Origin of the sequence: Clostridium sp. CAG:221 (assembly GCA_000435835.1) — a bacterium.
Taxonomy (GTDB): domain Bacteria; phylum Bacillota; class Clostridia; order Clostridiales; family Clostridiaceae; genus Clostridium.
Window position 1 is genome coordinate 23,585 of sequence record FR883381.1, and the last position, 43,671, is coordinate 67,255.

A 43,671-nucleotide genomic window follows, 5' to 3' on the forward strand; every position below is an offset into this window, starting at 1 on the left:
AAGGATGTTTTATTTTATATTATTTGGAAAATTTTAATATACAAAAAGCAAACTTTAATGTATAATAACTTTAATAAAAAGTTTAATTATTTTATAATTAATATAATAAATTTTAAAAATATTAATTAAGAAAATTTAGTTTTAAATTTGTTTAGTAACAAATGTAGAGGTTATTGTAATGGTAAAAAAAATTAGATTAGAATTGATAAATTCAATGACTCCTTTAATCACAAAGAACATTAAATTTAAAAAAATGATATTATTTTTGAACAAAATTCTCCAAGAAGTAGTACATATATATTATTAAAAGGAAAGATTAAACTTTCATTTTTATTACCAGATGGTGACCAAATTAATTTAGGGTTTTATTCTGCTAAAAATGTAATTTTAACATCAACTGATAATAGACATCCATTTATGTCATTATTTAAAGTTGAGGCTGTGGAAGATTGTTTAATAGGAGTTGTTCCAGCTTCAAGCATTGAAAATAATGAATATCTTTATAAAATAATAACTAGATATTATGATATAATTTTTAAAAAAGTTTATTTACAGATGGTTGAGTTAATGTCAAGAAATAAATTAGATAGTTTATACTGTATATTAATACGTCTTGCAAATACTTATGGAATAGAATTTTCTAATGGAATAAAAATTAATATTAAATTAAGTAATATTGATTTAGCTGGATATATAGGAACATCTAAAGAAACAATAAGTAGATTAATGAGAAAAATGAAAGATTTAGATTTAATAACTACTGAAGATAAATATATTATATTAAAAGATATTGATTATATGAAAAGAAAAATTGAGTACACTGATGATTTAGAAGAATTATACATAATTTAAATTACATATTAAACATTTTAAAAGATAGTATTATATTTCCATAGCATTTAATTAGCTAAGGATATAATACTATTTATTTTTTATAAATATCAATTAAAATTGACAAAAATCATGTGTATTTTTTTTGAGGTATTTTATTATTTATATAAATGGGAGGTTTCAAAATGAAAGAACTTAAACTTGAAGATGAAAAAGAATTAAGCTTTAGTGCTAATAATTTAGAAATATTAAAGTATTCTTTACTAACTATAAATAATAAATTTACTGAACCTATAAATAATATTAATAGTTTATTACAATTACTAAAAAGCAAAAATTCCATTAATGAAAATATCATGACAATGCTATTTAATAATGTATACGATCTTTTGATTAGTAAAAATAATCTTATATACTTTTTAGAAGTTTATTTTAATTGCTTAGAAATTAATCCTAAAAGTTATGATATAATAAGTACCATTGAAAATTTATGTGATGCTATAAATAATTCACAATATTTTCATAATATTAATGTAAAGTTTAGTAGCAATTTATCAAAAAAAATTATTTCTTTTGATGAAAAATTAATAGTAACAGCTATAAAAAATTTAATATATTTAATAGGTGATGATATATCATTAAAAATAATTTGTAAAAAAAAAATATATACATATATGCTTAACTACTCCAAAGGAATATGAGCCAACTAATAATTATTTCTATGATAATTCTAATAATAAATTTATAAATATACCAGAACATTTAACAATGGAGTTTAAATTAATTAAGGATTTATTACAACTTCATAATGGTAACATTATAACTGAAAATAATAATTACATTATAGTTCTACCTAACATAAAAAATTACTAAATTTTATATGAAATTAGGAGTGATGTATGTTTAAGAAAAAAATATTTATCATAATTGCAATGGTGATTTTATTAATTCCTATTGTATTTATAGTAAAAAATAAAATTAATGTAAATTTTGAAAATTTATCTATAATTGATCAAAAAATGTTGGCAGAGTATGATAAATTTTATAAAGAAACGCAAGAAAAAGAGATTTGGAGGGACTTTAATTTAAAGGATAAGACTATTTTAGCCATTAATGGTAAATTTGGAGAAGCGTATTTAATTAATCCTAAAGAAAAAGTAAATAATATTTTTACAAAAGAAATAAAACTACCTACAAATTTTTCAATAACAGTGTATAGAGTTTCTAATATAGCACCAGAAGTTTTAAAACTTATTTTTGACGGTAATTTTAATAGTATAGACAAGAAATATAATGTATATGGACAAGATGTATATTATGTTAGATATAATAAAACATCAATAGAGCAACAGTTTACTTCACAACATTTTATTACATTCCTTAGCCATGAGGCTTTTCACTATTATATGCAAAAAAAATGGGCAAATGGTACAACTTATGATATATCAAATTTATCTGAAATTGGAAAAAGCTTATTGTTTGATGAGTATGAAGTGCTTGGTAAAATCCAAGAAGAGCTTTTAACTGATAAAGATAAAACACGATTATTAGAATATGCTAAGGAATATATAGAGATAGTAGAAAAAAGAATTAGAGATAACCAAGCTTTTATGAAAGATGAGTTATATAAAGAGCTAATTGAGGGAACAGCAACATATGTAGGTATAAAAGCTTCTGAACTTGTAGGATATGATTTTGGAGTTATGTATTTTGATAACATAAAAAATGTTCCATTTTCTGATATAAAAAAACAAGTTCAGTTAGGAACTGTTAATGAAAGTATAATTACAACTAAAATACCATATTATACAGGGGCTTTGTTATGTGAACTTATGGATGCAATAGATATTCCAAATTGGCAAGAAGCACTAAATAATCAAACTGAAAGTACACAAACAAATCTTTTTGAAATTATACAGCAATATTTAAATTATCAGTAACAAAATTAAAATCTGCTTCAGAAGAGAACGCAAATGAAAAATTAAGCCCATTAAATGCAATTGGGTATTGCTTATTTTACAAAGTTTAGTAAGAGGTGGGAATTACTATATATAATAGAATCAAATTTTAGTATATAATATTATAAAATGATATTCTTAGGATGTGATTAAATCATGTTTGATAGCTGTAATATAAAAAATGATGTTGAATATAGTCTTGACAAGCAAATAAGAAATGAAATTGTTAAGGTTAGAGATACATGTATTTATAGATTAAAAAATGCAGATATATTATTATTTGGTTCTATAGCAAAGGGCAAATATAGGAATAGTAGTGATATTGATATATTAATATTAATTGATGATAATAAAAGTATTAGTGAATTAAGAAAACTAAGACATGAACTAGAAGATGATATAGATTCTCTAAATTTAAGTAGAAGTGTAGATATTAAATTATATAATAAAAATAGATATATTGAACTAAGTAAGGAAATAAGCTTTGAGGGAGATATAGTAAAAGATTTAATAGATATAAGGTGGTGGAATTATGGTTAAGAGAGATATGTTTTATTTTGCAGATATTGATGAAAAATTTATAGATTCAACAAAAGATAATGAAGGGTTAGAAGATGGGGTATTAGTTCATTGTCAGCAATGTATTGAAAAAAATTTAAAAGCTATTATTCAAAAAAAATATGGAGTAATATCAAAAGAACATAATCTTGTTAAACTGTTAGAAGTATTATATTTACAAGGTTATCCAGAATTAAAAAAGTATAAAAGTTTGTGTAGAGACTTAAAAGACTTTTATTTTAGTAGAAGATATGCTAGTGATGATTATGAAATTTTAACCCATGAAGAATATATTGATTATATTAATAATTTTTATGAGTTACTAAATAAACTTAAGAGAATCAGAAGTGAATTTGAATAAATTATACTATGAAATAAAACTGGATCTATTAGATCCAGTTTTATTTCATTTTTTTACAATAATTCAGTGGCAACTTCTAAAATACTATCCTTACTTACTTCTTTTAAATGGCCCTTTTCTAATCTTATTATTCTATGACAAATATTAAGAGCTGAAGGTCTATGAGTTATGATGATACAAGTTGGTTTATGAGACAATGCTTTAACTGCTTTTAATACCTTTACTTCTGTTTCAGGATCAAGGGCAGAAGTTGCTTCATCTAAGATTAATATTGGTTTCTTTCTTAAGAAAGAACGGGCTATGGCAATTCTCTGAGCTTGTCCTTCAGAAATACCAGTAGCTTTTTCACCAATTACTGTTTTAATACCATCTTCCAGCTCGTTAACGAAATCTAAAGCACAAGCATTTTTCAAAGCTTCATATATTTCCTCTTCTGTAGCTTCAAAGTTACCATATCTTAAATTATCTTCAATGGTACCTGAAAATAAAGTATTTCCTTGAGGAACATAAGAAATTAAATTTCGATAATCTCTATTAAAGGTATCTTCTTTATTATTTTCTTTTAAATAAACTTTACCATTACTTGGATTTATAAGAGAAAGTATCAGTCTAATTAAAGTAGTTTTTCCTTCACCAGATGGACCTACAAAAGCAATGGTTTCACTATAAGGAATAGTTAAATTAACATCATTAATTATTTTATTGCCTTTTTTGTATTCAAAAGATACATTTTCAAATGCTATTTCTGGATTAGTAAAATCAATAATTTCTGTTTCAGATGATTTTTCCAGTGGTATAGCTTCTAATTCCATTAATCTTTCTGCAGCTGCAATAGTTGATATTAAACCAGGAAACATAGCTGCCAATGAAGAAAAAGGATATTGTACTTTACTATATAGTTGTAACATTGCTGTAAAGGTACCATAAGTAGTTACCCCTGTAGAAATATTTAAAGCACCCCAGCAAAAAATAGTAAAGTATGCTAAATTTGAACATAATGACATAGCTAGTCCAGTCATAGATGAAAGTTTAGTATTTTTCATGGCTATTTTATATTTATTGTCTTGAATTTGAACTAATCTATTCATATTTATTTTTTCCATGCAAAAAGCCTTTACAATCATTATGTTTTGCACAGATTCTTGAATGAAAGCTCTATATTTAACATCCTCTTCTTGAGCTTTTTTATAAAGATCTTTTAGTTTTTTACTAAAATATCTACTTACTAGCACAAGAAATGGGCCAATAAACACTGCAATTATAGCAATAGATGGAGCTAAATAAATAAGTGTAGAAAAAGAAGCAAATAATGTTACTAAAATTGAAATAATATTAGGAATGGTACTAAGCAAAGTAGAACTTATAGTTGCTACATCGGAAGTTATCCTAGTTAATAGACTTACACTATGAAACTTACTTTGCTCTAACCAATTACTATATTCAATATGTTCAAATAACTTTTTTTGAATGCTTTGATTAAGCTTTGTAGATGCATGGGTGCTTAATAATGAAGTAATGGGACTTAATAACATCATACCTAAAGTAATACTAATCATAATAATAAGATACTTTATTACTTCAGAAGTATTACCACCTATAGCACTATCAATTAATGATTTTGAAACCAGCGTGTTATAAACACTAATTAAAGATGAAGCAGAACTTATTACAGTGGTAAAGATTAAAAACGGTATTACAGGTTTAGCATGGGATAAAATCCATTTTATCTTTATAAATAATTCTTTTAAATTATTAATATTCATTAGTTTTTTCCAGTTCATGTATTAATCTCCTTTTTTAGAATGCTAAGAATATATTAACATAAAAAGAAACTAAAACCAATTAAATACATGAATAATAAACTGTAAGTGAATGTTGAAAATTGACGTATGAAACTTCAAGTATTTATTTCCAAATATAGTAAAATAAATATATGAAAAATATTGATTATACTTAGAGGTGAATTATGGGTAAAGTATGGAGCATAAATAATAATTTTGGTGAAAATAAGAAAATTAAAGAAAATTACATTTTTATTTTATCCTTTATACTTCCTATGGTTATAATGTTTGTAGTATTTACATCATTAGGAGTAGGCTTTATAGGTGATAAGACCATAGTATCCAGTGATATGTATACTCAATATGTCGCTTACTTTGGTAAGTTTAAAGATATTTTAAGTGGAGATGGCAGTATTTTTTATTCCTTTAATAAGTCCATTGGTGGTAATAATATAGGATTATTTGCTTACTATTTAGCAAGTCCTTTAAATTTACTTTTAATATTATTTCCTAAGTCAGCCATAGGTGAGTTTATTTTTATTATATATCTAATAAAGATAGGTTTAGCTTCATTATGTTTTTCTCTATATATAAGTAAGGTTTATAAAAAGAAAGACTTATTTGTAGTGATTTTTTCTTTATGTTATGCTCTTATGTCTTATAACATATGTTTTCAAATGAATATAATGTGGATGGATGGTATGATGCTGTTACCATTGGTGGCCTTAGGTATTGAAGAAATAATACTTAAAGGAAAATATAAATTATATATGATAGTTTTATTTATGGTTGTGGTAAGTAATTATTATATAGGTTATATGATATGTATTTTTTCAGTGGTATATTTCTTTTATAAATCTATTATTTATAAAAAAATTAGTTTGCCAAGGACATTTAAGTTTTTTGGTGCATCCTTTATTACAGGAGGATTGGCATCTTTTTTACTTATTCCAGTATTAATATCCTTAAGTAATGGTAAGGCTGATTTTAATTTATTTAGTGAAGCCATAACCATTAAACAGAATTTAAGTAGCATCTTAAGTAAATTGTTTATTGGTAGCTATAATATGGGACAAGTAATGAAATCACCTACCAATATTTATTGTTCAGTTATGGTGGCAGAATTATTGATCCTATATTTTTTTAATAAGGAAATTAATATAAGAAATAAGATTGCCTCTTTAATAGTTATTGTGTTTATTGCTTTAAGCTTTTTTATAAGCACTTTCATATTATTATGGCATGGCTTTGATTATCCCATAGGATTTCAATATAGAAATTCATTTATATTTTGCTTTTTTGTAATTATTTTGGCCTATGAATGTTGGCTAAAAATTAAAGGAAGTAATTATAAAGGTTTAATTATAGCAGTTCTTTTTTTTGTAGCCACAAGTATCTATGTAAGTTATGGAGATTATGATTATTTAGATAGCAATAAGATAATAGCTACATTTATAATTAGCCTTTGTTATATTATTGTATTTATGATTTGTATTAAATTTAATACAATCAGCAAGATTATATTACCCTTAATAAGCTTACTAGTTATGACAGAGCTTTCTTTAAATGCTTATCTTTCCATGAAAAATATTAAGTATATTGATAAAGGTCATATTGGTGAATATATTGAAACTGTATCGCCATTAATTGAAGAAGTAAAATCACTAAATGATAATTTTTATAGAATTGAACAAGTTTATAGAAATACTTTAAATGATTCTATGCTTTTAAATTATAATGGTCTTGGTCATTCCAGTTCAGCCAATGAAGAAAGTACTGGTAGATTAATTAAAAATTTCGGGTTTAAAACAAGTACCATTAATGAAATTTATAATATGGGGACAACCATACCTATAGATTCAATATTAGGTATTAAATATTTAATTTCCATGGAAGAGCCAGAGTTTTTTAAGTGCTATAAGTATAAGCAAAATATGTTTTACAATAAGATTAAAACAGAAGGAAGTTATGCTGTTTACCAAAATCCTTATGCACTACCTATAGCATTTATGGTTAATGAAGCATTAGAGTCTACTAAGAGCAATGAAGCTAAAAATAAATTTGTTTATAATAATGATATATTAAAATCAATGGTTAACGAAAGTTATGATATATATAAAGAATTGAATGTCACTGATATTAAATTAAATAATTTATCAGAAGTGAAATATGATGATGAAACAGTATACCAAAAGGAAATTAAGGGTGTAAAAGCTACTATAGAGCTTACATTAAAGGCTCAGGAGTATGGGCCAGTATATATGTTTTTAAAGTCCAGTGAATATGAAAATGGATTTAGCAGTAAGAAAAGCAATATTAGCTCACAAAATGGAGTTTCCATAACAGTGAACAGTAATGTTAAATATGATCAGTTTACAGGTCATGGCTATAATATTCAATTTATTGGTACCTATCATAAGGATGAAGAAATAACCATTGAAATTTCTGTATTAAATGATAGCTTTAGCATAGATGAAGTGCAGTTATATTATTGCCATATGGATAAGTTTCAAGAAGTATATAAAAATTTATCTTCTAATATAATAGAAAATACAGTATATGAAGATGGATATGTTAAAGGAAATATAGAAGTAACAGCAGATAAGACATTAATGTATACATCAATTCCTTATGATGAAGGTTGGAGCTTAAAGGTTGATGGTGAGGAGTATGATTATTTTAAAATACTAGATGGATTAATTGGTGTAAAGCTTCAGCCAGGAGAGCATAAAATTGAATTTAAGTATAAGTTACCAGGTTTAGAACTGGGCATAGGAATTTCTATATTTTCATTGGGAATATTAATTTTAGCATTTAAAAATAAAAAAAGAGTCTTTTCTAAGTTAAAGAGTTAGAAAAGACTCTTTGTTATTATAAATGAATATATTATAGTCACTATAATATATTAAGGTTATATTAAGGTTATATTATGTATAAAATTAATATCTAATATTTAAAATAAATTTATATAATAGTGAAAGGATGAACTGCTTTATGAAGAGAAAAGAGATTAAGGATGTTATTAAAAAATTTACATATAAAAATAAAAAGAGTTTATGTATATTTATGGTTTTAGCTGTTTTGGCTGGGGGAATTGTTATTGTTAAAATTAATTCTTATAAATCACAACAAACAATAGATTCTGAAAATTATGCTAGAACTGTTTTTGTTGAAAAGGGAGAAATAAATAGGTCAATAAATGTAAATGGTAAAATTGAAAGTGCAGAAGTATCAATGGTTTCAACATCATTAACGGAAAAAGTTAAGTCTGTTAATGTAAAAGTTGGAGACTATGTTAAAGCTGGAGATGTTATTTGCACTTTAGATGATGGTGATATAACAAAAGAAATTGAAAAGAAAAAAGCTGAAATAGCTGAAAATAAAAAAGAATTAGAAGCTAATTATAATAAGTTATCTAATCAGTTAACAGAAGCAAGAAATGTTAAAGTATCTTCAGTATCAGCACAAGATAATGTAGTATCAAATTTAAAAAGTAACTATGAAAACACAGAAAATGATTTAAATAATTATGATGGAACTTATAAAAAGATCCAAAATACATATAACACAATGTTAAGTGCCATAGAAAGTAAGGTAAATAATTATAATGAAGCTGAGAATATTAAAAATTCTGCTTATAATGCTTGGATAGCTAGTGGAGGAAATACTTCTTCTAATGAATATTCAATTTACAAAGAGGCAGAAGAAAATTTAAATAATAAGAAAGCTGAATTAGAGCAAGCAAAGGAACTTTATAGTTATCAAGAAATACAGGAAAGCTATAATGAAGCACTTACAACATTAAATGAAAAAATAAGCAATAAAAATTCAGCTAAGGAGCAATATGAAGCAGCAGTAGCAAATCGTTTAAGTGTGATTAATAGTGCTGATGGAGAAATATCTAATCTTGAATCATCAGTTAATGATGCATATAAACAACTACAAAAAGCTGATGATAATGAAGAATTAAAAAATTTAGAAGAAAGATTATCAAAAACTGTATTAAAGGCTGAAACAGATGGGAAGGTAACTGAACTAAAAGTAAAGGTAGGGGCAGTACCAGAGGGACAAGTTGCTACAATTCAATCTGATAATAAGCTTATTATAAGTGTTATTATTCCAGAGTATGAAATTAAAAATGCAAAAGTAGGTATGAATGCATTGATTACTACTAATTCTAGTGATAAAAAGATTTCAGGAAAGCTTACAAGAATATCTCCTACAGCTAATGCTGGAGAAACAAGTGGTTTTTCAGCAGATATATCTATAGATGATGCTAAAGATTTATATATTGGAACAAATGCTAAAGCAGAGATAATAGTTTCAGAAAAGAAAAATGTTCTTATGGTTCCTAAAGATGCAGTTAAAGAGGTAGGGGGAAAATATTTCTTAATGGTAAAAGGAAAAGATAATCAATTTATTGAAACAGAAGTAACTCTTGGAGAAGAAAATGATTATTATGTTGAAGTAAGTGGAAGTGGCATAAAAGAAGGTAGTGAAATACTTGCTGATCTTACAAATTATAATGAAACAACAGAAGGTGTTGAGAATGAAAGTAAAGGTGAAGCATAATGATAGATAAAGTCAAACCACTAATAGAAATGAAAGAAATAATTAAGGCATATAATATTGGATTAGAAAGTGAAATAGAAATACTACATGGTATAGATTTGAAAATTTATGAAGGAGAATTTGTGGCCATTGTAGGTGAATCAGGTTCAGGTAAATCTACATTAATGAATATTATAGGGGTTTTAGATAAACAAACTAAAGGTGAATATTATTTAGATGGTATAGATATAAAAAATGCCAATGAAGCAGAAATGAATGTTATTAGAAATAAAAAAATTGGTTTTGTTTTTCAAAATTTTAATTTGATAGGAAGAACATCTGCTCTTAAAAATGTGGAATTACCTATGCTTTATGCAGGTGTACCCGCAGAACAGCGTACAAAAAGAGCTAAGGAGCTTTTAAGTAAAGTTGGAATGGAATCTAGAATGAATCATATGCCTAATGAGCTTTCAGGAGGACAAAAGCAAAGAGTTGCCATTGCTAGAAGTTTAGTTAATAATCCTTCAATAATCCTTGCTGATGAACCAACAGGAGCACTTGATAGTGAAACTAGTGCTATGGTAATGGATATATTTAATGATTTAAATAAAAATCAAGGAAAAACAATTATTCTTATAACTCACAGTAAAGAAATAGCAGAGCAATGTCCTAGAATTGTAACCATAAAAGATGGAAAAATTATAAATGATAGCAAAGAGGTGGTGAGTTAATGGGATTAATGGAAAATGTAAGGCTAGCTATCAGCAGTTTAAAAGCAAATAAGCTTAGAGCGTTACTTACAATGTTAGGTATTATAATAGGTATTGCCTCTGTAATTACCATTGTTACCATAGGAGATTCACTGGCTGCATCAATAAATAGTGAAATGTCAGGTTTTGGTGCTAGAAATATTAATATGTACTTAGAACAAAAAAATTTAATTACATATAATGAAAATGGAGAAGAAATTTATTCTGAATATGAAGCGCCTACAGAAAAGGATTTTGTTACAGATGAAATAATAAGTGATTATAAAAAAACTTTTGCTGATGATTTATTAGCAGTATCTATTTCAGAAAATGCTGGTAGTAGTACCCTTTTAAAGGGAAGAATTAAAGTTGATATAGATATAGAGGCTGTAAATTCAGATTATTTTAAAGGAGAAAATATTGAAATAATCACTGGAAGAGCATTAACAGAAAAGGATAATGATGAATTAAGAGCTGTTACTGTAGTAAGTGATAATTTTGTTGATAAATATTTTAAAGGACAATATACATATGATGAAGTTTTAGGTAAATCTTTTGAAACAGTTATAGGAAATAATACAGTAAAACTATATATATGTGGTGTATATAAATATAACAAAAATGATGGAGAAAGTATGTATTCATCAGATGGAAAAGTAAGTACAAAAATATTTATACCTATGTCTATTTATAAAAAAATTAATAATAAAAGTAATGGGTATGAATATTTTACTATCATACCTAAAGAAAATGTAGATTTAAATGAGTTTTTAAATAATACAAACAGTTATTTTTCTGAAGCTTATAAATCAAATGAAAAGTTTGAACCAGCTGGCTATAGTATGGAGTCAATGATGGAATCTACAAATAAGATGATTAATAGTATTAAACTAGCAATAAGTGCTGTAGCAGCAATATCACTTTTAGTAGGTGGTATTGGTGTAATGAATATAATGATGGTTTCAATTACAGAAAGAACAAAAGAAATAGGTATTCGTAAAGCATTAGGAGCAGGAAAAAGAGTTATACTTATACAATTTATTGTGGAAGCAGTAATTATATGTATAATAGGAGGTATAATAGGTGTTATCATAGGAAATGGTCTTGGAGCAATAGGTGCAAAAATAATGGGATACAGTGTTAAAGTTAATATTTATGCAATTCTATATTCAGTTGCTTTCTGTATGGCCATAGGGATATTCTTTGGATATTATCCAGCTAGTAAAGCAGCAAAGATGAATCCTATTGATGCATTAAGATACGAGTAAAGAGGAGTAAATTAATTATATGACAAAAAATATATTAATTGCAGAAGATGATGAAGATATAGTTGGTTTATTAAGATTATATTTAGAAAAGGATGGATATAAAGTTATATCTGTAGATAATGGAGAAGATGCTTTTAAAATAGTAAAAAATAGTCAAATATCTTTAGCATTATTAGATATTATGATGCCTAAGATGAATGGTTATGAACTTACTAAAAAAATTAGAGAGATAACAAATATCCCCATTATAATTTTATCAGCTAAAACTCTTGATAGTGAAAAGATACTAGGTCTTGACTTAGGTGCTGATGATTATCTTACAAAGCCTTTTAATCCATTGGAAGTAGTAGCTAGAGTAAAGTCACTTTTAAGAAGGTGTTATGAATTTAAGTTAGATAATGTAGAAGAATCTAAGAAAATATTAAAAGTTGGTGAATTAGTATTAAATGAAGAAACAGTATCTTTAACTAAGAATGGGGAAGAAATTCAACTAACTCCAACTGAATTTAAGATATTAGCTCTTTTAATGAGTAATCCAGGAAGAGTATATACAAAGGTGCAAATTTATGAAAATATTAATGGAGAATATTTCAAAAATGATGATGGTGCATTAATGGTGCATATTTATAGAATTAGAGAAAAAATAGAAGATGATTCAAAGAACCCAATGTATTTAAAAACAGTAAGGGGGCTTGGTTATAAAATTGAAAAAATCTAAAAAGGCAAATAGAAGGGGAAGTATATTTTCCCTTCTAATTAATAATTACATATTATTCACAGTAATTATTATAATTTCAGCTATATTAATAAACAATGTTAGCAATTATTTAATATTTGGTGATTATGATGCTATTTTAGGATTAACTAAGAAATATCAAAATTACTTGAAGGAAGAAAAATTTAATAAATTAAATCTAAAAGAGATAACAGGTGAAGATGGTACTATAGAAATATTAGATGAAAATTATAATTTAATTTATTCTTTAGGAAAGGATATTAATAAGGAAAAATATAATGAAGATGAGATAAATGCTATACCAAACTATAGAAAGGATGATACATATTTAAATATATATGATTATTATAGTGAAAATGGGGAAAGTTATAAGCTAATTATTGCTGAATCATATTATTCAGAAGGTGTTATAAGCAATTCATTAAAATCTACTAGTAAATGGTTTAAAGTATTAGATAAAAATTTGAATGTTATATTAGAAAGTGATAATGCGCCAGCAAAAAAAAATTATACTAAAAAAGAAATTATTTATATGAGAGGTTATTATAATAATGGACTATTTATTGAAAAGTATCAATATATTAATAATGACGGCATAAAAAGAACAGCTATTATTAAATCAAGAGAGTTGTACACAAATAGTTTCTTTAAAAAAATGAATATATTAACTAAGATAGATTTTGTTGTGTTTGGAATAGCTTATATAATTTTAGTGGTGATATTTGTATTTGTTCTTAGAAGTAAGTTTTATGAGCCATTAGAAAAGCTTAATAAAGCAATGGAACTTTTAACAGAAGGAAAAAGAAAAAAACCTGTAGATTATAGTGGACCTCGTGAATTTGTAGATATATGTGATAGATTTAATATTATGGTAAGTAAGCTTGAAGATAGTGAAAATCAACGTAAGAAGTTGATGAATGATAAAGAACGTATGATGGCAGATATATCACATGATTTAAAGACACCTATAACAAGTATTCAAGGATACGCTAAAGCTCTTTCAGATGGAATAATTGTTGATGAAGATAAGGATAAGTATATAAAGATTATTTATGAAAAATCAAAGAAGCTTACAGAGCTTATTAATATTTTTCATGAATACAGTAAACTAGAGCATCCAGACTTTAATCTTATTTTTGAAAAAGTTGATTTAAGTGAATATTTAAGAGCATATATTGCTTTAAAATATGAAGATATAGTTGAAAGTGGCTTTAATATAGAAGTGGATATTCCAGAAGAGGAAATGGAAATAAAAATTGATAAGGTTCAGTTACAAAGGGTATTTGATAATATCTTAGGCAATAGCATTAAACATAATGAAAAAGGTACTAATATATATGTATCATTGAAAGAAAAAAATGATATTTATGAAATAATAATTGCTGATGATGGAAAGGGAATTTCAAAAGATATAGCAAATAATATATTTGAAGCATTTACAGTAGGTGATGAATCAAGAAATAGCAAACAGGGATCAGGTCTTGGTCTTGCTATAGCTAAAACAATAGTTGATCTTCATGGAGGAACCATAGAGCTTGAACCAGAATCTCTTAAGAAATTTAGTACACAATTTAAAATAATTTTAAAGAAAAATCCTAAACTATAGATTTCGTTTATATTCTTTACAGTATACTTTTTTAAACAATTAAGTTGAAAATATGAATTAAGAGAATAAAAATATATCCATACATTTTAACAAAAAAAACAACAATATTACAAAAAGAGGAGCTTAAATAAATTTATGTTGTAATCTTAAGTAATAATGGAAGGAGGATTGTATGAGAATATGTTTAAGATTTCTATAGTATTAATGGATGTATTTTAAGTTGAAACTGTTTTTAGATAATAAAAAATAATTAACTTTGCTTAAAAAATGCAAAAAAGTATTTATTTAGTATATAATTAAAATATAAGTATGAAGATACTTATAAATATATCAACAAAAAGGGTGAATATATGAAAGGGGTAAAGAGAAGATTCGCAAATGTTAGAAACATAGCATTATTTATAAGCATCTTTATGTTTATAAGCTTATTTTCTAATATTACAGTAAAAGCAGATGAGCTAGAAAATGGAGAAGTGAATCCAGTAGTTTCAGAGCAAGCAGAACTTCAAAGTAATGAAGAATTTGATACTGAAAATGAACTTCTTATTCCAGAAGAAACAACAGATTATGATGATGCCCAAAATGATGAAGTCACTAGTGCTGATTTAACTGGCAGTGGTGAAGAGTTAAGTGAAGAATCAAAAGAAGAACTTCCTACTGCAGAGGAAGCTAATAAACAAGAGGAGTTTTTTCAAGAAGAAATTTTAGAAGAAGAAATTTTTGAAGATGAAAAAGAAGCTGAAGGAGCTATAACTGAAGAGGAAGAAGAAGTTATAGTGCCTGAAGAAACTGATAAAAAACCAAGTGATGAACCTAGTGAAATTGAAGAACCTAAAGATGAAACTAATGAAAATGAAGAACCTAAGGAAGATGAAGAATGTAATGGACAAATGAAAATATCATTATTGATTAATGGTGAAGAAGTAAACTATGAAGATAATGTTAGCTTAAATGAAGACGATGATATTGATTTAAGACTAAAATACAATACTATAGGTAAAATAAAGGCAGGAGATACATTAGAGATTAAAATTCCTTCATTTATTAATGTAAAAGATATAGAATATGAAAAAATGGATTTTAGTGAAGAAAGTATTTCAGATGATGGCACTGTAAAACTTATCTTTAATGAAAGAATTTTAGATGTAGGACAAATATACATTGGAGAAATAACCATAAGTGGTACTATAGCACATACAGAAGAAAGTGTTACTGAAGGCACAGAAGTACTTGTAAATGGAGCAGCTATAATTGGTGCAAGCATTACAGCTATTCCAAAAGTTAATACAGAACCAAATCCAGAAGAACCTGCAGAGGAGGTTTATATGGGTTCTGTAGTATTAACAAATGTTGAAAGAGGTAATAATGAAAAGGTTCTAGATGGATCTAAGTTCATTTTACTTGATGAAAATTTAGACAAGGTAGGGGATATTTACACCACCAATGAACAAGGGCAAATTACTGTTGATAATTTGATTGAAGGGGATTATTACTTTGTAGAAATAGCACCTAAAGCAGGATATGCTTTGGATATGATTCCAGTTAAATTTACTATCTCCAAAGATAATGAGGGACCTGTTTTGGTATTTAAGGAAAATTCACTTATACCAAAATTAAATTTTCCAAATGGAAATGGCAATGTCAGCAGTGGAAGCACTATAAACAAATTAAGCGGACTTTCAATGGCTAGTAAGTTAAGTACTAACACCAGCACAAATTATAGAAGAACTCTTCCTAATACAGGAGGAAATTCAAAGGCTGTGGAACTAGTAGTGGCACTTGCAGCTATTTTAATAGGCTTTATATTTGTCAGAAAAAACAAGAAGAATAATGTAACTTAAGTTATTAAAAAAATGCGTGATTGAGCAAGTGCCAACACGCATTTTTCATATAAAAATATGTTATATAAAAAATTTTCTAAGCTTGGATAGTATTAAATCCAAGTTCTTTTTTCCCTCATATCGTGTAATTTCTTTTTCTAGGCAGTAAGGCCTAAGTTTTCCTTTGAATTTGCAAAAGATGAGATATAGTACTTCTAGTTCTTCTGATGATAAAGTAGATAGTGCTTCTTTTAGTGTTGAGTGAATAGAGTTTGAAATTAGTAGTTCTTCTAAATTTATATCATCTTCTAATAAATCAATGATGTCATAATCACCTACTACATTGATATTAAGACTGGATTCTAAATTAGCTTTGTGGTGATTGCGAATAAGTAGGTTAAAGGTGTTTCTTATGGTATTCATAATATAAGCATCATATGTTATGCTGTCTTTATTTAAATCAATAGCATTTAAGGCTTTAAGTACTGAAAGATTGGCCTCTTGCCTGAGATCATTTTTATCAAATCCTTTTAAGTTTGTCTTTAAGCAATATTTATTTATAAGTGGCTCATATTTGTGCAGCACAGCTAGAGCTGCATTTTTATCGCCTTCTTTAAATTTTTTTACTATGGTTTTATCCATTTTCAAATCCCCCCTTAAAAAATAAAACACATAATAGAACATATGTTTATTATACTATATAAATATGCATATTTTTAGATAATGTAAAAAAATCTTATCGACAAATTATTTTAATAAAAATAAGAAGTATTATAGGAATAAAATTATTACTTTTTTAATATAAACAAAGTAGATGAATGTAAAGCCGGCACATAAAAATTGAATTTTATTTATATTAATTATTTTGGAGGAATAGATATGAATGAGTATTTAGCACAAGCTATTTCCGAGGTTAATAATTTAAATGAAGGTGAAGAATTTTTAGTAAGAGATTTGTTCAAAGGGTATACTTGGAATAGGATGACAGTTGGTACTAAACTTAGTCTTGATAAGTTGTTTTTAAATGAAGTAACTACAAATAAAGATTTAAGAATCAGTGTGCTTGGCAAGAATTCATTTCATCAGCCAATTTTTAAAAAACTAAAGTAAAGAATATAATCATTTAATTAGAAAGCTGATTATATAGAAGGTTAGGTTTCTATGTAATCAGCTTTTTAAGTTTAATGACACTAAATAAAACAAAAAATAAAAAGGAAAATGAATTTAAAAACACGAAGGTTTTAAATTAAAAGGGTATTATAAGTATTTGCATCTATATGAAAAATATTCAAATTAAGCAATGAAATTTTGAATTTTTACAGTTTATATTTTAAATAAAATTATAGAAGCCATTGAACAAATACAATATAAGTTCAATGGCTTCTAAAGGTTATAATTTAAATTATTTAGGAAATATAATGTAAGATATAATATAAAGTTTATTTAGATTATGAACATTTATAACTATTTTATTCAAATAAATGTGAAAAATTTAAAAAAATTTTTCACAAAATTCTTTAAGTGCATATTTATTATATGTAAGGCGAAAAGCTTACAAGATAAATAAAAAGGGGGATTATAAAATGGCAGTAAGCAAGGAAATTTCAACAACAGCATTAGCAATTGAAGTGGAAAGTGGGGTGGATTCAAAGGGTAATACTACTTATAGTAAAAAGAGCTTTTCAGGAGTAAAAGATGGGGCAGATCCAGAAAAGGTTTATGCAGTGGCAGATGCTATTAAAGGTGTTTTAGGGGCAAACACTAGATACTACTACTTAACAGAAGTATCATTACTAAAATCTGAATAAAAATTATGAATTATGAATTACGAATGATGAATTAAGGATGAAACTCGAAGAGTTTCTATAAATTAATTCTTTCTAAACTCCTCTCGGAGTTTATTCCACAATTCATAATTTATCACTCATCATTCATCATTATCTAAGGGGGTTTTTTTATGGAATTTACTTTATCAATGACTTTTTTAACTTCAACAGGAGAAAAGGCAACAATGTCAGTTTCTGATGTAAAGGAAAATTTAACACAGGAAGAGGCAGTAGCACTAATGGATGCTATAATAGCCAATGATATTTTTGAAACTTCAAAGGGTAGCTTTGTTGCTAAGTCAGCAGCACAAGTAACTGAAAGAGCAGTAACTAAATTTGAAATTTAGTTTATATAAGTAAAATAAGTAAATAGATATGAGAGCATCTGGAACTAATCCAGATGCTTTTTTTGTAAAGTATATGATGAGAAAATTACAATGATATAATAAATATGTTAAAATATATAAAATAAGGTATAAAAGGGGGATTGGTATGAGTGAAGAAATTTTAGTGAATTATGATGAATTTTCAAAGGCTATAACCAGCATAAGTAATATAGTAAGTTCATTTGAAAGTATTCAAAGTAATATAACTAATGTTAATAATAGCTTAAAGGAAAGCTGGCATGGAAAAAGTAGTGATGCATTTTTTAAGGAAAGTGAAAATATATTAACAACTTTCACAGAGTATATTGAAGGTTTATCAATATTAGGAAATGACCTTAACACAACTATGGCATCATTTGCAGAAGCTGATTCAAATGTTTCTGATGCAATAATAAAAGTAGCACAGGGATAATATTTCATAAAGAGGTGATAGAGTATGAGCTGGGGATTAAGCAGTAGTAAGCTTACAGCATTAAAAAATGATAAGAGTAAAGTAAGAAGTGCTAAGTCTTATTGCGGAAAAGCTGAAAGTAATAGTGTTGATACAGATACTAGAAAGAGTAGTGCAAAAAATGTACTTACTGATGCAGTGTATACTAGCAATAGTGATAGCTTAAAGCAAAGAGTTGATAATTGGAATAAGGGAGTTACTGATGCCTTAGAATATACCAAAGGAGTTATGGCAGAGCTTATTTTTGATATAGAAGAACAAATTGAAGAGGAAAAAGAGAGATTAAGAAGAGAAAGGGAAGCTGAAAGAAAAGCTAAAGAATCAAGTAGCTAAAGGGAGTGGGTATAAAATGGATGAAAGAATAGAAGTGGCAGATATACTGCTTAGATATGAGAAGCTTGATATGGCACTGGAAGTTTTAGAGGAGCTTAGAGAAGAATTTCAAAATGAAAAAGATATTTATTATAAATTAGCTAAGGTCTATGAAAAGAAAGGCTTTTTTGATAAATCTTTAGAAATGTTAAATAATGTAAGGATAATGTATCCAAAGGATGGACAAGTATATTTTAAAATAGCTGTAATATATCAAATGAAGGATCAATTAGATAAGTGCTTTGAGTTTTTAAGTTTAGCAATAAAGAATGGATTTGCCAGTGAGGAAGTAATGTATTATAAGGGCCTTGCATATGAAGCTGAAGATGACTTAAATAAGGCAATTTATAATTATAATAAATCATTAAGCAGCAATAAAAACTATCTGCCATCTAAGTATAGAAAGTATGCCATATTTATGAGAATGAATAGAGTGGATGATGCTAAGGCTGTTATTGAAGATATGATTAAATATAATGCTGATGAATATGATGGATATGGTCTTAAATTTATGCTAAATGCAAAAGAAAAGAATATGGAAGAAGCTTTAAGAACTTTAGAAACTGCTAAGTCAGTATTTAATGATTATTCTCCATTAAAACTAGATTACGTTAAGTATCACATAATAAAGGAACAATATGATGAAGCTTTAGAAATAATATCATCTATAAATGAAGAAGATGCATATTATGAAGATTTTATTATATGTAAAGCAAAGATTTTAAGCTTTAAAGGTAAAGATGCGGAAGCCATTGAATTATTAAATGATGATCTTGTATATAATGAAGAAAATAGTGAACTTATATTTATGTTAGCATTATTAAATTATAAAACAAGTAGATTAGAAAATGCTTTTAATAATTTAGATATATTATGCAATATGGAAGATTTAAATAATGATTATTGCAAGATGGCAGTGATTTTAAAGGCTTATGCTTTAAGGGAAAAAGGGCAGGAGCAAGAGGCCATAGAGCAATTTAAAGAAGCTTATAAAATACTTAAGATTCAAAATTTAAGTAATCCATATGATATTAATACTTTGCTATATAGATGTATAACTCTTATTGAAGCTAAAGAGTATAAGAAGTGTCATGAAATATTAAATGGAATAGATAGGCTTGGAGAAGAAAATTACCTTAAGAAAGCTGATGAAATAAGAAAGCTAATGGCTATAAAAAAAGATGAAAAAAAAGATCATATTATTTTAGAAAAAGAAATTATCACAGGGATTTTAGATAAGAGGTAAAGGGTATGGATTTTAAAATTGAAATGGAAACATTGGAAAATGCAATTACTACTTATGATAATGCAATAAGCTTATTGGAAAGTAATCTTGATACTTTAAATAGTAGCTTAAGTGCCTTAAAAGGTGATGCATGGACTGGAAAATCAAAAGAACAGTTTATGTCTTTAAGATATGGTGATTGGGAAAAGGGCTTAAAGGAGCATATATCAAGATTTAAGTTTTTAAACTCTATGCTTAAAGAAGCTAAGAGTAATATGGAAGATTTAATTAAAGAAGGGGAACAGCTTTAGTAGCTGAAAGGAGAGAATCATGGAACACAGAGGAATAATTAAACCATTAGGAGCAGTAGCAGTATTATATTTATATAGATATATTGGAAGGTTACATAATGAAAAGGAAGTTTATGAAGAAAAACTATTGTTTAAGTTATTAGGCTACTCAGCAATTGCACCTTTTGGATTATTATTAAGACCTAAAACTAATAAGAAGATAAAACACTCAGCAGCAAAAGCAGGAATTTTATATTACATTGTTATTGGCATTATTATAGGGGGAGTTAATTTAATACTATAGTTTTGTGGGGGTAAGAGTTTTTGAAAATTTAGATGATAAAGAAGGTGAGGCATGAAAAACATGCATCACATTCTGTTTTGTTATAAAGGAAAAGTAAATAAAGTTATGTAAAAAATTCAGTTTTATTACAATAAATGACAAAATTTTCAATGTTAAAATTATATAATTAATACATAAAAATGAAGTAAGGCTTTATGTGGAGGATATAACTAGATGAATGATTTGATTTTAGATAACTTAATTAAGGAGAAAAGGGGTATAACTAATATAAGTTATATATTAGAAGATAGTTCTTTATTCTTTGAAACAGGATATAAAGTCTTGCAAAATCAAGAGAAAAATGGATTTATCAAAGCAGTGAAGGTTATACATAACGGAAAGATAAAATTAATATATGATATTTCAAAATATAAGTCTTTAGCATCAATAATGCCAGGGTTAAATGCAGCAAGTTTTTTAATTATCATGTCTAAGCTTTTTGATATTATTTGTGAAACTATTGAAAATGGATTTATGCAAATTGAAAACATTAATATTAATTTTGAAAACATATTTATTGATACTAATAATTTAAGTGTAAATCTTATTTATATACCAGTTAATACAGAGTGTAATGGCAATAGTAAAAGTTTGTTTGAAGAAAGATTAAAGGGAAATATAGCTAGAGCAATTTCAGCTAATAGAAATATTGATAATGAATTAGTAAATAAGTTATATAGTAATTTATCCTTAGCCAATAATACCATTGAAATGTTAAGAGATTATATAAATACTTTAAGCTATACAAATACTAATTATAATCAGATTAATAATAGAGTTGATAGTAAAGTTAATATTGAAAGAAAAAGTGCTCCAAGTATACCTGTAAAAAGTGAAGAGTTAAAAAGTAATAAGGAATCAAAGTTTATTTCTGCAATAAAAGGAGTATTTAAATTCAATAATAAAAAGGACAGAACAAAAGTAAGCTATGAGAAAAATAGAAAAGTACAAGCTCCAATTAATAATAATGATAGTTTAGAAACAGAAGTATTAAGTGGAGATATGTTTATACCTACTATTGCTATAGTGAGAGAAGATGCCCTGGAATCTGTAAATATACCGATAACAAAAGAAAATTTTTTAATTGGTAAAAGCGTTCAAATGGCTGATGGAGTTATTTCATTCAATAAAGCTATTAGTAGAATACATTGCAGAATTATTTATATAGACGGAAGATATTTTATTAAGGATGAAAAAAGTGTTAATGGAACTTTTGTTAATAATAGAAGGGTTCCTGTTGATGGACAAGTTCCCATAAAAACAGGGGATATTATAAGGCTTGCAAATAGTGATTTTCAAGTTAAAAGTATTTAAGGAGAAGGTTAGAAAATGGCATTATCTATTGTTTTATGTGATGAAGATGAGAGATATTTAGTTCCTTTGGAATTGAAGTTTACAGAGGAGTTTGGAGAAAAGGCAGAAATTATAGTAATTACAGATAAAGAGTATTTAAAGAGCTTTTTTAGTACACCTCAAAATATTGATGTGCTTATTATTAATGAAGACTTATATGATGAAGAATATGAAAAGCAAGATATTAGCAATGTATTTTTATTAAGTGAAGTTGATAATAGTATGCAAACGGAAAATATGATCCTAAAAAGAATTTATAAATACACCAGTGTTAAGCAAATATATAATGATGTGGTAAATAATATGTCATCAGAAACTTTAAAGACCATTGGTGACAGAGAAAATAATGAAACTGAATTTATTATGGTTTATTCACCGTCAGGAGGTAGCGGTAATACTCTAGTTTCCATGGGGATAGCAGGTGCCTTAAGCAAGTGTAATAAAAGAGTTTTATTTATCAGTACAGAAGTGTTACAAGGATTTAATTATTATTTATCTAATAATGAATATATAAGTAATAATTTTGAAAAGCATTTACATAATCATAGTGAAAATATAGTGGAAGTATTAAAGGGTGCTATTAGGAAAGAATGTTTTGATTATTTATTACCTTTTAGACAAGCAACTAATTCATATAATATTAAGCTTGATGATTATAGATATTTATTAGAGTCATTAAGAAAATCAGGAGATTATGATTATATAGTAGTAGATACATCTTGTGAACTAAGTAATAGCAAGACAAAGTTAATGAGTTTTTGTCACAAGGTCATTGTGGTGACAATGCAAAATAAGGTATCTACAGCCAAATTAGAAAGATTAATTAATAATATTGATTGTTCAGATAGAAATAAGTTTATGTTTATTTGTAATAAATATATGGATTCAGAAATTAATTATTTAATAAAAAATTCTGCTACAAATAATTTAACTATTAGTGAATATATAAGTAATTTTAATTTTGTTAACAATGATTTATCAGTGGAGTTTTTGGCTAATGATAAACAGTTTAAAAAGTTAGCTTATATGATAATTTAAAGGAGGTGGCTTTTATGAATGTTGATAAAGTAATAGTTATTTTGAATATAAAAAGACTAAGTAAAAAGTATGATGTAGAAGTGCCTCTATATATTACAGCTAATGATTTAGTAAAGGGATTAAACACAGCATTTAATTTAGGAATTAATACAGAAAATATAAATGAATGTTTTTTAAGATGTGAAAATCCCATAGTGTTATTAAAAGGAAATAAGACTTTAAGAGAATTTAATTTAAGAAATGGAACATTGATAAACATTGATTAGCTTAGGAGGAATATATGGACAATAATTATAAAATTATTATCTATGGGAAAAAGGTATATAGAGAGTATGAATTAGAACATGATAGTGATGATAGTATAAAGGTTGGTACTAGCAAAGGATGTAACATAAGATTTAATAAGGAAAACTTTTTTGGAGATTTTAGCTTTGAATTTTTAAAAAGTAATGATACATGGATAGTTAATTCTTTAGATGGCGTATACTTTACAGAAGATGGAGTTATGAAGGTGTATTCTAAGGAATTAAAACATGGTGATGATTTAATTGTTAAGTATGAAGACTCCAGTGGAGAAGTATTTAAAGTTAATTTCTTTATTGATTTTGATAGTAGTGAAAAAAATTACAATAGAGAAATTGATATATTAAATATAGGTAATATTACCATTGGAGGTTTGGAAAGCTGCGATATATACATAAAAGATGATTTACTTGGCAAAGATTACATAACATTATCTTATAAAGAAGGAGATTATTATGTGTTAGATAATAACTCTAAATATGGAGTTCATGTCAATGCCACTAAAGTACAAGATATTCATAAGCTAAAGGAAAATGATTTTATTATAGTTGTAGGACATAGTTTCTATTTTAAAGATAGAAAATTATATACTTCAGCCAATTCTAATGTCATAGTGAAAAATTTATTATGTAAAGATTTAGATAATCAAAGTAGCAAATTTAAGTATCCAAAGTTTAATCGAAGTACAAGAATTAGACAAGAAATTCCAAGCACTGATATAGAAATCTTAGATCCTGAACCATTACCACAAGAACCTAAAAAAAATCTTGTGTTAACTATGATTCCTGCGCTGGCTATGTTGGCATTAACAGTGGTGCTAAGAGGAATTATAGGTGGCGGAGGAACCTTTGTTATTTATAGTGTATGCTCCATGACCATTGGAATTATTATGAGTGTGGTAACTTTTTTTAATGATAAGAAAGAATACAAGAAAGAGAAAATAGAAAGAGAAGTTAAATATAAAGCGTATATAGGTGAAAAAGAAGAAGTTATTTTAAATTCCAGAAGCAATGAATTGAGAGTTTTAGATAATATATATAAACCTATGAAGGAAAATATAGAAAATGTTAATGTTTTTAGTAAGGATTTATTTGATAGAAATCCAGACCATGATGATTTTTTATCTATAAGAATAGGAAAAGGGTTAGTAGAAGCTAATTGTAAGGTTATTACTAAGAAGCAGGAATATATAAGCATTAAAGATGAACTAGTTCTAATTCCTAAAGAAGTAGAAGAAAAGCATAAATATATTAAAAATGCACCTGTATATATAGAATTTTTAAAATGTAATGGAATAGGTGTAATTGGTAATAAAAAAGCATTATACAGCATGTTAAAAAACATGACTATAGATATAGTTACAAGACATTATTATAAAGATGTAAAATTGTTTTACATAATAGATGAAGATGAAGCAGATAAATTTGCTTGGTTAAGATGGCTTAAGAATGTGGAAAATGATTCACTTGAAGCAAGAAATATTATTTATGATGAAGAAAGTAAAAACTTACTTTTTGAATATTTATATGTAGAGTTATGTAAAAGAGAAGAAAGATCTTTTGGTAAAGAAAAAAAGAAGTTTGAAAATGAGTTTGTTGTTTTTGTTTTTGATAATAAGGGTATTAATAAGCATCCAATTTCAAAATTCTTATTGAATAGTAGTAAATTAGGCTTTACTTTTGTATTCTTTGAAGAAAATCAAGAGATGTTACCAATGGGTTGCGATGAAATTATAGTATTAAACGCAGATAATAAAAGTGGTACTCGTATTTTAAGTTCCAATGGAGAAGATTCAATTAACTTTACTTATGAAGAAGTTAGTGATGAAGTAGCCAGTGAAATAGTTCTTAAGTTATCACCAGTATATATAGATGAAGTAAGTTTAGAAAGTGAATTAACAAAAAATATTTCATTATTTCAACTTTTAAATATTGTAAGTGTAGATGATTTAAATTTAAAGAAAAGATGGGAAGAATCAGAAGTTTATAAAAGTATGGCTGCTCCTTTAGGAGTTAAAACAAAAGGTGAAGTTGTTTATTTAGATTTAAATGAAAAGCATCATGGACCTCATGGCCTTGTGGCAGGTACAACAGGTTCTGGTAAAAGTGAGATTCTGCAAAGTTATATTTTATCAATGGCTACTTTCTTCCATCCATATGAAGTAGGGTTTGTCATTATAGATTTTAAAGGTGGAGGTATGGTTAATCAATTTAAGGATTTACCACATCTTATTGGTGCCATAACTAATATTGATGGTAGGGAAATAACAAGATCTTTACTTTCAATAAAGGCTGAACTTAGAAAGAGGCAAGAGCTTTTTGCTAAGGCTGAAGTGAATCATGTGGATGCATATATTAAAAAGTATAAGGCTGGTGAGGTAGATATACCACTGCCACATTTGATTATTATTGTAGATGAATTTGCAGAACTTAAGGCTGAACATCCAGATTTTATGAAGGAGCTTATTAGTGCAGCCAGAATTGGTAGAAGTTTAGGAGTACATTTAATATTAGCAACTCAAAAGCCTTCTGGAGTGGTGGATGATCAAATTTGGAGTAACTCTAAATTTAAGCTTTGTTTAAAGGTGCAAAATAAAGAAGATAGTAATGAAGTTATTAAAACACCTTTGGCAGCAGAAATAAAAGAACCAGGTAGAGCATATCTACAGGTAGGAAATAATGAAATATTTGAATTATTCCAATCTGCTTATAGTGGAGCTGATGCAGAAACTGATGAAGTGGATAATAAGAGAGAGTTTACTTTAAATACTGTTTCTTTAAGTGGTAAGAGAACACCAATATTTGTGCAAAAGAGGGAAAAAAGTCAGCATAAGAGTTTAAGTCAATTAGAAGCAATAGTGGAATACGTTAATGAGTATTGCAAAGAAAGTGGTATAGAAGTTTTACAAGGTATTTGTATGCCACCATTAAAAGAAGTTATTTCTTATAAGAACTTTGAAAAGTGCAATGATGTGGATATAGAAGTTGGACTTGGTATTTACGATGATCCATCAAGACAATTACAAGATATAGCTAAACTTAATATAACTGCTGGTAATACCTTTATTATTGGTTCTTCTCAATATGGGAAGACAAACCTACTACAAACTATTGTAAGAGGACTTGCTGAAAACTATTCACCACAGGAAGTTAATATTTACATTTTAGATTTTGCATCAATGATTTTAAAGACTTTAAATTCCTTAAATCATGTAGGTGGTGTAGTTACTCCCAGTGAAGATGAAAAGCTTAAAAACTTTATTAAGATGATAAATAGTGAAATAACGTATCGTAAGGAAGTGTTATCTAAGGCAGGAATAAGTTCCTTTAGTTCTTATAAAGAAGCTGGTTTTAGTGATTTACCACAAATATTAATTATGGTAGATAACTTTATTGGCTTTAGGGAGTTATATGGAAAATATGATGATGAGTTCTTAAACATTTGTAGAGAATGTATAAGTGTTGGTATATCTGTAATTATAACTACCTCACAAACTAATGGAATTGGCTATAAGTATTTATCTAACTTTGCCAATAGAATAGGTCTTTATTGTAATGACTCTAGTGAATATAGCAGTATTTTTGATAGATGTAGAATGCAGCCAAGAAATATTCCAGGAAGAGGATTAATTGAAATAGATAAGACTGTTTATGAATATCAAACATACTTAGGTTTTGAAGGGACTAAGGAAATAGACAGAGTTAATAATATGAAATCATTCATTAATGCTGTTAATGAAAGATACAAGGATAACAGAGCAAAGATAATTCCAGAAATTCCAAAGGTTTTAACTTCAGAATATTTAGTTACTAACTATAATACAGAGAAATTAAAACCGTATATGGTTCCAGTGGGATTAAATTATAGCACTGTAGATTTAGTTCCTTTAAACTTAGCAGAAATAGGACAGTTTATATTAGTTGGTAAAGACAATAAACCTAAGGTTAATTTATTGAAGCTTATAATGGATTCAATGAAAAAGAAAGTGTTAATAAATCAAGCTAAGGTTTATGTGATAGATAATGTTCAAAGGAATTTAAGAGATTTTGAAGATTACGGATTTGTGGAAAGATATTCTATAGATTCAAGTGAGTATGAAATAATCTTTGAAGATATAGCAGATATGTTAGAAGATAGATACTTTAAGGTTATGGATGAAGGGATAGAGTGTCTAGATAATGAGCCACTTATTTTAGTAATTATTAATAATAAGGCTGTTATTGATAACATGGCAACTAATAAAAATGCTATGGAAGTTTATAAGAAGGTTATAAGTAAGTACAAGACTATGAAGGTTTGTATTATCTTTAGTGAAGTGGATAATGCACCAGTGGCTTATTCGTCGCCAGAAATAATGAAACTTTTAAGAGATAATAAAAAAGCATTTATATTTGAAAATATGGCAGATATTAAGGTATATGATATACCAGCTAATATTCAACGTGATAATAAGAAAGCTCTAGAAGCTGGTGATTCTTATTTAATAAATGGTAATGAAGTAATAAAGGTGAAAATAGCTACTGAATAATTAAAATTTTAATGATAAAATCTCAAATACTGTTTGAGTTTTAAATAAATATATTTATGAGAGAATTTAGGAGGAAAAATTATGGCACAAATTAGAATTACACCAGAAGAATTAAGAGAGGGGGCAAGCTTCTTACTACAAAAGATGGAAGCTGTTATTGATGAAGTTAACGAAATCAAAAGTAAAGTAGATGCAGTAGCATCAGAATGGGAAGGGGCAGCTCAAAACAGTTTCGTAGCAGCTTTTGAATCAATGCTACCAACATTACAAAAGGATTTTCCAGAAATAATAGAAGGAATTTCAAATCAATTAACTGTTGCAGCTGATACTTTAGAAGAAGCTGATAATCAAATATCACAATCATTTTCAGCAAATTAATATATCATAATATAAAAGCAAAGAAGACATCTTTTTTAGATGTCTTCTTTTAGTTTAGCACAAGTATAAATATTGATTTTTAAAAGGATAAACGTTCATTAATTATTATAGACAAAAAATAAATTAATATTCATAAAAAGATAAAGAAATTAAATAAATTTCTGATTGAAATTCAAATGTATTTGATGATTTTATTTTGAAAAAAATTACATTAATTACAATAAATAATAGAAAAATTAAAGATAAAATAGTAAAATATAATAGTATATGTAAAAAATAGTTAAATAAAAACCGTGGTAAGGAAAAGAAATTATGGGGAAAATGAATTTTATTGTTTCATATAATACTGATAAGGGAATAAGAAAATTAACAAATCAAGATGCTTTACTTATGAAAGTTAATAACACTACCAATGGAAGAGTTGGACTTTTTGTAGTTTGTGATGGTATGGGAGGATTAGAACAAGGAGAGCTTGCCAGTGCTACAGTCATTAGAGGGTTAGATAAGTGGTATGAAGAAGAATTTGAAGGATTATTAAAAATAGGAGCAGAAGAAGTACGAAAATCTTTTATGAAAAAATTACATGAACTTAATTCTTTATTATTAAATTATTCATTAAAAAACAATCTTAAGCTTGGTACTACTTTAACTGCTATGCTAGTTATTTATGATAATGTAACTATATTTCAAGTTGGTGATAGTAGACTTTATAAGTTTAAGGATAACATAGAAGTATTAACTAAGGATCAAACTTTTGTGGCAAGAGAAGTGGAAAGAGGAAATATTACATTAGAAGAAGCTAAAAGACACCCTAGGAGAAATGTGCTTTTACAATGCATAGGAGCATCACCTGATATGCAACCTGTAATAACTGAAAGCATATTAGAAAAAGATACAGTTTATATGTTATGTAGTGATGGCATGTATCATGAATTGACTGATAATGAATTTTATGAGTTTTTCAATCCAATCGTAAATATTAATGAGAAGGTAATGAATGAAAACTGCAAAGCAGCAGTAGAGCTTGTTAAAAATAGAATGGAAAAAGATAATATTTCAGTAATATTAATAAGGACAAGCTAGGAGGTGTTGCTGTAATGATTAGAATTGGTGAAATAATTGATGGTAGATATGAAATACTTAAGGAAATTGGTAGAGGTGGAATGAGTATAGTTTATTTAGCTATGGATAATAGATTAAATAAGTCTATAGTTGTTAAGGAAATTAGAAGAAGAGATAATTCTAATAATAAACTTCTTATGGATAGTTTAAAGCAGGAATCTGATCTTTTAAAAAATCTTGACCATGCTGCATTACCAAAGATATATGACATAATTGACAGAGGTGATATCTATGTGGTGATGGATTACATAGAAGGTGAATCATTAAATAGAAAGCTGAAAAGAGAAGGAAAAATTCAGGCTAAAGAAGTAATTAATTATGGAATACAATTAGCTAAGGTTTTATCTTATTTACATAATAGACCTACTCCAATAATTTATAGGGATATGAAACCAGATAATGTGATGCTTACACCAGATGGACGTATTAAACTAATTGATTTTGGTATATCAAAGGAATATAAGGTAGATACAGAATCAGATACCACTAATTTAGGAACAAGAGCTTTTGCAGCACCAGAGCAGATAGCTGGTTTAAAAACCAATGCCAGAACAGATATTTATAGTTTAGGGGTAACTTTATATAACTTGGTTACAGGAAAAAGCTTAAATGATCCACCTTTTATGCTTAAGCCAATTAGAGAATGGGATAGCTCACTGCCAGAAGGTTTGGAATATATCATAAAGAAATGCACAGAAACAGATCCAGCAGATAGGTATGAAAATTGTGATGATCTTCTTTATGATTTGGAAAATGTGGAAAAGCTAACAAAAGCTTATAAGGTTAAATTAATTAAGGAAATGAGCAGATTTATAGTAAGTAGTATTTTATTAATATTTTTTATAATAATAACAATCATTGGCTACAGAGGAGTTAGTAATGAAAATCTTACTAATTATAAAGAAATGATAAATAAAAGTGATAGTTATTTAATCAATGGTGAATATGCCAAAGCTATTGAAGTATTAGATGATGTTATAACTAAGGTAGATGGCAAGAGAAGTGAAGCATACATAAATATTCTTAATATTTATAGTTCTATAAATGATGTGGAAAGTGGATTATCCAAGATAGAAGGATATATTAACGATAAGTTTGATGGTGTAGATAAGAATGATGAAGTGTTGTTTAAGGTTGCAATGACTTATTTAGATAATAAAAATTATCCTATAGCTTTAAAGTATTTTAGGATGGTTAATGAGAAAAAAATAGAAGATGCAAAATATTATAAGACATTAGCTACAAGCCTTAGTAGTATGAATATTGATTATGAACAGTTCAAAGAAAAGCTAGAGGAATTTGAGGATTATACTTATTCCTTAGAAAATAATGAAAAGAAAGTTGCCAATTATAATTCTTTAGCAGGTATTTATATTTCTTATAAAGGCTTTTTAGAGGGGGCTAATGATAAGATTATTAGCTTAGTGAACAATGGTAGTGAAATTTTAAAGAGTATAAATGATGAGAGCTTAAACTTAAGATATGAAACTGATTTTAATATTAAACTTGCCCAAGCTTATCATAGTAAGGGTATCAATGAAAGCAATAAAGAAATAGCAGCTAAGTTCTTTGATACAGCCATTGATTATTATAATGAAGTACTAGATAGTGATGGAGCTAGCAGGGAAGACACGCTAATCAAGATAGGTGAAATATATAATGATGCTGGTAATCCAGCTAGAGCTATAGAACAGCTTAATACAGCTATAAAAAATTATCCTGAGAGCAAGAAAGCTTATATCAAGCTTATAAATATACTTCTAGATGTAGAGCAATATAAAGGAGAAAGTGCAAGAAATTATGCTTTATGTATAGATACTTATAATACTGCTTGTGGCATCGAAGGCATTGATAATGAGCAGGAATTTATAAAGCTTAAGAGAAGAATGGGAAATCTAGGCCTTATATAGCTTTAGGAGGAAAGAGTATATGTATAAAATCATGTTTTATGGTGGTATGGCAGGTACTATTTTCATGCTTGTTATAACCGTATTTATATTTATCAAGGGAAATGTATTAGAAGATATTAAGGATCTTTTAGGTATTAAAAGTACCAAAAAGACTTTAAATAAAATCAGCCTTAATAATACAACAAGTAATATTAAAGCTGTTACAACCAATGAAGTTTCAAAACCTATGGATATAAAAATGGATGAAATCATAAGCAAAGGTTTTGCTTGTGAAGAGGGTAAAGAGATATTAAAGGACTATGATGATGAAAATACTATGATTTTAAGTAGTGAAGAAGAAGAAACAATGATTTTAGGTTTTGAAGAAGAAACAGAGCTTTTAAATGAGTTCACTAAAGAAATTGATATAGTCATAGTAAATTCAAACTTAATAATATAAGGGGAAACAATATGAGAGGGGGAGACAATATGGTAAAAAGAAAAAGCCTACTTTTATCATTATGTATTGTATTAGTTGCATTTATAACAACAACCATTACTTTTTCTTTAGGAAATCCCAATATTGAAATTACTTATAAGGGTGAAGTTTATGAAAGTAATGAAGAGTTTAATATGCAGTGGTATAGCAATGATGATGAAATTAAGTTCACTGTAGATTTAAGTAAACAGTATGAAGAGTATGTAAATGAAGGTGGAACTTTAGCTTCCAGTGAAGTTCCTTTCAAGGTTAAAGCTAAAACATATTATGGTAAGAAGGAATATACCTTTAACGATGATTTAATATCTATAAGTGAAATAAGTGATGCAAAATATGAAGTTACAATCAATAATCAATTAATTGAAAATGATGATATTTATATTGATTTAATAATGGAAAAAAACAACATATGGAATACAGAGAAGTTTACCAAGTCTTTTAATATAAAGGCTGATAAAATAGCACCAACAATAAATATTATTGATTTTCCAGAAAGCAATTATGTTGTAATTTCTGATAAGCTAAATTTAAGTTTCAAAATTACAGAAGATAACTTAAATAGAGAAGACATAAATATAGTTGCCAAGAAAAATGGGGAAATTGTGAACATAGATTGGAAACTAGAGCAGAATGGAAATATATTAACTTATAAGGCAGAAAGCTATGAAAGTGGAGTTTATGAGTTTGAAATTTCAGCTAGAGACAAAGCAGGGAATATAGCAATAATAAGTAAGGATAATGTGGAAATAGGACAAGTATTTAAGAGTACATTCCAATTCCAAAAGTCAGGTAAGCTAGAATTCTTTGATGTTCCAGTTGGAGGTACAAGTAGTGAAGCAGTAGACTTTAAAGGATATATTTATTCAATTAGAGATATAGAGCTTTATTACAAGTTAAATGATGGAAACATTGAAAGAATAGAAACTTCTTATGATGAAGTTTCTAAGAAGGTATCCTTTGCAAAGACATTTTCAGAGGAAGGTACTTATAAGGTGTGGGCTCAGTGGCAGACAAGTGAAGAATCTGAAAAGATTATTTATGATATAGCTACGTATATAATTGATCAGCATGCACCTACAATAACTATAAAAAATTCAATAAATGGAAAAGATGAGCCTTTAGAAAGCAAGAAGTATGATGAAGCTATTAAGGTAGAGGTATCAGTAAATGATGATAACTTAGTTTATGATAATGACGGTAAATTAAATGGTGAAAAAAATAAAATTATCATAACTTATGCTGATGGAACTACGGAAGTTAAATCTTTTGATAATACAACAACTGTTTTAGACACTATGGATGAAGTTATCTGTGATATTAAGGTGGAAAGTACAGATGCTGCAGGAAATAGCAGTCATGAAGAAAGAAGTATAATTGTTGATTCAAAGGCACCGGAAATCAACGTTAGCTTTAAGGATGAAAATCAATTTAATAATTATAATCAAGGAATAGAATTTACAGCAACTATAACTGATGCAACTTTATCTTTTGATGATGCTGATGCTTATAATGAATTAGAGTTAGTGAAGGTAGAATCAAATGGTAATAAAAGTATTGCCAAAATTATAAATCTTAATGAATCTTATGATAATGAAGGAATTAAGATAAGTTCATGGTCAATACAAGAAAACAGTGAGAAAAAAGGTGTCATTACAGCTGTAGTTACAGGTACTATGGAAAAAGAACTAGAAGGTAATTATCTTTTAAGAGTTAAAAGTAAAGATTGCAGTAAGCATGAAAGTTCTTTAGAAAAAGATTTTGTAATTGATATAAGAAAACCTGTGGTAACTTATAATGATAAAGAAAAATTATCTGAAAAGTATAAATCAGCACAGGAAATTAATATAGCCATAAAAGATGATAATTTATATTATGGTAAGATAGTTTGTACATTAAGCAATGAAAATGTAACAGATGAAATTATTTGTGATGAAGAAATTTATCTAAGTAATGAAGATATAAAGGAAAAGATTATTAATCATAAAATAGATGCTAAAGAAGATGGACAATATCAATTGACTGTAATAGCAAAAGATAAAGCAGGTAATGAATATAGCATGACACAAAACTTTGTTGTTGATAGTGGTAAGCCTGTAATAACCATTGAAGGTGTTGAAAATACAAGTAAAGACGTTATTAATAATTATAACGAAAGTAAAAATATCATTGTAACAGTGAGAGATACAACTTTAGATAAGGACAACACTTCTTTAATTGTTAAGAAGGATGGCAAAGAAGTAAAGAATATCATTGGAAGCAGCTGGGGAAAAGGTGTATTTAAAGTAAGCCATGAATTTATCATAAATGCTGAAGATGAAGGATTATATACTATAGAAGTCACTTCGAAAGATAAAGTTAATGATGAAATAAGTAGTAAAAATGTTACTTTTATCATTGATAGCACTAAGCCAGTGATAAATATGGATGGAGTTAATGACAATGAAATAATAACTTCTAAGTCTTTAGTTGATAATTTAAAGATTTCTGTGGAAGAAAAGAATTATACTGATGCAGAATATACTCCAGAGTTTAAGGTAACTAGAAATGATGACGAAGTATCTTACTTAGAATATAAGAAGGAAAGCTTAATTGTTATAACCAAGGATCAATTAGCAAAAGTATTTGAAAAAGATGGACACTATAAAATTGAAGCAACTGCTGAAGATAAAGCAGGTAATAAGGCTGATAAAAATAAGCTGAGTTTAGAATTTATTGTAGATAGTACTGCTCCCGAAATATCATTTAGTGGTATTGAAGCTGGTTCAAAGAATGGAATTAATGATAATAGGCAATTAACTATTACTGTAAAAGAAGAAAACTATGTTACAAATAATGTGGTAATTACAGCTACTAAGGACGGAAATGACTATAATATTGGAGAGTTCCAAAGCTATGGAGAAATATCAGAACTTAGTAATACTTTTTCTGAAGATGGTCATTATGAAGTAATAGTTACAGCTACAGATGGTGCAGGAAATACAACTGAAAATAAAATAGATTTTTCTATTGATGTAAATGCACCAGAAATTAGTATTAGTGGATTTAGTAATGGAGTATACCATGAGTTATCAGGATTTACTCATTATAATACAACTCAAAATATTACTGCTAAGGTAAAGGATAATAATTTAAAGGTTGATACTGATGGCAACTATGTGCTTCCAGAGTTAGAGATTTTTGATCTTAATGATGGTGGAGCTAACGTTACTGAAAAGATAGTAGGTGATAATTCTTGGAATATATCAGATGATGAAATGGTATTAGACTTTGACTTTACTGAGGCTTTAGAAGATGGAAAATATAAAATTGATTTTGCTTACACTGATAATTATGGCAATGTTACCACTTATGATAGTTTAAATATAATTATTGATGGAACTACTCCTGAAATAACTTTAACAGGTATAGAAAATGATTCTTATAATAATAGTAGTAAGACATTATATATGAAAGTAGTGGAAAGAAACTATTATGCTAATACCATTGATGTTGTAGCAACTAAAAATGGAGAAAGTTTTCATATAGGTAGCATAGATAGTAATGCTGTAGAAAGCACTTTAAGCTATAACTTTACAGAAGATGGCTTATATACTGTGGCAATTTCAGCAAAAGACTTTGCAGGAAATGTGGCAAAAGCTAAAAATATTACTTTTACCATTGATAAAACTAATCCTGAAATAGTAATTACAGGAGTTAATGATGGTGAAAGCTATAATGTAAGCAAAGAAGTTAATGTAAGCATTTTAGATGTTAACCACAATATTAATAATGTAAATGTTACTAAAAATGGAGTTGCCTTTAATATTGGTACACTTTCTTTAAGTGGAAATACTGCTTCAATATCATATAATTTCTCTCAGGAAGGAGAATATGTTTTAGCAGTAGATTCAACTGATAAGGCAGGAAATGTTTCAAGTAGAACAGTTAAATTTATAATAGACAAAACAGCACCAGTAATAACGCCAATGATATCAGGAAAAGATATAGTTATTAAAGATGGATCGTATATTAATGAAATATTTACTCCGTACTTTAAGTTAGATGAAGCAGATGACACTATTGTTTCTGTAATGATGAATGGTAAAGATGTAACTGGGTCAGTACCATCAGCTTCAAAGGAAGGAAAATATACTTTTGACGTAGAAGCAAAGGATAAGGCTGGAAATAGATCTGAGATTTCTTTAAGCTTTACAGTAGATGTTACTAATCCAGATGTTATTATTACAGGTATAATAGATGGATTCTTTAATAAGAATGTTAAGCCTGTTTATAAGATAACTGATACAAACCTTGATACAGGAAAGTCTTCTGTCACTTTAAATGATAAACCATTTGAAAGTGGAACTTCTATTAAAGAAGAAGGAGAATATGTCTTAAAGGCTGTAGGAACAGATTTGGCAACTAATACAACAAAGAGGACAATAATATTTACGGTAGATAAGACAAGTCCTAAAATAGAATTTGTTGAAGCAATAGATGGTAATTACTTTACAGAAGCAATAATACCAGAGCTTTTAATTTCTGATTTAAGTGAATACACTATAGTAAGCCAAACTTTAAATGGTAAAGCCTATGAATTAGGTGATGAAATAAGCGAAGATGGCAAGTATGTGTTAGCGTTAGAAGTAGTTGATAAGGCAGGAAATATTTCCACTGTTTCTGTGGAATTCATTATAGACCAAACACCTCCAAAGTTTATTTATAGTGGTGCAAAAAATGGTGGTAAATACTATGAAACAGTAAATCTTACTGTAAGCCTTGAAAATCCATTTGATACTATAAAAGAAGTATTAGTAAATGGAGAAGTAGCTACAGCAGATTTTGTTGAAGAAAATGGACAAACTGTAGTGAAGATGAAGTTCTCTGAAATAGGAGAGTATAAACTAGATTTATATGCCACTGATGAAGCAGGTAATGAAACAAGGGATGTATTCACTTTAGAAGTGGCTGAAAAGACTCTTTTAGCAAAGGTAACTGGTTCTAATAAGATGGTGACTATTGGTATATCAGTGGGGATTATATTATTAATAATTTTAATTATATTAGCTATTAAGATAATATCTAAAAAGAATCAGATATTAAGTGATATTGGGGAAAAAGAAGAAAAATAAAAGATAAATGTTAATGATAACTGGCTGCCTTGATGTAGCCAGTTATTTATAATGTTATAATATTGTTACTAAAATTAAAGGAGGATTATCATGGAGTTTGAGTTAAATATCATCAGGGCCATACAAAGTATAGCTAATCCATTTTTGGATGGATTATTTCAGTTTATAACTATGTTTGGTGAAGAAGCAATTTTAATTCCTTTAATTGCTGTGATTTATTGGTCATTTAATAAGAAAATAGCGGAATATATTGCGTATGCTTCTTTAACTAGTGTATTGGTAAATGGAGCAATAAAAGATATTTTTAAGGCTAAAAGGCCAATTGGAGAGCCAGGCATAAGATCACTTAGAGTAGAAACTGCCACAGGATATTCTTTTCCCAGCGGTCATACTCAAGGAACAGCTTCTTTTTGGTCAGCCATAGCAATTTATTTAAAAAAGAATTATATGTATGGTATTTCAGGTTTAATAATTGTTTTGGTTGCAATATCAAGATTATATTTGGGAGTACACTATCCTAAGGATGTATTGTTTGGAGCTATCTTTGGTATTCTTACATCATTTATTACATATAAGTTATTTAATAAAGTTAATAATAAAATAGCCTTGTATTTTGGAACTTTCATAATATTTATTCCAGCACTTTTATATGCACATTCAGCGGATTTTGTTAAAGGAATGGGAACATTCTTAGGATTTGCCTTAGGTATTTATGTGGAAAAGAAATATGTTAATTTTTCAGTGGAAGGAAAGTCAATTAATAAAATTTTAAGAGTAGTAATTGGTTTGGCCATATTAATATTATTGAAGGTGGGATTAAAAGTAGTATTTCCAAATAAATTAGTATTTCATTTTTTAAGATATTTTATCATTGTATTTTTTGGCATTGGACTTTACCCTGCTATATTTAAGAAATTAAAATTATAACTCCAAATACAGTAATAATGTAAAATGAGCTATATCAAATTAAATTTTGATATAGCTCATTATTAATTTATTCAGTATAAGAGTCTACAGTTTCTTCGAAATAATAACTTTCTTCCAAGGAGTATGATTGCTCTAGCTGAGTATTTAGTTCAGAAATAGTTCTTTCTAAATCCTCAATAGAATAAACTTCCTCCTGAAGCTTTTCTTTTAATTTAGAAAGCTCAGTTTGTTTTGCTTTAAGGGTTGCTTCATTTTCTATATTAGATTTCTCTAATGAAGAAATTTCTGAAGAAGATGAAGTTATTCTTCCTATAAAGAAACCAGCAAAGATGGAAATAATGCATATTATAATTACTGATAGATGATTAGTTAGTTTTATATTTTTTCTTTTACGTCTTCTTTTTTTTGTATCCATAATAACCTCGTATAAATATTTATTCTAATTAATATCGCCATTTGTTAGTGAATTTTCCTCAGTATTTAAAGGTTCATCTATATTACCATCGGTATCAGGTGATGAATCAGAAATTATATCATCTTCATCTACTGAAGGAGGCGTAGATTCTATATTTTCATTATTATCCAAATCTATACCAGGTCCAGGTGTATTATCAACAGGACTATTGTTTTCAGGTAAAGTAACTGCTGGAGGTACTGATGCTTCAGGATTATTTTCAATTATTGGTGAGTTTCCATAATTTAAACTACTATCAGAGGAATTATCAATAGAATTAGAGTTTTCATTATGTCCATATGTTGAATAAGAATGTTCTTGTTCATAGTAGTGATAATAGCTTGTATCTTTTTCATCCTCTGGCAATGAAAGATCTAAATCTACATCCTCTTCATCTTCTGTTTCTATAGTTTCTTCAATTTCTACTCCTAGTGAAAGTTGCAGGTTTTCTTTTTGTGATTTTAATGTTGAAATTTCTTCTTTAGCACCAAGAATTTGCTTTTTTAAAGAAATTATCTCTAAATCTATTTCTTCTAAATTTGATAATAGTTTTTTGTTTCTACTTATTACTTCAAGAGATTTACCTTCATCGTGATTAATACCTTTAGTTAGCAAGAAGGTTAAGGTAAAGCAGCCAATTCCACATAATAGTGGTATCAATATTTTTTTATTTGTGAATTTTAAGTTCATTTATGTCCCCCTATCAGTATGTATTTATAAAATATTAACTATATTTATTATCGTTATTAATATGTATAAAATCAATATAAAAATTAAAAATAAAATCCATAACTGTATTATAGTAGATAAAAATAGTGAAAAAAATTAAGACAATAATCGACATTAGAATGTTAAGGAGTTTATAATAATTATTAAAAATTATATTTAAAATAAATATAAATCATTATAAGTACTTTTAATTTATAACTTTAATATTAAATAGAATATCATAAAAATAAGTAAAATTTATTGAGGAAAAATTTTACTTATTTGACGCAATAGGTAGAAAATTATAATCTTTTCATAAAAAAGAGAATAATGATATAATTAGGGCAAATTGTCAGTGAAGAGGTGCTTATAATGTTTGCAATAGCTAGAAAACCTAAGTCAATCGAAGCAGAAGCTTATAGAAGATTGAGAACCAATATAGAATATTCATTATTTGATGATAAATATAAAGTAATTGTTGTTACAAGTTCTTTTCCAGGAGAAGGCAAAAGCACAACAGCAGGAAATTTAGCCATTTCTATGTCTGATACTGAAAAAAAGGTTTTGCTAATAGATTGTGATGTAAGAAAGCCTAGTTTACATAGAAAATTTAAAATATCTAATTCAAAGGGATTAACTGAGTTAATAATGGGTAAAGCATCTTTTAATGAAATTTCCTATAAATACAATGAAAACTTAACGATTATCACATCAGGTTCTAAGGTTCCTAATCCATCTGAGCTGTTAGGAAGTGAAGTTATGTATAGATTTTTACAGGAAGCTAGAGAAAATTTTGATTATGTAATTATGGATACACCACCAGTACAACTGGTAACTGATGCACAAATTTTAGGTAGTAAAGCTGATGGAACACTATTAGTTGTGAAAGCAGAATCTACCAAGAAAAATCAAGTTGCTTCATCAGTGGATTTATTAAGAAAAGTAAATGCAACAGTAATGGGAACAGTGTTAAATGCAGTTAAGAATACTGTAGAAAAGAAATATGACTATTATGAATAAATATAAATGAAAAAAGATATCCTATATATAAATATAGGATATCTTTTTTCATAAAGGTTTATTAAAATGACTAAAAATGTAATTATACAAAAAAATATAAAATATGATATATTATTTAAGACGCTTATAATTTAATAATACGTTATATGGAGGAAGATTATGATAGATATGCATTCACATATTATTTACGGAGTAGATGATGGGTCTAAAAATAAAGAAATGACTTTAGAGATGCTAAAGTTATCTATTGAATGTGGAGTTAAAAAAATAGTGGCCACACCCCATTATATGAAGGGAAGATTTAACGTTGAATATGGTGAGATAAAAGATAAAATAAATGAATTAAGACAAATTGTAAATGAAGAAAAATTAGACATAGAACTATATTGTGGACAAGAAGTTTATTATAGAGAAAATATATTGGAGTATTATGAGGAAGGTGCCATTGGAACTATCAATGATAGCAGATATATGTTAATTGAACTTCCAATGAGAGAGTTTGATGTTAATAATGTTATTGATAATTTGTATGAGCTAACTTTAAAGGGAATTGTGCCAATTATTGCCCATCCAGAAAGATACATACCATTTATTAAAAAGCCTAGTTTAATTAATGATTTTATTAAAGAAGGATATTTATTTCAATTAAATGCAGGAAGTATAGTGGGCGATTTTGGCAAGGAAGTTAAGAAATTAGCATTGAATTACTTAGGCAATGGGGTTTATTATATATTTGGGTCAGATGCTCATTCTGATGAAAGAAGAAATACTCATATATCAGAAGATTGTTTGAAGATTTTAGGTAACTATAAAGATGAATTTATTAAAAATGGACAACTAATCTTAGAGGATAAAGAAGTAAAAAGAAAAATAAACCTTATAAAAGAAAGAAAGAAATTATTTGGTATATTTTAAATTTTAATAAAAATATAAAAATTCAAAAATCGTTTGATAAAATGCGACAATATATTATGCAAAGTGTTAGGTGAAAAACTAAAAAAATACGGTGATAATATATTGTTTTTAATTTTATTAAAAAAAATAATAAACACACAAAACTGTTACAAAAAATAGTAAAATGAGGGTATGTATGGATTTGGAAGAGTCGAAATTAGATGATATAATATGTGATGGATTTATATTATAAAGATAATCTTAAGAAAAAAAGGAGTGTAAAATATGGAAGAGCAAGTGATTAGTATATCTGAAATAATAGATGCAGTGAAGAAAAGGTGGAAAATAATAGCTTTAACAACTGTATTAGCAACATTAGTATCAGGAATTTTTAGCTTTTTTGTAATATCACCTACATATGAAGCTAGTACAAAGATATTTATAGGTAAAGAAGGTGCTGAATCAGAAGGATATAATTCCAGTGATGTTTCTATGTATCAAAACTTATTAAAAACATATTCAGAGCTTATAAAAACTAAGGATTTAGTTAATAGGGCCATAGATAATAGTGAATATGATTTATCTGTAAATGATGTATTAAATGGTATAACTGTAAATACAGTTGCAGGAACTCAAATATTACAAGTATCATATCAAAGTAAGAGTCCAAGCATTGCAAAAAATATGTTAGAAAGTGTAACAAATGAATTTATAACTAAGGCAGAAGAATTAGTGCCTAATGGAAATGTAAAAATTCTTGAAAGTGTAGAACTACCGAAAAATCCAGTGGCACCTAATAAAACTATGAATATAGCTATAGCTTTCATATTAGGAATGATGGTGGGCTTCGGTATAGTGTTTTTATTAGAATATTTAGATAACACTTATAAAAATAAAGAACAATTAGAAAAAGATTTAGATATACCTGTACTTGGAGTTATTCCAATGTCTGATTTAGATTAGGAGGAAAATATAATGTTTGTAATGGAAAAAGCACCAAAGTCAATTGATGCAGAAGCTTATAGAAGCTTAAGATCGAATATTGAATATTCTTCTTTTGATGATGAGTATAGAGTAATTGTGGTAACAAGTTCAGTGCCAGGAGAAGGAAAGTCAACTACTTCAGGAAATTTAGCAATTGCTTTAGCCCAAAGTGGTAATAGTGTTTTATTGGTGGATTGTGATATGAGAAAACCTTCAATACATAAGAAGTTTAAAATATCAAATGCAGCTGGAACAGCAGAGCTTTTATTAAGAAAAAAATTATTTGAAGAAGTAGCTAATAAATATAATGAAAACTTAACAATAATAACAGCAGGAAAAATTCCACCAAATCCATCAGAAATGCTAGCTTCTAGAGCTATGACTGCTTTTATTGAAGAAATGAAGAATGAATTTAAATATATCATTCTTGATACACCACCACTACAAGCAGTGACTGATGCACAAGTATTATCAACTAAAGCAGATGGGGTACTGTTAGTGGTGAAAGCTGGATCTACTAAAAGGGAAATGGTTTTAAATTCTGTGGATTTAATTAAGAAGGTACAAGGAAAAGTTATTGGTACTGTATTAAATGGAGTGGAAAATAAGAAAAATAACTACTATTACTACGGAGAGTAACAATAAGCATTTAAATGGAGGGGTTAAATGAGTGAAGTAATCGAAAATGAAAGAAGTAATGTATTATATGAAGTAATTAAAAGAATAATTGATATAGTAGCATCTTTTACAGGACTTATAGTACTATCTCCACTTATGTTAGTAGTTTCAATATTAATTAAATTAGAATCTAAAGGTGAAGTTATTTTTAAGCAAAAAAGAGTGGGCTTAAATGGAAAAGAATTTTATATGTATAAATTTAGATCAATGGTAATTAATGCAGAAGAACTTAAAGCAGAACTGGAAAGTCAAAATGAAATGTCAGGACCTATGTTTAAAATGAAGGATGATCCTAGAATAACAAAGATAGGTAAGTTTATTAGAAAAACATCTATAGATGAATTACCACAGCTCATTAATGTTATTAAAGGGGAGATGTCCTTAGTGGGTCCAAGGCCGAGCCTTCCCAAGGAAGTTGAAGAATTTGAACCGTGGATGAGAGAAAGGCTTGAAGTTAAACCAGGATTAACATGTATATGGCAAGTAAGTGGAAGAAACAATATTGATTTTGAAGATTGGATGAAGCTTGATATTAAATATGTAAGAGAAAGAAGCTTTACATTAGATATGAAACTTATATTAAAAACTGTATTAGTGCTTTTTGGAGATAAAAATGCATCTTAGTTTTTTATATAAAATAATATAAAAATGGGGGAATTGAAAATGAAAATAG

General features: G+C 27.2%; 39 protein-coding genes. 35 read left to right on the plus strand and 4 right to left on the minus strand.

Annotated elements, in window-relative coordinates:
- Positions 1-261: 261 nt before the first annotated feature.
- The 5 genes from Q5O44_RS03660 to Q5O44_RS03680 all read left to right on the plus strand — a co-directional run bounded on the left by Q5O44_RS03660 (position 262) and on the right by Q5O44_RS03680 (position 3,708).
- The gene (locus Q5O44_RS03660; RefSeq protein ID WP_370545561.1) at positions 262-852 is read left to right on the plus strand and encodes a Crp/Fnr family transcriptional regulator; all 591 of its coding nucleotides are present in this window, start codon (positions 262-264) and stop codon (positions 850-852) included.
- Positions 853-1,016: 164 nt separating this feature from the next.
- Positions 1,017-1,532 (plus strand): hypothetical protein, encoded by a 516-nt coding sequence (locus tag Q5O44_RS03665; RefSeq protein ID WP_022167033.1) that lies wholly within the window; start codon positions 1,017-1,019, stop codon positions 1,530-1,532.
- A 198-nt stretch (positions 1,533-1,730) separates the two neighbouring features.
- Positions 1,731-2,771, plus strand: a complete 1,041-nt coding sequence (locus Q5O44_RS03670; RefSeq protein ID WP_022167034.1) for a hypothetical protein — start codon at positions 1,731-1,733, stop codon at positions 2,769-2,771.
- A gap of 174 nt (positions 2,772-2,945) precedes the next feature.
- Positions 2,946-3,329 (plus strand): nucleotidyltransferase domain-containing protein, encoded by a 384-nt coding sequence (locus Q5O44_RS03675; RefSeq protein ID WP_022167035.1) that lies wholly within the window; start codon positions 2,946-2,948, stop codon positions 3,327-3,329.
- Entirely contained in the window at positions 3,322-3,708 is a 387-nt protein-coding gene (locus Q5O44_RS03680) for a HEPN domain-containing protein (RefSeq protein ID WP_022167036.1), read from the plus strand. The genes Q5O44_RS03675 and Q5O44_RS03680 overlap by 8 nt, the downstream gene beginning before the upstream one ends.
- 53 nt (positions 3,709-3,761) lie before the next feature.
- On the opposite strand, the gene Q5O44_RS03685 is transcribed toward Q5O44_RS03680, so the two are convergent.
- Positions 3,762-5,489, minus strand: a complete 1,728-nt coding sequence (locus tag Q5O44_RS03685; protein ID WP_022167037.1) for an ABC transporter ATP-binding protein — start codon at positions 5,487-5,489, stop codon at positions 3,762-3,764.
- Between the two features lie 185 nt (positions 5,490-5,674).
- Here Q5O44_RS03685 and Q5O44_RS03690 point away from each other — a divergent pair, with 185 nt between their 5' ends.
- From Q5O44_RS03690 to Q5O44_RS03720, 7 genes are all read left to right on the plus strand, one after another.
- Positions 5,675-8,344, plus strand: coding sequence for a YfhO family protein (locus tag Q5O44_RS03690; protein ID WP_022167038.1), 2,670 nt, complete (start codon positions 5,675-5,677; stop codon positions 8,342-8,344).
- Between the two features lie 139 nt (positions 8,345-8,483).
- On the plus strand, positions 8,484-10,061 hold the full coding sequence (locus tag Q5O44_RS03695) for an HlyD family efflux transporter periplasmic adaptor subunit (protein WP_022167039.1): 1,578 nt from the start codon (positions 8,484-8,486) through the stop codon (positions 10,059-10,061).
- Positions 10,061-10,771: an ABC transporter ATP-binding protein gene (locus Q5O44_RS03700; RefSeq protein ID WP_022167040.1), complete on the plus strand. Its 711-nt coding sequence runs from the start codon at positions 10,061-10,063 to the stop codon at positions 10,769-10,771. Before Q5O44_RS03695 ends, Q5O44_RS03700 begins: the two co-directional genes overlap by 1 nt.
- On the plus strand, positions 10,771-12,057 hold the full coding sequence (locus Q5O44_RS03705; protein ID WP_022167041.1) for an ABC transporter permease: 1,287 nt from the start codon (positions 10,771-10,773) through the stop codon (positions 12,055-12,057). Before Q5O44_RS03700 ends, Q5O44_RS03705 begins: the two co-directional genes overlap by 1 nt.
- 19 nt (positions 12,058-12,076) lie before the next feature.
- Positions 12,077-12,775, plus strand: coding sequence for a response regulator transcription factor (locus Q5O44_RS03710; RefSeq protein ID WP_022167042.1), 699 nt, complete (start codon positions 12,077-12,079; stop codon positions 12,773-12,775).
- Positions 12,762-14,399, plus strand: a complete 1,638-nt coding sequence (locus Q5O44_RS03715) for a cell wall metabolism sensor histidine kinase WalK (protein WP_022167043.1) — start codon at positions 12,762-12,764, stop codon at positions 14,397-14,399. The genes Q5O44_RS03710 and Q5O44_RS03715 overlap by 14 nt, the downstream gene beginning before the upstream one ends.
- Before the next feature lie 350 nt (positions 14,400-14,749).
- Positions 14,750-16,240, plus strand: a complete 1,491-nt coding sequence (locus tag Q5O44_RS03720) for a SpaA isopeptide-forming pilin-related protein (protein ID WP_022167044.1) — start codon at positions 14,750-14,752, stop codon at positions 16,238-16,240.
- A 60-nt stretch (positions 16,241-16,300) separates the two neighbouring features.
- On the opposite strand, the gene Q5O44_RS03725 is transcribed toward Q5O44_RS03720, so the two are convergent.
- Positions 16,301-16,861 (minus strand): sigma-70 family RNA polymerase sigma factor, encoded by a 561-nt coding sequence (locus Q5O44_RS03725; RefSeq protein WP_022167045.1) that lies wholly within the window; start codon positions 16,859-16,861, stop codon positions 16,301-16,303.
- Between the two features lie 237 nt (positions 16,862-17,098).
- On the opposite strand from Q5O44_RS03725, the gene Q5O44_RS03730 reads away from it, so the two are divergent.
- The 18 genes from Q5O44_RS03730 to Q5O44_RS03815 all read left to right on the plus strand — a co-directional run bounded on the left by Q5O44_RS03730 (position 17,099) and on the right by Q5O44_RS03815 (position 38,260).
- On the plus strand, positions 17,099-17,329 hold the full coding sequence (locus tag Q5O44_RS03730) for a single-stranded DNA-binding protein (protein ID WP_022167046.1): 231 nt from the start codon (positions 17,099-17,101) through the stop codon (positions 17,327-17,329).
- Between the two features lie 473 nt (positions 17,330-17,802).
- Positions 17,803-18,027 carry a DUF1659 domain-containing protein gene (locus Q5O44_RS03735; RefSeq protein WP_022167047.1) on the plus strand — a complete coding sequence of 75 codons (225 nt, stop codon included), beginning with the start codon at positions 17,803-17,805 and terminating at the stop codon, positions 18,025-18,027.
- A 149-nt stretch (positions 18,028-18,176) separates the two neighbouring features.
- A complete protein-coding gene (locus Q5O44_RS03740; RefSeq protein WP_022167048.1) occupies positions 18,177-18,392 on the plus strand; it encodes a DUF2922 domain-containing protein in 216 nt (71 codons plus the stop codon).
- A 145-nt stretch (positions 18,393-18,537) separates the two neighbouring features.
- Positions 18,538-18,843 carry a WXG100 family type VII secretion target gene (locus tag Q5O44_RS03745; protein WP_022167049.1) on the plus strand — a complete coding sequence of 102 codons (306 nt, stop codon included), beginning with the start codon at positions 18,538-18,540 and terminating at the stop codon, positions 18,841-18,843.
- 24 nt (positions 18,844-18,867) lie between these two features.
- Positions 18,868-19,215: a hypothetical protein gene (locus Q5O44_RS03750; protein ID WP_022167050.1), complete on the plus strand. Its 348-nt coding sequence runs from the start codon at positions 18,868-18,870 to the stop codon at positions 19,213-19,215.
- 16 nt (positions 19,216-19,231) lie between these two features.
- Positions 19,232-20,500 carry a hypothetical protein gene (locus Q5O44_RS03755; RefSeq protein WP_022167051.1) on the plus strand — a complete coding sequence of 423 codons (1,269 nt, stop codon included), beginning with the start codon at positions 19,232-19,234 and terminating at the stop codon, positions 20,498-20,500.
- 5 nt (positions 20,501-20,505) lie between these two features.
- Positions 20,506-20,790 carry a WXG100 family type VII secretion target gene (locus Q5O44_RS03760; RefSeq protein WP_022167052.1) on the plus strand — a complete coding sequence of 95 codons (285 nt, stop codon included), beginning with the start codon at positions 20,506-20,508 and terminating at the stop codon, positions 20,788-20,790.
- Between the two features lie 19 nt (positions 20,791-20,809).
- Positions 20,810-21,073: a hypothetical protein gene (locus tag Q5O44_RS03765; RefSeq protein ID WP_022167053.1), complete on the plus strand. Its 264-nt coding sequence runs from the start codon at positions 20,810-20,812 to the stop codon at positions 21,071-21,073.
- Between the two features lie 213 nt (positions 21,074-21,286).
- Entirely contained in the window at positions 21,287-22,426 is a 1,140-nt protein-coding gene (locus tag Q5O44_RS03770; RefSeq protein WP_022167054.1) for an FHA domain-containing protein, read from the plus strand.
- 15 nt (positions 22,427-22,441) lie between these two features.
- Complete coding sequence (locus tag Q5O44_RS03775; RefSeq protein ID WP_022167055.1) at positions 22,442-23,503, plus strand: AAA family ATPase; 1,062 nt, start codon at positions 22,442-22,444, stop codon at positions 23,501-23,503.
- 14 nt (positions 23,504-23,517) lie between these two features.
- On the plus strand, positions 23,518-23,769 hold the full coding sequence (locus Q5O44_RS03780) for an EsaB/YukD family protein (RefSeq protein ID WP_022167056.1): 252 nt from the start codon (positions 23,518-23,520) through the stop codon (positions 23,767-23,769).
- 14 nt (positions 23,770-23,783) lie between these two features.
- Positions 23,784-28,334, plus strand: a complete 4,551-nt coding sequence (gene essC, locus Q5O44_RS03785) for a type VII secretion protein EssC (protein ID WP_022167057.1) — start codon at positions 23,784-23,786, stop codon at positions 28,332-28,334.
- 81 nt (positions 28,335-28,415) lie between these two features.
- Positions 28,416-28,712, plus strand: coding sequence for a WXG100 family type VII secretion target (locus Q5O44_RS03790; protein ID WP_022167058.1), 297 nt, complete (start codon positions 28,416-28,418; stop codon positions 28,710-28,712).
- Between the two features lie 312 nt (positions 28,713-29,024).
- Positions 29,025-29,795, plus strand: a complete 771-nt coding sequence (locus Q5O44_RS03795; protein ID WP_022167059.1) for a PP2C family serine/threonine-protein phosphatase — start codon at positions 29,025-29,027, stop codon at positions 29,793-29,795.
- A gap of 14 nt (positions 29,796-29,809) precedes the next feature.
- Positions 29,810-31,744: a serine/threonine-protein kinase gene (locus Q5O44_RS03800; RefSeq protein WP_022167060.1), complete on the plus strand. Its 1,935-nt coding sequence runs from the start codon at positions 29,810-29,812 to the stop codon at positions 31,742-31,744.
- A 19-nt stretch (positions 31,745-31,763) separates the two neighbouring features.
- On the plus strand, positions 31,764-32,183 hold the full coding sequence (locus tag Q5O44_RS03805; RefSeq protein ID WP_022167061.1) for a hypothetical protein: 420 nt from the start codon (positions 31,764-31,766) through the stop codon (positions 32,181-32,183).
- 29 nt (positions 32,184-32,212) lie between these two features.
- Positions 32,213-37,333, plus strand: a complete 5,121-nt coding sequence (locus tag Q5O44_RS03810) for an Ig-like domain-containing protein (RefSeq protein ID WP_302637343.1) — start codon at positions 32,213-32,215, stop codon at positions 37,331-37,333.
- Positions 37,334-37,423: 90 nt separating this feature from the next.
- The gene (locus tag Q5O44_RS03815) at positions 37,424-38,260 is read left to right on the plus strand and encodes a phosphatase PAP2 family protein (protein WP_022167063.1); all 837 of its coding nucleotides are present in this window, start codon (positions 37,424-37,426) and stop codon (positions 38,258-38,260) included.
- Positions 38,261-38,327: 67 nt separating this feature from the next.
- Here the strand turns inward: Q5O44_RS03815 and Q5O44_RS03820 are convergent, their stop codons facing one another.
- Positions 38,328-38,675 (minus strand): DUF4094 domain-containing protein, encoded by a 348-nt coding sequence (locus tag Q5O44_RS03820; protein WP_022167064.1) that lies wholly within the window; start codon positions 38,673-38,675, stop codon positions 38,328-38,330.
- 24 nt (positions 38,676-38,699) lie between these two features.
- A complete protein-coding gene (locus Q5O44_RS03825) occupies positions 38,700-39,404 on the minus strand; it encodes a hypothetical protein (protein WP_022167065.1) in 705 nt (234 codons plus the stop codon).
- Between the two features lie 390 nt (positions 39,405-39,794).
- Between Q5O44_RS03825 and Q5O44_RS03830 the strand changes: the two genes are divergently transcribed.
- From Q5O44_RS03830 to Q5O44_RS03850, 5 genes are all read left to right on the plus strand, one after another.
- Complete coding sequence (locus tag Q5O44_RS03830; RefSeq protein ID WP_022167066.1) at positions 39,795-40,442, plus strand: CpsD/CapB family tyrosine-protein kinase; 648 nt, start codon at positions 39,795-39,797, stop codon at positions 40,440-40,442.
- Positions 40,443-40,601: 159 nt separating this feature from the next.
- A complete protein-coding gene (locus Q5O44_RS03835) occupies positions 40,602-41,357 on the plus strand; it encodes a tyrosine-protein phosphatase (RefSeq protein WP_022167067.1) in 756 nt (251 codons plus the stop codon).
- 264 nt (positions 41,358-41,621) lie between these two features.
- Entirely contained in the window at positions 41,622-42,299 is a 678-nt protein-coding gene (locus Q5O44_RS03840) for a YveK family protein (protein WP_022167068.1), read from the plus strand.
- Between the two features lie 12 nt (positions 42,300-42,311).
- Complete coding sequence (locus Q5O44_RS03845) at positions 42,312-42,959, plus strand: CpsD/CapB family tyrosine-protein kinase (RefSeq protein WP_022167069.1); 648 nt, start codon at positions 42,312-42,314, stop codon at positions 42,957-42,959.
- A gap of 27 nt (positions 42,960-42,986) precedes the next feature.
- Positions 42,987-43,622, plus strand: a complete 636-nt coding sequence (locus Q5O44_RS03850) for a sugar transferase (RefSeq protein WP_022167070.1) — start codon at positions 42,987-42,989, stop codon at positions 43,620-43,622.
- Positions 43,623-43,671: the final 49 nt, after the last annotated feature.

Excerpts from the sequence above, each read along its gene's own strand:
- Q5O44_RS03760 (WP_022167052.1), top strand. The coding sequence starts at position 20,506 with ATGGATTTTAAAATTGAAATGGAAACATTGGAAAATGCAATTACTACT.
- Q5O44_RS03835 (WP_022167067.1), top strand. The coding sequence starts at position 40,602 with ATGATAGATATGCATTCACATATTATTTACGGAGTAGATGATGGGTCT.
- Q5O44_RS03690 (WP_022167038.1), top strand. The coding sequence starts at position 5,675 with ATGGGTAAAGTATGGAGCATAAATAATAATTTTGGTGAAAATAAGAAA.
- Q5O44_RS03800 (WP_022167060.1), top strand. The coding sequence starts at position 29,810 with ATGATTAGAATTGGTGAAATAATTGATGGTAGATATGAAATACTTAAG.
- Q5O44_RS03695 (WP_022167039.1), top strand. The coding sequence starts at position 8,484 with ATGAAGAGAAAAGAGATTAAGGATGTTATTAAAAAATTTACATATAAA.
- Q5O44_RS03740 (WP_022167048.1), top strand. The coding sequence starts at position 18,177 with ATGGAATTTACTTTATCAATGACTTTTTTAACTTCAACAGGAGAAAAG.
- Q5O44_RS03685 (WP_022167037.1), bottom strand. The coding sequence starts at position 5,489 with ATGAACTGGAAAAAACTAATGAATATTAATAATTTAAAAGAATTATTT.
- Q5O44_RS03830 (WP_022167066.1), top strand. The coding sequence starts at position 39,795 with ATGTTTGCAATAGCTAGAAAACCTAAGTCAATCGAAGCAGAAGCTTAT.
- Q5O44_RS03735 (WP_022167047.1), top strand. The coding sequence starts at position 17,803 with ATGGCAGTAAGCAAGGAAATTTCAACAACAGCATTAGCAATTGAAGTG.
- Q5O44_RS03755 (WP_022167051.1), top strand. The coding sequence starts at position 19,232 with ATGGATGAAAGAATAGAAGTGGCAGATATACTGCTTAGATATGAGAAG.
- Q5O44_RS03765 (WP_022167053.1), top strand. The coding sequence starts at position 20,810 with ATGGAACACAGAGGAATAATTAAACCATTAGGAGCAGTAGCAGTATTA.
- Q5O44_RS03725 (WP_022167045.1), bottom strand. The coding sequence starts at position 16,861 with ATGGATAAAACCATAGTAAAAAAATTTAAAGAAGGCGATAAAAATGCA.
- Q5O44_RS03730 (WP_022167046.1), top strand. The coding sequence starts at position 17,099 with ATGAATGAGTATTTAGCACAAGCTATTTCCGAGGTTAATAATTTAAAT.
- Q5O44_RS03790 (WP_022167058.1), top strand. The coding sequence starts at position 28,416 with ATGGCACAAATTAGAATTACACCAGAAGAATTAAGAGAGGGGGCAAGC.
- Q5O44_RS03810 (WP_302637343.1), top strand. The coding sequence starts at position 32,213 with ATGGTAAAAAGAAAAAGCCTACTTTTATCATTATGTATTGTATTAGTT.
- Q5O44_RS03815 (WP_022167063.1), top strand. The coding sequence starts at position 37,424 with ATGGAGTTTGAGTTAAATATCATCAGGGCCATACAAAGTATAGCTAAT.
- Q5O44_RS03665 (WP_022167033.1), top strand. The coding sequence starts at position 1,017 with ATGAAAGAACTTAAACTTGAAGATGAAAAAGAATTAAGCTTTAGTGCT.
- Q5O44_RS03670 (WP_022167034.1), top strand. The coding sequence starts at position 1,731 with ATGTTTAAGAAAAAAATATTTATCATAATTGCAATGGTGATTTTATTA.
- essC (WP_022167057.1), top strand. The coding sequence starts at position 23,784 with ATGGACAATAATTATAAAATTATTATCTATGGGAAAAAGGTATATAGA.
- Q5O44_RS03850 (WP_022167070.1), top strand. The coding sequence starts at position 42,987 with ATGAGTGAAGTAATCGAAAATGAAAGAAGTAATGTATTATATGAAGTA.
- Q5O44_RS03775 (WP_022167055.1), top strand. The coding sequence starts at position 22,442 with ATGGCATTATCTATTGTTTTATGTGATGAAGATGAGAGATATTTAGTT.
- Q5O44_RS03825 (WP_022167065.1), bottom strand. The coding sequence starts at position 39,404 with ATGAACTTAAAATTCACAAATAAAAAAATATTGATACCACTATTATGT.
- Q5O44_RS03675 (WP_022167035.1), top strand. The coding sequence starts at position 2,946 with ATGTTTGATAGCTGTAATATAAAAAATGATGTTGAATATAGTCTTGAC.
- Q5O44_RS03845 (WP_022167069.1), top strand. The coding sequence starts at position 42,312 with ATGTTTGTAATGGAAAAAGCACCAAAGTCAATTGATGCAGAAGCTTAT.
- Q5O44_RS03840 (WP_022167068.1), top strand. The coding sequence starts at position 41,622 with ATGGAAGAGCAAGTGATTAGTATATCTGAAATAATAGATGCAGTGAAG.
- Q5O44_RS03820 (WP_022167064.1), bottom strand. The coding sequence starts at position 38,675 with ATGGATACAAAAAAAAGAAGACGTAAAAGAAAAAATATAAAACTAACT.
- Q5O44_RS03780 (WP_022167056.1), top strand. The coding sequence starts at position 23,518 with ATGAATGTTGATAAAGTAATAGTTATTTTGAATATAAAAAGACTAAGT.
- Q5O44_RS03770 (WP_022167054.1), top strand. The coding sequence starts at position 21,287 with ATGAATGATTTGATTTTAGATAACTTAATTAAGGAGAAAAGGGGTATA.
- Q5O44_RS03745 (WP_022167049.1), top strand. The coding sequence starts at position 18,538 with ATGAGTGAAGAAATTTTAGTGAATTATGATGAATTTTCAAAGGCTATA.
- Q5O44_RS03805 (WP_022167061.1), top strand. The coding sequence starts at position 31,764 with ATGTATAAAATCATGTTTTATGGTGGTATGGCAGGTACTATTTTCATG.
- Q5O44_RS03720 (WP_022167044.1), top strand. The coding sequence starts at position 14,750 with ATGAAAGGGGTAAAGAGAAGATTCGCAAATGTTAGAAACATAGCATTA.
- Q5O44_RS03700 (WP_022167040.1), top strand. The coding sequence starts at position 10,061 with ATGATAGATAAAGTCAAACCACTAATAGAAATGAAAGAAATAATTAAG.
- Q5O44_RS03680 (WP_022167036.1), top strand. The coding sequence starts at position 3,322 with ATGGTTAAGAGAGATATGTTTTATTTTGCAGATATTGATGAAAAATTT.
- Q5O44_RS03750 (WP_022167050.1), top strand. The coding sequence starts at position 18,868 with ATGAGCTGGGGATTAAGCAGTAGTAAGCTTACAGCATTAAAAAATGAT.
- Q5O44_RS03705 (WP_022167041.1), top strand. The coding sequence starts at position 10,771 with ATGGGATTAATGGAAAATGTAAGGCTAGCTATCAGCAGTTTAAAAGCA.
- Q5O44_RS03795 (WP_022167059.1), top strand. The coding sequence starts at position 29,025 with ATGGGGAAAATGAATTTTATTGTTTCATATAATACTGATAAGGGAATA.
- Q5O44_RS03710 (WP_022167042.1), top strand. The coding sequence starts at position 12,077 with ATGACAAAAAATATATTAATTGCAGAAGATGATGAAGATATAGTTGGT.